Source organism: Protofrankia coriariae, from assembly GCF_001017755.1.
In the GTDB taxonomy this organism is placed as follows: domain Bacteria; phylum Actinomycetota; class Actinomycetes; order Frankiales; family Frankiaceae; genus Protofrankia; species Protofrankia coriariae.
The window spans coordinates 9035-54187 of sequence record NZ_JWIO01000029.1 but is presented as its reverse complement, the minus strand read 5'-3'; the positions used below and the strand labels follow the sequence as shown (position 1 = coordinate 54187).

General features: G+C 68.9%; 42 protein-coding genes and 2 pseudogenes. 30 read left to right on the top strand and 14 right to left on the bottom strand.

Annotated features, from left to right (window positions below; translation table 11 throughout):
• From FrCorBMG51_RS17165 to FrCorBMG51_RS27085, 4 genes are all read right to left on the bottom strand, one after another.
• A partial coding sequence (locus FrCorBMG51_RS17165) for a type I restriction endonuclease (RefSeq protein WP_047224076.1) occupies positions 1-947 on the bottom strand: 947 nt, incomplete at its 3' end.
• The gene (locus FrCorBMG51_RS17160; protein WP_047224075.1) at positions 947-2125 is read right to left on the bottom strand and encodes a restriction endonuclease subunit S; all 1179 of its coding nucleotides are present in this window, start codon (positions 2123-2125) and stop codon (positions 947-949) included. The genes FrCorBMG51_RS17160 and FrCorBMG51_RS17165, both read right to left, overlap by 1 nt.
• Positions 2126-2142: 17 nt before the next feature.
• Positions 2143-3888, bottom strand: coding sequence for an HsdM family class I SAM-dependent methyltransferase (locus FrCorBMG51_RS17155; protein WP_047224074.1), 1746 nt, complete (start codon positions 3886-3888; stop codon positions 2143-2145).
• The gene (locus FrCorBMG51_RS27085; protein WP_086055521.1) at positions 3885-4358 is read right to left on the bottom strand and encodes a restriction endonuclease; all 474 of its coding nucleotides are present in this window, start codon (positions 4356-4358) and stop codon (positions 3885-3887) included. Before FrCorBMG51_RS27085 ends, FrCorBMG51_RS17155 begins: the two co-directional genes overlap by 4 nt.
• A gap of 1883 nt (positions 4359-6241) precedes the next feature.
• Here FrCorBMG51_RS27085 and FrCorBMG51_RS29800 point away from each other — a divergent pair.
• The 5 genes from FrCorBMG51_RS29800 (at position 6242) to FrCorBMG51_RS17125 (ending at position 9904) form a co-directional block, all read left to right on the top strand.
• Entirely contained in the window at positions 6242-6451 is a 210-nt protein-coding gene (locus tag FrCorBMG51_RS29800; protein WP_200902481.1) for a hypothetical protein, read from the top strand.
• A gap of 27 nt (positions 6452-6478) precedes the next feature.
• Positions 6479-6796: a hypothetical protein gene (locus tag FrCorBMG51_RS29795; RefSeq protein ID WP_200902480.1), complete on the top strand. Its 318-nt coding sequence runs from the start codon at positions 6479-6481 to the stop codon at positions 6794-6796.
• Positions 6797-7280: 484 nt separating this feature from the next.
• Positions 7281-8117 (top strand): IS5 family transposase, encoded by an 837-nt coding sequence (locus FrCorBMG51_RS17135; RefSeq protein WP_047224072.1) that lies wholly within the window; start codon positions 7281-7283, stop codon positions 8115-8117.
• Positions 8118-8152: 35 nt separating this feature from the next.
• Positions 8153-8563 (top strand): hypothetical protein, encoded by a 411-nt coding sequence (locus tag FrCorBMG51_RS17130; RefSeq protein WP_047224071.1) that lies wholly within the window; start codon positions 8153-8155, stop codon positions 8561-8563.
• Between the two features lie 87 nt (positions 8564-8650).
• Positions 8651-9904, top strand: coding sequence for an IS701 family transposase (locus FrCorBMG51_RS17125; RefSeq protein ID WP_371390875.1), 1254 nt, complete (start codon positions 8651-8653; stop codon positions 9902-9904).
• A 1035-nt stretch (positions 9905-10939) separates the two neighbouring features.
• On the opposite strand, the gene FrCorBMG51_RS17120 is transcribed toward FrCorBMG51_RS17125, so the two are convergent.
• The 4 genes from FrCorBMG51_RS17120 to FrCorBMG51_RS25480 all read right to left on the bottom strand — a co-directional run bounded on the left by FrCorBMG51_RS17120 (position 10940) and on the right by FrCorBMG51_RS25480 (position 15424).
• The gene (locus tag FrCorBMG51_RS17120) at positions 10940-11314 is read right to left on the bottom strand and encodes a DUF6907 domain-containing protein (protein WP_047224069.1); all 375 of its coding nucleotides are present in this window, start codon (positions 11312-11314) and stop codon (positions 10940-10942) included.
• A complete protein-coding gene (locus tag FrCorBMG51_RS17115; RefSeq protein WP_076844212.1) occupies positions 11311-12039 on the bottom strand; it encodes an ATP-binding protein in 729 nt (242 codons plus the stop codon). The genes FrCorBMG51_RS17120 and FrCorBMG51_RS17115 overlap by 4 nt, the downstream gene beginning before the upstream one ends.
• Before the next feature lie 839 nt (positions 12040-12878).
• Entirely contained in the window at positions 12879-13739 is an 861-nt protein-coding gene (locus tag FrCorBMG51_RS17110; RefSeq protein WP_047224068.1) for a DUF1932 domain-containing protein, read from the bottom strand.
• Complete coding sequence (locus FrCorBMG51_RS25480) at positions 13736-15424, bottom strand: NsdA family TPR-like regulatory protein (RefSeq protein ID WP_052914773.1); 1689 nt, start codon at positions 15422-15424, stop codon at positions 13736-13738. Before FrCorBMG51_RS25480 ends, FrCorBMG51_RS17110 begins: the two co-directional genes overlap by 4 nt.
• A gap of 619 nt (positions 15425-16043) precedes the next feature.
• Between FrCorBMG51_RS25480 and fxlM the strand changes: the two genes are divergently transcribed.
• The 6 genes from fxlM (at position 16044) to FrCorBMG51_RS17080 (ending at position 22680) form a co-directional block, all read left to right on the top strand.
• Complete coding sequence (fxlM, locus tag FrCorBMG51_RS17100; RefSeq protein ID WP_086055520.1) at positions 16044-17264, top strand: methyltransferase, FxLD system; 1221 nt, start codon at positions 16044-16046, stop codon at positions 17262-17264.
• Between the two features lie 81 nt (positions 17265-17345).
• Entirely contained in the window at positions 17346-17492 is a 147-nt protein-coding gene (locus tag FrCorBMG51_RS28470) for an FxLD family lantipeptide (protein ID WP_235433673.1), read from the top strand.
• 72 nt (positions 17493-17564) lie between these two features.
• The gene (locus tag FrCorBMG51_RS17095; RefSeq protein ID WP_047224067.1) at positions 17565-20378 is read left to right on the top strand and encodes a lantibiotic dehydratase; all 2814 of its coding nucleotides are present in this window, start codon (positions 17565-17567) and stop codon (positions 20376-20378) included.
• Complete coding sequence (locus FrCorBMG51_RS17090) at positions 20375-21472, top strand: lanthionine synthetase C family protein (RefSeq protein ID WP_047224066.1); 1098 nt, start codon at positions 20375-20377, stop codon at positions 21470-21472. The genes FrCorBMG51_RS17095 and FrCorBMG51_RS17090 overlap by 4 nt, the downstream gene beginning before the upstream one ends.
• 15 nt (positions 21473-21487) lie before the next feature.
• Positions 21488-22270 carry a thiopeptide-type bacteriocin biosynthesis protein gene (locus FrCorBMG51_RS17085; protein ID WP_047224065.1) on the top strand — a complete coding sequence of 261 codons (783 nt, stop codon included), beginning with the start codon at positions 21488-21490 and terminating at the stop codon, positions 22268-22270.
• A gap of 224 nt (positions 22271-22494) precedes the next feature.
• Positions 22495-22680 carry a hypothetical protein gene (locus tag FrCorBMG51_RS17080; protein WP_139342384.1) on the top strand — a complete coding sequence of 62 codons (186 nt, stop codon included), beginning with the start codon at positions 22495-22497 and terminating at the stop codon, positions 22678-22680.
• A gap of 28 nt (positions 22681-22708) precedes the next feature.
• On the opposite strand, the pseudogene FrCorBMG51_RS17075 reads toward FrCorBMG51_RS17080, so the two are convergent.
• Positions 22709-23422 (bottom strand): annotated as a pseudogene (locus tag FrCorBMG51_RS17075) (IS30 family transposase); the annotation flags it as partial.
• A 315-nt stretch (positions 23423-23737) separates the two neighbouring features.
• Between FrCorBMG51_RS17075 and FrCorBMG51_RS28465 the strand changes: the two are divergent.
• Positions 23738-24394 (top strand): hypothetical protein, encoded by a 657-nt coding sequence (locus FrCorBMG51_RS28465; protein WP_139342383.1) that lies wholly within the window; start codon positions 23738-23740, stop codon positions 24392-24394.
• Positions 24395-24771: 377 nt separating this feature from the next.
• Here FrCorBMG51_RS28465 and FrCorBMG51_RS17070 read toward each other — a convergent pair whose 3' ends face one another.
• On the bottom strand, positions 24772-25338 hold the full coding sequence (locus FrCorBMG51_RS17070; RefSeq protein ID WP_157180545.1) for an ImmA/IrrE family metallo-endopeptidase: 567 nt from the start codon (positions 25336-25338) through the stop codon (positions 24772-24774).
• The gene (locus tag FrCorBMG51_RS27070) at positions 25335-25841 is read right to left on the bottom strand and encodes a helix-turn-helix domain-containing protein (protein ID WP_086055524.1); all 507 of its coding nucleotides are present in this window, start codon (positions 25839-25841) and stop codon (positions 25335-25337) included. The genes FrCorBMG51_RS17070 and FrCorBMG51_RS27070 overlap by 4 nt, the downstream gene beginning before the upstream one ends.
• Positions 25842-26006: 165 nt before the next feature.
• On the opposite strand from FrCorBMG51_RS27070, the gene FrCorBMG51_RS17065 reads away from it, so the two are divergent.
• The 3 genes from FrCorBMG51_RS17065 to FrCorBMG51_RS17055 are packed head-to-tail and all read left to right on the top strand — an operon-like array spanning position 26007 to position 28077.
• Positions 26007-26264, top strand: coding sequence for a hypothetical protein (locus FrCorBMG51_RS17065; RefSeq protein ID WP_047224062.1), 258 nt, complete (start codon positions 26007-26009; stop codon positions 26262-26264).
• Entirely contained in the window at positions 26264-26626 is a 363-nt protein-coding gene (locus FrCorBMG51_RS17060) for a hypothetical protein (protein WP_047224061.1), read from the top strand. Before FrCorBMG51_RS17065 ends, FrCorBMG51_RS17060 begins: the two co-directional genes overlap by 1 nt.
• Positions 26623-28077, top strand: a complete 1455-nt coding sequence (locus FrCorBMG51_RS17055; RefSeq protein WP_047224060.1) for a ThiF family adenylyltransferase — start codon at positions 26623-26625, stop codon at positions 28075-28077. Before FrCorBMG51_RS17060 ends, FrCorBMG51_RS17055 begins: the two co-directional genes overlap by 4 nt.
• 260 nt (positions 28078-28337) lie before the next feature.
• On the opposite strand, the gene FrCorBMG51_RS17050 is transcribed toward FrCorBMG51_RS17055, so the two are convergent.
• The 3 genes from FrCorBMG51_RS17050 to FrCorBMG51_RS32635 form a co-directional block, all read right to left on the bottom strand.
• Positions 28338-29876 (bottom strand): ISL3 family transposase, encoded by a 1539-nt coding sequence (locus FrCorBMG51_RS17050; RefSeq protein WP_235433672.1) that lies wholly within the window; start codon positions 29874-29876, stop codon positions 28338-28340.
• An 83-nt stretch (positions 29877-29959) separates the two neighbouring features.
• On the bottom strand, positions 29960-31378 hold the full coding sequence (locus tag FrCorBMG51_RS17045; protein ID WP_052914771.1) for a helix-turn-helix domain-containing protein: 1419 nt from the start codon (positions 31376-31378) through the stop codon (positions 29960-29962).
• A gap of 108 nt (positions 31379-31486) precedes the next feature.
• Positions 31487-31615, bottom strand: coding sequence for a hypothetical protein (locus FrCorBMG51_RS32635; RefSeq protein ID WP_268760575.1), 129 nt, complete (start codon positions 31613-31615; stop codon positions 31487-31489).
• Between the two features lie 84 nt (positions 31616-31699).
• On the opposite strand from FrCorBMG51_RS32635, the gene FrCorBMG51_RS28460 reads away from it, so the two are divergent.
• The 15 genes and pseudogenes from FrCorBMG51_RS28460 (at position 31700) to FrCorBMG51_RS34910 (ending at position 45040) form a co-directional block, all read left to right on the top strand.
• Positions 31700-31846: a hypothetical protein gene (locus FrCorBMG51_RS28460; protein ID WP_157180544.1), complete on the top strand. Its 147-nt coding sequence runs from the start codon at positions 31700-31702 to the stop codon at positions 31844-31846.
• A 111-nt stretch (positions 31847-31957) separates the two neighbouring features.
• Positions 31958-33463, top strand: coding sequence for an MBL fold metallo-hydrolase (locus FrCorBMG51_RS25475; protein ID WP_052914770.1), 1506 nt, complete (start codon positions 31958-31960; stop codon positions 33461-33463).
• Positions 33460-34335, top strand: a complete 876-nt coding sequence (locus FrCorBMG51_RS17035; RefSeq protein ID WP_047224059.1) for a hypothetical protein — start codon at positions 33460-33462, stop codon at positions 34333-34335. The genes FrCorBMG51_RS25475 and FrCorBMG51_RS17035 overlap by 4 nt, the downstream gene beginning before the upstream one ends.
• Positions 34332-35633 (top strand): MFS transporter, encoded by a 1302-nt coding sequence (locus FrCorBMG51_RS17030; RefSeq protein ID WP_157180543.1) that lies wholly within the window; start codon positions 34332-34334, stop codon positions 35631-35633. Before FrCorBMG51_RS17035 ends, FrCorBMG51_RS17030 begins: the two co-directional genes overlap by 4 nt.
• A 36-nt stretch (positions 35634-35669) precedes the next feature.
• Positions 35670-36224, top strand: a pseudogene (locus tag FrCorBMG51_RS17025) (transposase); the annotation flags it as partial.
• 238 nt (positions 36225-36462) lie between these two features.
• Positions 36463-37503 carry a radical SAM protein gene (locus tag FrCorBMG51_RS17020; protein ID WP_047224057.1) on the top strand — a complete coding sequence of 347 codons (1041 nt, stop codon included), beginning with the start codon at positions 36463-36465 and terminating at the stop codon, positions 37501-37503.
• A complete protein-coding gene (locus FrCorBMG51_RS17015) occupies positions 37496-38230 on the top strand; it encodes a hypothetical protein (RefSeq protein ID WP_047224056.1) in 735 nt (244 codons plus the stop codon). The genes FrCorBMG51_RS17020 and FrCorBMG51_RS17015 overlap by 8 nt, the downstream gene beginning before the upstream one ends.
• 120 nt (positions 38231-38350) lie before the next feature.
• On the top strand, positions 38351-38965 hold the full coding sequence (locus FrCorBMG51_RS17010) for an AAA family ATPase (protein ID WP_047224055.1): 615 nt from the start codon (positions 38351-38353) through the stop codon (positions 38963-38965).
• A 38-nt stretch (positions 38966-39003) separates the two neighbouring features.
• Positions 39004-39441 (top strand): NUDIX hydrolase, encoded by a 438-nt coding sequence (locus tag FrCorBMG51_RS17005; protein WP_047224054.1) that lies wholly within the window; start codon positions 39004-39006, stop codon positions 39439-39441.
• A 99-nt stretch (positions 39442-39540) separates the two neighbouring features.
• Complete coding sequence (locus FrCorBMG51_RS17000; protein WP_076844190.1) at positions 39541-39792, top strand: hypothetical protein; 252 nt, start codon at positions 39541-39543, stop codon at positions 39790-39792.
• A 764-nt stretch (positions 39793-40556) separates the two neighbouring features.
• Positions 40557-40928, top strand: a complete 372-nt coding sequence (locus tag FrCorBMG51_RS31600; protein WP_086055522.1) for a hypothetical protein — start codon at positions 40557-40559, stop codon at positions 40926-40928.
• A 353-nt stretch (positions 40929-41281) separates the two neighbouring features.
• On the top strand, positions 41282-41938 hold the full coding sequence (locus FrCorBMG51_RS31595) for a hypothetical protein (RefSeq protein WP_235433671.1): 657 nt from the start codon (positions 41282-41284) through the stop codon (positions 41936-41938).
• Positions 41931-42704 (top strand): SAF domain-containing protein, encoded by a 774-nt coding sequence (locus FrCorBMG51_RS16985; protein ID WP_235433670.1) that lies wholly within the window; start codon positions 41931-41933, stop codon positions 42702-42704. Before FrCorBMG51_RS31595 ends, FrCorBMG51_RS16985 begins: the two co-directional genes overlap by 8 nt.
• 279 nt (positions 42705-42983) lie before the next feature.
• Complete coding sequence (locus FrCorBMG51_RS32630; protein ID WP_052914768.1) at positions 42984-43604, top strand: hypothetical protein; 621 nt, start codon at positions 42984-42986, stop codon at positions 43602-43604.
• A gap of 626 nt (positions 43605-44230) precedes the next feature.
• On the top strand, positions 44231-45040 hold the full coding sequence (locus FrCorBMG51_RS34910; protein WP_476742189.1) for a CpaF family protein: 810 nt from the start codon (positions 44231-44233) through the stop codon (positions 45038-45040).
• The last annotated feature ends 113 nt before the right edge of the window (positions 45041-45153 follow it).

Here is a 45153-nt window from a genome sequence, read left to right as displayed (position 1 = left end):
GCCGAGTGCTCGATCAGGTACCGGTGGCCGGCGCCCTCCTCGCGGACGGCATCGACGATGTTCGTCACGGCCTCCCACTGGTGGAACCGCGGGAAGAGCATGCTGGTGCGCCGTACCGACGTCCCCGTCGCGACGTCCCACTCCTGCCTGGTCTCCACGATCATCAGCCGTCCGATGATGGTGAGCCAGGTGTCCTTCTCCCAGACCCGCTCCCACAGGTACGCCGTCGCCGACCGACCCTCGGCACCTGGCGGGTTCCCTGCCCCGCCGTCGTGGCCGATGTTGAACGGCAGGAAATGGGTCTTCTCGCCCTCCAACCTGGTGGTCATCGCCGCCAGGTCGTTGGAGACCGCGAAGTGCACCAGCGCCCGATGCCCGAACGACAGCAACGGCTCCGGCCGGCCGTTCGTGACCGGGCGCCGGTCCTTGCGGTACTGGCTGATCGCCTCGTCCAGCGACTGCGTGAAGTCCGTCTTCAACTCCACCGTCGCCACCGGCAGCCCGTTGACGAAGAACACCAGGTCCAGACTGCGCTGATCCGCGGTGGAGAAACGCACCTGCCGCATCACCCGCACCCGCATCGCCGCATACTGCGCCACCGTCGTCACATTCAGGCTGGTCTCCGGCCGGAACTGCGCCAGCTTCAACCGGCCACCACCGATGTAGACGACCCCGTTGCGCAGGATGTTCAATGTCCCGCCGCCATGCTCCAGCGGCTTGTCGAGCGCCGTGGTCAGCACGTCGAGGAACTTCGCCTCCGACCCGGCAGCCTTCAACGCCTTCCCGTACGCCGCCGGCTGGGTCTCCTCCAACCAGGCAAACACATCCTCGGGGAAGAGCGCCCGCTCACGGTCATACCCGGAGTCGTCCACCGAGTACAACCACCCGCGAGCCTCCAGGTATGCACAGACCTCGGACTCGAAGACGACCTCGTTGTGGTCGGCCATCAGACCAACTCCCGCACATCGACCTGCCCCGTCACCGCCGCCGTGACCAGCGCCGCCCGCCGCTCCTTTGAGAGTTCGATGAACCGCTCAGCCTCGGCGATGAGCGTGTCGATCTTCGCGGTTTGCTCATCAAGGTACGTCGCGATCCGGTGCTGCTCATCCGGGTCAGGCAGCCGAATGCGAAGTTCCCGAATGTCCCTCTGAGAGATCTTCTGCATCGTGTGGCTCATGCCTTTGGACGCCGCGCTGATCTGCACACGTATGGCAGGGGAGCCAAGTGCAAAAGCAACGAACACCGGATCGGCGTCGGACGCGAGTGATATTCCGTAGGTTAGGTCGGAAAGGAGCAGCCGCGGGTAGTCGTCGTCCACTACGGCAGCCGCACCGACCAGGTCCTTCGTGTTCGAGCGTGACATGACGAGTTCGCCCCGACGCAGCGCGAACTCCGGCCGGGGATTCTCGTCATCAGGGAGCCGCTTGTTCTCGGCGGGTTGGAACCGGCCGGTGTTCGCGCATCCGACCTTCAGCACTCCCCATTCCGTCACTCCGTCTGCGGGCCAATTCTCACAATTGGGGCTCCACCCCTGACGTAGTGCCGTGATAACGCGGCGGAACTCGACCTCTGTGCCCTTCGAGGTCGCATGGGCAATAACTGCCGTACGCCGCTCGCGGAGCATCTCGATCAGGCGCCGCTGCTCCTCAATGAGCGTGTCGATGCGGACGGTTTCGCGGTCGAGGTAGTTGGCGATAGCGCGTTGCTCAGATTGGTTCGGTATGTAGACATCGATCGTCTTCAGGGCTGAGAACGGCACCTCCGTGGTGCGAACGTTGGCCTGGTCGCCCGCGCCGATGCCGCGCTCCCGCTTGATGAGTTCCTCGGTGAACCACGACGACTTCATCAAGTAGGCGATGAAACGCGGGTCCGTTCCTTCGCGAGGTCGCATGACCTCGTAGTGGTAGGTGACGAGCCCGTCTTCGGCCGCCACGCCCATTGCGCCAGAGCGAATGCTCATCTTGTTGAAGACGATGTCGTTGGTCCGGCACACCTTGTAGTTGTCGAGTGACTCTGCCCGCTGAGGGGCGTCCGTCAACTCACTTCGCCGAATCACGCCCCGCGTCTGGGATACCGACATGAGCGGAAGATCCACGCCCGGGATGCGTTCGTCGATCTTCTCCATTGCGTGTCCGAATCGGGTCACTTCTCAACCTCTCGCAGCAGGTCGAGGATCTTGGCGACCTGCTTCTCCAAGTCCGCGTCGATCTCGGCGAGGGGGCGGGGTGGGACGTACTTGTAGAAGTGACGGGTGAAGGGGATCTCGTAGCCGGTCTTGACCTTGGCCCAGTCTATCCAGGCGTCGGGGACGTGCGGCTTCACCTCGGCGGCGAAGTAGGCGTTGATGACCTCGATCTTGCCGGCCCGGCCGGCGGTCGAGTCGCCGTAGGTGAAGGGGACGTTCTCGGTGTCGCGCTTCTTCGGGTCGGGCTTGGGCTGGCCCTTGCGGTCGACGACCGGCTTGCCGTCCTCGCCGAGGAGCGGCCGTTCGACGGTGATGGTCCAGTAGCCGAACTCGTCGTTGCGCAGCACCTTGGAGTAGTCGGGGTCGGCGTCGAGGAAGCCGGCGTACAGGCGGGCGACCTTCTTGCGGTCGGCGTCGGAGATCTCGCGACCTTTGGAGCCGAGGTTCTTGCGCATCTTGGTCCAGAACGAGGTGCCGTCGATGAGTTGGACCAGGCCCCTGCGGTCGGGGTGCTTGGTGTTGTCGAGGATCCAGATGTACGTGGCGATGCCGGTGTTGAAGAACATGTTGGTTGGCAGTGCGACGATCGCGTCGACCAGGTCGTTCTCCAGCAGCCACTTGCGGATGTTGGAAGGCCCGGACTCGGCGGCGCCGTTGAACAGCGGCGAGCCGTTCATGACGATCCCGACCCGGCCGCCGCCGTCCGCGGGTGCCCGCATCTTGTGGGCCAGGTGAAGCAGGAAGAGCATCTGCCCGTCCGAGGTCGCCGGCAGGCCGGGGGCGAACCGGCCGTACGGGCCGGCCTCGTCGCGCTCCTTGGTGACCTTCTTGGCGTACTGCTTCCAGTCGACGCCGTACGGCGGGTTGGACATGCAGAAGTCGAACTTCTTGCCCTTGAAGGCGTCGTCGGTGAGCGTGTTGCCGAAGGCGATGTTGGTCGCGTCGTGGCCCTTGGCGAGCAGGTCCGACTTGCAGATCGCGTACGACTGCGGGTTGTACTCCTGGCCGTACAGGCTCAGCTTCGCGTCCGGGTTCTCCGCGAGCAGGTGCTCCTCGGCCAGGGCGAGCATGCCGCCGGTGCCCGCGGTCGGGTCGTAGAGGGTGCGGACGATGCCGGCCTCGGTCAGGTCGACGTCCTTCTCCGCGAAGAGCAGGTCGACCAGCAGGCGGATCGCGTCGCGCGGGGTGTAGTGGTCGCCGGAGGTCTCGTTCGCGGCCTCGTTGAACTTACGGATGATGTACTCGAACGCATCGCCCATGTCGGCATTCGACACCACATCGGGGTGCAGGTCGATTGCCTTGAACGAGGTGACGATCTCGCGTAGGAGCCCGGCCTTCTCCAGAGCGAGGATCTCTTTCTTGAAGTCGAAGTACTCGAACACGTCCACGTCCGCCGAGAACCGGTCGATGTAGTCGGCCAGGTTGTCCGCCAGCCCGTCGGCGTCGGCCAGGAGGTTGCTGAATCCGTAGTGGGAGGTGTTGTAGAACGGCCTGCCGGTCGCCTTCTTCACCTCGATCTTCAGCCGGTTCGGATTGTCGAACGTCCGCGCGAGCTCGCGGACCGTCTCCCGGTCGGGTTCGAGGATGCAGTCGAGCCGGCGCAGGATCGTGAGCGGGAGGATCACGTTGCCGTACTGGTTGGGGCGGTAGGGACCCCGAAGCTGGTCGGCGATCGACCAGATGAAACTACCGAGGGTGCTCACAGGGCTCCTTGAGGGAATCTCACGCGAAGACGGAGTGCCGGACGCCCGGGCCATGGGCCACCGGCGCCGCCGTGTTCGGCGGCCGAAGTTCCTGACCAGTCCGTTCCAGCAACCGAGCAGTCTGGCGGGCTCGTCGATTCTGATCTCACCCGACTCGAGGCATGGCCTGCTGGAAGTTCTCGGCGACGTACCGCTGTCGACGACGGCGAGGACCAGCACCTCGTCGTCGGCGAGCAGACGGTGAAGCCGCTCTGGCCACGGTTCGCGGTGACCAGGTCGATCCCGACGTCGGTCACCCCGGCACGGCCAGGCCAGGCCGTCCACTGCCAGACCTCGGAGAACCTCTCGGTCCACCCCGGGTCGGCCTCCAGGTACACCTTGATCAGCAGCTCGAACTTGTCACCTTTGTCCCGCTCGTCCAGCGACGCGGCACGAGGATCCCCCGGCAACTCGCGAATCGTGATCCCCACGGGCGATAGTCTGCCGTACAGGTCTGACAATCACGCCAAGACCCTTGCGACACAGTCAGCATCCGGCTAAAGACCGCCCTACGCTGCGGCGGCTTAGGACCACGCCACGCTCACCACGAGAGCATCTGATCTCGGTGGACGCGGGATCGTGGCCGCGGACTACGGGCCGACGACCGGCGCGGATCATCGCGGAACTTCACCGTCTCGGGTCCGCAGTAAGACGATGCGGGAGTCGCGATCTGGATAGATCATCGAGTGGCCGGGTAGGGGTACCGGCCCGACGGCAGATCGGTCGTAATGTTGCTCTTTGTGTCGAAAACTGTCGACCGTGTGATATATCGGTGCCATCACCGTGATGCGAGGGGGCCCGTGGACACCGACATCGCCGCCATCCTCACGAGGCTCGGCCAGGTCGATCCGACCGACCCGCGGGATCTGCGTCGCGTCTGCGACGCCACTGCGGCGGCCTTGGCCGCGGCCGGCGTCGAGCCGCCGTTCCAGGTCCGCGCCGCTGACGCGATCGCCGACCCGTGGCTAACCTGCTCGCGGCTCTACTGGGGGCGCCGCCTGCTCACTGAGCCGACTATGCAGGTCGCGGCCCAGTGCGCCCGCTGGCTGGCCGCACATACCAACGACCTGACAGCCCAGCAGCGGGACGTGATCGTCGAGGTGTGGTCGCTCGGGTTCGCGGAGGCGACCAGGGACACAGTCGACTCGCGCTACGACGTCGCCGCGGCCACGGGCAGGCTCGCCGACGAGCCCNNGGGCAGGCTCGCCGACGAGCCCGCCGACGTCCGCAGCTTTGTCGTGCTTTACCACGCCGCCAAGTTGCGGGCGAACTACTGGTTCGATGAGCTGGACCTCTTCCTGGAATCCTCGCCGCTGATCGCCACCGGCCGGGACCAGGCACACGGTCCTCTGCTCGCGGCGTTCCGTGCGTTCGCCGCGTTCGGCAGCCGTCGGCGGACCGTCGAGTACGCCACCGGTCTGTTCACCCAGGCGTGGGACGCTGCCCTGCGATCACGGCAGGTCGTGGACGTCTGCCTGGACGGGCTGCGTGTGGCACCGCCGTTCGAGGGGCGGGGGGAATTGCTGCGCCGCCATGCTGCCGAGGCGGCCAGCATCTATCCCGATGATCATAAAATCCGGTACTGCCTGGCGCAGGGGCAGCGGATGTGCGGCCTGCTCTCGGAGGCACTCGATACGATCGGGACCGCGCTGCGGCTCCTGTCCGCCGCGGGCGAATGGGACTCCGCCGCCAGGCCGCGCTACCTGCAAGAACATGACTTCATCTGCTACCTGCGGCGCCATGGCCGGGAAGACGCTGCCCAGCAGGCCGCAGCAGACCAGGACAGGGCCGCAGCGCGCCAGCTCCAGCGTCGGCTCCGGGACCCCAGCGCGCTGATGGGCATGGTGGTACTCGTTGTCATCCTCGAAGTCGTCTTGGTGATTCTTGCCGGGAGATCGAGCGCCGCCGGTGCACTGGACTTGCGGGCCCGTCTGGGGATGCAGGCGGCTCTCGGCGGGAGTCTGCTGCTCCTCGTCGCGTTCGTCAGCGCGATGACGAGGTTGACCGTTCTCGGGCGTCGTCGTCCCCGGTAGCGGTCGCCGGTCCGCTTCGCAGGGCGGCATCGCGTGACTGGAGGCGCGGCAGTCGCTGGGAGGCCGGCCTTCACGATCGGGAGCAGCGAAACGCGCAGGCGGGGCAGGCGGTAGCGATCGGCGGCAGTCTTTCTGCGCTGAGCAGCGGGGACAGCCAGCGTCGCCGCGCTGTCTGATTCGCTGGGCCAGTCTCCTGGCATTGCGACGGTTAGGTCGCTGCGGTCACGCTATGGTCACCTATGGTCTCTCCCCAGGCTCTTCATCGGGTGCAGGGAGCACGCATGATCTGCTGGATCAACGGATCGTTCGGGGCGGGTAAGACGACGTTCACCGAGGAGCTGAGACGGCGGTGCCCGGACGCGGTGGTGTTCGACCCGGAGGAGGTCGGGTTCATGCTGCGCGACATGCTCCCCCCGGCCCCGTCGGGTGACTTCCAGGACCTGCCCGCGTGGAGGCTTCTGGTCGTGGAGACCGGGCGGGTGCTGGTTTAGCAGCACGACGGGCTCGTCCTCGCGCCGATGACCGTGGTCGATCCGGGATACGCGCGGGAGATCTTCGGCGGGCTGGCCGCATACGGGATCGCGGTGCGGCACTTCTTCCTCAAGGTGCCGCCCGCACGGCTGCGGGAGCGGATCACCGGGCAGGTCATCCACCCCGGCGACCCGCAGCGGGATGCCGAGGTCCGGCGATGGCGCCTCGCCCAGGTCGATCGGTGTGCCGCCGCCGAGGACACCCTGCCCAGTGACACGGTCATCCTCGACGGCAAGTTACCGGTGGCGGCGCTGGCGGACGAGGTGCTGGAAGTGCTCCGGCAGGAGGGCCAGTTCTCGCTGTAGGGCGGGAGTGCTGCCGGCCATGCTCAGGCCGGGCGACTCGACCATGGCAGAACCTGGCCCGGGCAGCTCGGAATAGACGCTCGCCGTCACGGCTCCGGCGTCTCGCCAATGCCGGAATCGGCTGTCAAGCAAGAGCAGGATCGCGGGGGCACTGTGTACCCTCGGCCGGCTTGGCGAGGGGGTCACCGAAGACGGCCTGAAGGGTTGTGAAGGCCAGGTCTCGCAGGGACTCGGGCACACGGGGCTGCCGGGAAGCCGGTGGCGGAGGCTGGCGGTGCGCGCGGCCAGGGGGCGCGCAGACACGCTGACCCGTCGTCATCGGAGGATCGCGGCCCGCGCTACGGGCGAGACGCGATCTTCTGAGTGGGTGTTCTGTGAGCTCTTGCCGGGTCTGGGTCTGAGTTGATGTCTGGTTTGCGTGCCTGGTGGCGGTTTCGGGGCTGGTCGGGTTGCGCCTGGTGGTGGGTGCGTTCTGCTGGAAGGCGTGAGCGAACGCAAACCGTACCCGAGTGATCTGTCGGACGAAGCGTGGGAGCTGATCCGCCCGGTCCTCACCGCGTGGAAGGCGGCGCACCCATCGGTGTCCGGGCATGCGGGTCGTTACGACATGCGGGAGATCGTGAACGCGGTCCTGTACCAGACCCGGACCGGCTGCCAGTGGCGCTATCTTCCCCACGACCTGCCACCGGTGTCCGCGGTGTACTACTACTTCGGCGCCTGGCGGGATGACGGGACCACCGAGACGATCCACGACCTACTGCGCTGGCAGGTCCGGGAGCATCACCGCCGCCCGGCTGATCCGAGCGCGGTCGTGCTGGACTCCCAGACGGTCCGGTCCTCCACCAACGCCCCGGCCGACACCACGGGGCTGGATCCGGGAAAGAAAAGCCGGGGCCGAAAACGCGGGATCGCGACCGACACCCTTGGCCTGCTCATCGCCGTCACGGTCGTCGCCGCGTCCGTGCACGACAACCTCATCGGCACCGCCCTGTTGGACGCGGTCGCGCTCGCCGCGCCGTCGGTGCGTACGGCGTGGGTGGACGCCGGGTTCAAGAACACCGTCGCCGAACACGGCGCCGCTCTGGGCATCGACGTCGAGGTCGTCGGCCACGGGCCTCGGGGGCGGGGGTTCACCCCGCTGCCCAAGCGGTGGCGAGTCGAGCAGACCTTCGGCACGTTGATGCTGCACCGCCGCCTGGCCCGGGACTACGAAGCGAGACCGGCCAGCGCGGTCGCGAGGATCCACTGGTCGATGGTCGACGTGATGACCCGCCGGCTGACCCGCGCGGCCACCCCGACCTGGCGCGACCCGCCGACCTGACCAACAAACGACGGGTGCGAGAGGCGGGAGCGGTGATGAAGGACCTGTTGGAACGGATCGAGGCCCGGCGTGTCCGGGCCGCGCGGACCGTGGAACGGCTCCAGGCCGAGATAGCCGGGCTCACCGAGCAGCTCGCCGCCGCCGAACACGACCTGGAACGGCTGGAAATCACCCGCGAGACGGTGCTGGACCTGTCCGCCGAGGACAACGCCACACCGGTCGAGATGCCGCCAGGCTATCGCGAGGTGGTCGCCCTGTTCGAGCACGACGGGAACGGGCTACGCGCCAAGGACGCCTGCCAGGCACTGGGCACCGGCACCGAACCCCGCCACATCGAAAGCATGCGCGCCAAACTGAAACGCCTCGTCGACCGCGGCGTGCTCACCGAACCCGACCCCGGCCTGTTCGTCCTGCCCCGGCCCACCCCAGAGATCAGCTCAAGCTGAGACCCGACGAAGACTCACAGAACACCCACTTAGGTTTTTGATCGTCTGGTTTGGCTGTTGGGATCTTCGCCTGGTTCGCTGCCTGTTGTGACGCCGGAGGAGATGGAACAGGTGCGTCCGGTCGTGGAGGAGTTCGCGGCGCGGATGCTGGCGGACCTGCCACGCAAGGACCAACGGGCCAAGGGCGAGCTCTACCTGCGTGGGCTGATGCTGGACGGGAAGCGCAAGAGCCTGGTGCCGATGGCCGCCCGGCTCGGGGTGGACCATCAGGGCCTGCAGCAGTTCCTGCGGAACTCGACGTGGGAGCACGGCGAGGTCCGCCGGCGGCTGGCGGGCTGGGCGGTGGAGTTCGTGGCCCCGGAGGCGCTGGTCGTCGATGACACCGGGTTCCCGAAGGACGGTCCGGCCTCGCCGGGGGTGGCCCGGATGTACTCCGGCACGCTGGGGAAGGTCGGCAACTGCCAGATCGGGGTGTCCGTGCACGCGGTGACCGACTGGGCGTCGGCGGCGCTGGACTGGCGGCTGTTCCTGCCTGCGTCCTGGGACGACACCGCCTGCGATCCGGCCGAGGCCGCGGCAGTCCGCGACCGCCGGACACGGGCCGGGATCCCCACCGAGGTCCGGCACCGGGAGAAGTGGCGCCTGGCGTTGGACATGTTCGACGAGCTCGCCGGCTGGGGCGTGCCGCCCCGGCCGGTCGTCGCGGACGCCGGCTACGGCGACGCCGCCGAGTTCCGTCAGGCTCTCACCGACCGGCGCCTGGTCTACGTGCTCGGGGTGACCCCCACCGCCACCGCCCACCCCGCCGACGCCGTACCGGTCACCGCGCCCTACTCCGGGAACGGACGCCGCCCCGTCCCGGCCTACCCCGACCCGCCGTCCACGTTGAAAGCCCTCGCGCTGGCCGCCGGCCGCAGCGCGCTGCGCACCGTGACCTGGCGACACGGCACCCACCGAAGCCCAGCCAACCCCGACGCGGCGATGCGCTCCCGGTTCATGGCCCTGCGGATCCGCCCCACCGCCAAAGCCCTCACCCGCGCCGACGACCGCAGCCTGCCGGAATGCTGGCTGCTGGCCGAATGGCCCCCCGGCAAGGCCGAACCCACCGACTACTGGCTGTCGACCCTGCCCGCCGACATCCCCCTGCGCCAACTCGTACGCCTCGCGAAGATCCGCTGGCGGATCGAACACGACTACCGCGAGCTCAAGGACGGCCTCGGCCTCGACCACCACGAAGGACGCTCCTTCCTCGGCTGGCACCGCCACGTCACCCTCGTCTGCGTCGCCCAGGCGTTGTGCACCCAGCTCAGACGCAGCCCAAAAGCCCCTGCGCCGGCCTGACCCTCTACGGAGTCCTCCGCATGCTCCAGACCCTGCTCAACGTCTGGACCGGCGCCTGCCGCACCTGCCACCGCCCCTACGAACCGTTACCAGGAGGAACACCTCCACATCCCGGAGTCACCTAACAAAGTCCTATTAGAACCTGTTTTGAATCTTGGGTTCGGACAGCGAGCCGCGTCCAGGTGGTTCCTGGCAAGGCGGAAGGCCGAGCCGATACCGGATGAGTTGTATCGGTTCGGCCAACAACGAAGCCAGGGGCCGGCTGGGCGTGGATCGCCCGGACAGAAGATTCAAAACAGGTTCTTAGAGATATCAGACCAGCGACCGTCCCCGGCGCCGTCCTTAATATTGGAGCTCATAACCGTCAGCATGTTTCCAGTTTCCCGTCAACGATTTTCTCCTGATGAAGGGGTCGCTCTGATCCTGCCGACACCGGCCAGGATTGGTGGTGACGATTCTTGTCGGACTGGGTGTACCAGACGATCTGGATACACGTACCCAGGTGCGCGAACAGCCAGCGTGCCTGGTCAGCTGAGGAGAATGACCCGCGTAGCCCACCGTCGCACCCGACAACACAAACATGATCGTCGAATTGGAGTCCCCAGGCGAGTATGCGGGCATTCGACCGGTCGCCGTGCTCCTCGACCAAGGCGAACGGGCAGGGTGCCGCAGCGGCGACGAACGCCTCCAGCGTCCCCGCCTCATCCTGGCAGGCGGCCGGCTGTGCCATCCCAGCCGAGCCCTCACGGCTGGGAGCATCTGTCTGCTGGCCATCGGCCGTCATGTCCGCCTTCCCGTTGTCAAGGTGTGCGCGTGGCTGCCACGGCGACGGAGCGCTCCCAGGCGGTCGGAAATGGCAAGCGGTAGACGTCTCCGCTGCCCAACCGCTCCCCGATGGGTGCCGCGGGTCCCCGGTCGGATCTGCCTGCGCGCAATCAGCCCGGTGGGGCCGGCCAGCGTTGATCCTGACACGCATGGTCTGGCCGGCAGACAGCTCGGCGGCGGGCGGATCGCGGGAGGACCTGGTCGGCGGCGCTATCCGTGACCATCGTCGCCGTCGCTGGGGCCAGTTGTCTGGTTGCCAAAGGTCTGTACGACGGTGACAGCGCGGCGCAGCGCCGCGGCGGTCGTGTGGGCTTCCTCGGGGGTGAGGCGTCCGTAGCCGTCGAGTTCACCACCGTCACCGGCATCGATGACGATCATCGGTGGGTGGGTTGTCGAGGCGGTAACGTACTGTTCGATCGTCACCCGGACTGCTGCCTCCCCACGCAGCCCGGGGATCTCCGGAAGGTCGATCAGGGCGAGCTCGGTGGTGTGGTAGTCGCCAGGGCCGTCCGTCTCCACGTGCAGGTGGCCGGCGGGCTCCTGGCACCACGGCGGGCAGGAACGGTCGTGATCGTCGTCGGTCATGCTGGCGTCGCCTGAGTCTCGGTCGGTGCGGCCGGTCGGGTATGGGTGTCGGTGCGGTCGGCTGCCGGTCGTTGCATCCAGTCGTCGAGCGCGCGCAGGCCGTCGATGACGCGTTGGAGCAGCGTGTGGTCGTGGACGATCGGATCGGCGCTGCTCACATCCCCGTCGGCCTGCGGGCTTCGGCGAGGCAGGCCCGCCGATCCCGGCACATCGGTGACGACGGCGGAAATCGGTGGTGTGTCGTGCGCTATGACTGCCCAGACGACCTTGCCGTTCGTCCGGTAGCCGCCGTCGGCGGTGCGGACCCGGACCCAGTAGTAGCCGGTGTCTCGGGTCAGGGCGCTGACCAGGTGCAGGCCGCGGCCGTCCTCGGCGTTGGGATCGGCGTCCCGGCGGGTCGGCTGCCCGGTGTCCCCGTCCCACACCTCGACGATCACGTCGTGGTGGCTGTAGGTGAGGCGCACGGCGACTCTGGCAACCGAGTGGCTGTCGTTGTGCTGGTGTGCTCGATGGCCGGCGCGCGTCGCGTTGGTGACCAGTTCCGACACCACGATGGCCACGTCGGTTAGCCCGTCGAGCCCCCAGCGCTGGAGTTGCGCCATGACGTTCTGGCGGGCGGTGCCGACGGAACGAACGTGTGCGGGGTAGTGCCAGACGTGCTGTAGCGACATGAGGACGAAACGCGTGGGCTCGGGGAACGTGGCGGGGGCGAGAGCGGCGGTCATGACGGCTTTCTCGGCTGGAGGATCTGGCACGAAGCGGCTCTCCTGGCCACGAGGCGCGTGCCTGCTCGCCGGGCTGTGGGCATGTGGCCTGACAGCAAGAACGCGTGACGCTGTGGGCCGTGGGGCGAGAATGCCGGAGGAAGCGGGATGCCGTGACTGGGTGTCCGGAGCGAACCCGTCGGGCTCCATCAGGAACCCCCCTGCGACGGCCGGCCCGCCACCGCGAACTCTTCGCCCGTGTAGGGCCTCCGATCAGCTGGCCTGGGCCTGGTGCCAAGGGCGCTGCCAGGGCGCGTCGCGCACGCGGTCCTCATCATCCGAGCAATCCTCGCCGAGAGTAGTCATAACGGAACCGTTACACCATCGCCCCGATGGCGTCAGACAGTCATTCCCCCCGTCACGAAGAAGCTGTTCGTTGCGTCCCACCCCTTTTGACCTGGAGAAACGTCCTGGACCACGTCTGTCGATTCGGGACGGTGCCCGCCTTCACTCCCCGAGGAGCAATCGTTCACCACCGTGGACACGCCATGCGGGAGCACAGGACAACCCCCGTGCGCAGAGGGACGCCCCATCCTCATGGCTATGCCCAGCCGGCGAGTCGGACAGGACGAGCGATGGTCCCGGAAACGGGCGATCGGCGTTTCCGCCTGTTTCCACGGTTCTGCCGGGGTCAACGACCGCGAACCGATTTTTTCGTACCCGTGACCTTCCAGCGCGGGAGGACGAGGATGGCGAGCCCTCGTTGACCTTCAGGCGGACCGCGGCGATCTGCTGGGGCAGCTGCTAACGGCACACCCACATCGTGATCTTCTGGCCGTTGACAGACCGGAACCGCCCGTCTACCGTCCGGGTTCTCGGCGCAGGTGGGTGAAGAGCGTGTCGACCTCGCCGGGCGGGGAGTCGCGGTAGGTCGTCCAGGCATCGAAGATTTCTTCCGCGCCACGGATCATGGTGTCCGGCAGGCATGCGGCACGCAGGGCAGCGGCGGCTTCGGCCATCTCCGGTGACCACCGCCACGCACGAGCGGCGACGGAGGGAAGATAGTCGGGTTCGGCGAGGATCGGGCGGTGGTAGCGCTGCCCCTCCGCGGTCAGGACGTCCCCGACGCCGTAGTGCTCGGCGAGCGCGTGGGCGAGTCCGGCGAGGGCGCGGCTGGCCTTCTGGAACACCGCCTGCGCGGTCTTCAGCGCCGACGCGGCGCCGATTTGGTCGGAGATCGGTAGGACGTCCAGGTCGGAGCCGGTGAACAGGTCCGCCACGGCGGTGGTGTCCTCGGGTGTGCCGGCGAGGTAGAGCCGGGTGGTCCCCGGCCCGGTGGGCGGCGGGCCGATGATCGCGCCGTCGACGACCCGGACCGTGGTGTCCGCGAACAGGTCACCGATCGCTGCCATCCGTTCGGGGGTGAGCGCGTTCGCGTCGAGGAAGAGCCCGTGGCGGAAGCCGGCCGCCAGCACCGCCGCGGCGATCCGGTCGGCGACCTGCGGGGGACACAGGGAGATCACCACGTCCGCGTCGTGGACGAGGGCGGTCATGTCCGGTGCGGGCCGCAACCCGGCGGCGCTGGCGCGGGACGCGGTCGCGGCGCTGCGCCCTTCCGGCAGCCACCGCACCCGCGCCCTGCCGGTGGCCTGCCGGCCTACCGCCGCGCCCATCGCCCCGGGGTGCAGCAGCGCCACCACCGGCCGCGCCGGGCAACTCATTCGGCGTCGGCGCGGGTGTCGTGGAAGCGGTTCGTGGTCTGCGTAGCGGTCGTGCAGGTATCCAGGATCTCCTCACGCAGGTGCTGGGCGGGGAGCAGATCCCGATACCGGGGCCGGTCCGCGACGGTGGCGAGCTGGCGAAGTCGGCGCAGGACGCTGTCGGTGGGCCGGTGCGCCGTGGCGTCCAGGACGGTCCGGATCGTCTGCGCCGCGCCGTCGAGTTCGGAGCGCTCCAGGTGGGCGGCGGCCAGGTCGAGCCGGGCCAGCGACAGTTCCCCGAGCCGCTGTTCGCTGGTGGGCGCGGCCTCGTACAGACCGATCGCGGCTCTGGCGACCTGTTCGGCGCGAGTCGCCCAGTTGGCCGCGGGCAGGGCCTGGCCGTGTAGTCCCAGGTAGGAGGATGCGGTGTAGAAGAACTGTTTGGGCTCGGGAAAGGCCAGCATCCCGCCGGGCGCGTCATCGTCGGTGATCTCGTCGCGGGCCTGGCCGGCACGCCGCAGCGCGTCCCGCACCGTTGCCTCGTCGCCCAACCGGCCCGCGGCGCGTGCCTCCAGGGCTGCCGCCCGGACGCGTGCGGTGCCGTGTTCCGGAACGAATTCCCAGCCGTGGCGGGCCAGCGAGACGGCCTCGGGCAGACTGCCCTGCCAGTAGGCGATCAGGCTTTGCATGCCACGGACCCAGCAGCGCAGGCCGTTGTGCCCGGCCAGCTCCCCGCACAGGAAGGCTGTCCGTGCCTGGGTCGCCGCGGCATGGAGGTAGCCGAGGTCGAAGGAGGCGTTGGCCAGCATGCCGCACAACATGCCCGCGATCACATACAGCTCTCGGGTCTCGTCCGGACGCTGTCGCTCTTCCAGCAGGCTGAACGCGTGGTTGCGCAGATCGACGATCTCGGCGAACGACGGCGCGACGGGACGATAGGGGTAGCGTGTGGCCAGCCAGGTCAGATCCGCGTGGAACTGTTCGACTGTCAGCGGGCCCACGTTGCTGCGACCAGATGCCCGGCCGAAATCGGCGGACTCACGAGCTGCCATGACGACCATCCTCTCCACAAGCCATCCTGCCAGTGGCGTGTCCAGGGACGGCCTGCTGTGTCCGACGGCGATCCGCCGTGCCGCGACACCCTCGGTGACAGGCCGGAATCCTCCGTGACGATCATTCTGTCGGGAGTCCATCCCTATAGAAGCGGACGATTCTGGTGAGCCCACGTCGTCGTTTCCTATGAGACCCAGTCTGGCTGGGATGATTCCTCTGCCGGCTGGTATGGGTGACGATGGTACGGATTGGCGCATGCCGTTGATCAGGAGCATGTCGGTGGGTGCGAGGTGTTCCCGGTCGTCGAGATCGAGCAGGGTGTGGATGTCGGTGCCGTAGATCGTGGCGAGCACGGCGAGGACCTGTGGGGTGAGGCGTCGGCGGGCCGGGAACGGCCAGTTCTCCAGCTCGGACAGCCAGGGAGCGCTCATCGAGGCGGTGCCATCCGGGTCAGAGCCGAGGCGGGCGACCGCGGCGTTGATGTGGCCGGCTGCCTGCTGCTGGGTCCAGCCGTGCGCCACGCGGTGGGCGGCACGAGGCCGTAGCCGGTAGCGGCGGGCGAACTCGACGGCGATCTCGTCGTGCGCCATGCCCACCGCGCGCATCCGGGCGCGCAACTCCTCCTGCTCGACGCGCTGGCTGCTCCTGTCCATGCCGCGGTGCTTCCTCCCTGAGTCTGGATGGCGATCGGCCTCGGGGCTCTCGGTCACCGACCGAACTGTCGCAACCGTAGCTGTCCGCTCACGGCCAGAACAGAGGGGTCGGGTAGATCGAAGCGGCCGCATCGCCGGTGATGGTGGACAGGATGTGGAATACCGCCGGCCGCGGCGTTCGTGGGGTGAACCGAGCGCGGGTCGCTGCTTGTCCGCGGCGCCCTCCAGGCGACGAGCGAGATCGCGTCCTTGCGGGCCCCGCCGAACGAATCGGCGTCATCGCTCCGGACAAAGCGGAGCAGGCGGCGGCGTTCTCGCAGGTCAACGGCCTTGTGAGGGCCGAAGGAAACGTTCGTGGTGGGGGGAATGACCCACCTCCTGGCATCGGCCATCGTGGTGGTGCGTCACGCACGGCATCAATTCGATCTTGTTCGTTGCGCGCGGCGTGGCGCCCGAGGGAAACATGATGATCATGTTCTTGTGTCGGCCGGCTTCGCCTGCGCGGGAGCAAGGGCGACACGGAGGTCTCCATACCGATCCACTCACGCTAGAAAGATCGTCAAAGTCAGGAGGTCGCCCGAACCGTGGCGGTCCACACGCATCGAGAGAGGACGTCGCTATGAGCGTCGACATCACCACCCGGGCCGAGGAGCTCCGCGACGCCCTCGTCGACAAGATCATCAAAGGGCATGTGCGGCAGGGTCTCACGATGCGCGCCGACGTGGAGCGGGCGCTAAGGACGGTTCCGCGGGAGTTGTTCACTCCGGGGGTCTCTCTGGAGGAGGCATACGAGGACACCGCGATCGTCACCAAGCGCCGCGAGGACGGTGTGGGCATCAGTTCGGTGTCCGCGCCGTATTTGATCGCGGAGATGCTGGGTCAGGCCAGCGGCCGACACGTTCTTGAGGTGGGCAGTGGTGGGTATAACGCCGCGCTGCTGCGGGAGATCGCCGGGCCGGACGGGTCGGTGACGACCGTCGACATCGACCCGGACGTCACTGACAGGGCCCGCGCCTGCCTGGACGCGGCGGGCTACACCGACGTCAAGGTGGTATGCGCCGACGCCGAGTTCGGGATCGAGCCCGGCCGCACCTACGACATGATCATAATCACCGTGGGCGCGTGGGACATTCCTCCGGCTTGGATCAGCCAACTCGCCGACGGCGGCACCCTCGTCGTCCCGCTTCGCACCTTGGGTATGACCCGGTCCTGGGCGCTCCAGCGTTCCGGGAATCACCTTGTCAGCCGCAGCAACCTGATGTGTGGATTCGTTCCGATGCAGGGCGCCGGCGCCAGCGATAGCTGGAACGTCGCCCTCGGCGACGGCGTGACCCTGTGGCTCACCGAACCCCAGCAGGACATCGACGGCGGCGCTGTCACCGGCGTGTTTTCCCAGGAACGTCATGAGGCGCGGTCGGGAGTGACCGTCCCTGGCGGGCGTCTTTCCGCCAACCTTGACCTGTGGCTGGCCACCCACCTACCTGACTTCGGCTCGATGATCGTTCCGCAGGAGGCGATCGACAGCGGTCTCGTCGTTCCGTCGTGGCGCTGGGGCACCCCGGCGTTCGTCGACGGTACGACCCTGGCTTACCGGGGGAAGCTGCGCCAGGTCGACGAGGCCGGGACCGAGTTCGAGTACGTCGCCTACGCCCATGGACCCGGCGCGGCCGGGGCCGCCGAGCGGATGGCCGACCAGATCCGCGCATGGGATGAGGTCGACCGTCCGGCTCCGACACTGTGCGTTTTTCCGATCGACACGCCCGACGCCGACCTTCCGGAAGGGCTGGTGCTGAACAAGAGACACAGCCGCGTCGTATTCACCTGGCCGCTCTCGAAATAGCAACCCTTCCGGAAACGAACCCCTCTTCTCCGCGGAAGGGGAAATGGTTTCCGAGATCCATCTCAGAAAGGATGCCCTCTGATGGACACCATGGACACCTCGGAGTTCCGTCTCAATATCCAGCTCGTCGACGCCGGGCCCGCGCCCGCGACCGGTTCGGATGACTGCACCTCCGACAAGTGCGGATCCGGAGAAACCGGCAGCGACGCCTGCACCACCAACGGCTGACGCTGATGTGTGGCCCGGCCCCCTGCGCAGGGGGCCGGGCCACACACCCACAGCTCATGGGTGGAGGTGCGGGTGCGCGCGTATGAGGCCGTGGACGCGGCACTGATCAGGACCACGACGATCCCCGCGGATCTGGAACTACCGCCGTGGCCGGACCTGACCGGCGACGACGTCCCTGGCTGGCAGGTGTGGCTCCGACGGGTATGGGCGTTGCGCGGGTTCGCCGACGCGGTGCGGACCGCGTCACCGGAGCTGGCCGCCCAGGTGGAGCGGCAGCTCGCCTCGCCTGCGCCCGCTGCCCGAAGCGCGACGCGGCCGGTGCGGCGGCTGGTAGAGACGCTGACGCGGTATCTGCTGCGCTGGACGAGCAGAGCGACGCCGTTCGGGCTGTTCGCGGGCATCGCCCCGGTGGAGTTCAGCACCCGCGCGCATGCCGCGTGGGGCGGTGACCACCGGGTCGTGATCCGGCCGGACGGGCTGTTCCTGGACGAGCAGGCGGAGCGGATCGAGCAGCGGCTGGCCACCCTGCGGACGGTCCCGGTCGTGACGAACGGCCTCGGGTTCGCCCGCGGCCGTTCGTGGATCGTTCCGGGTGTGAGCGCCGAGGGCCACCTGCGGGATGCCGAGGTGGACCTGACCCGCCCGCTGCGGCTGGCCGTGGAAGCGGCGCGACGGCCGATCAGGTTCAGCGACCTGACCGCCAAGCTGGCCGTCGAGGCACCCACCGTCGACCTGGCGGTCATCGAGGAAATGCTGGCTGACCTGGTGGCCCACCGCGTGCTGCTCTCGGCTGTGCGCCCCCCGATGACGGTGACCGACCCGGCGACGCACCTCGCCCGCTACGCCGACCTTCCGGACTCGTCCGGACAGACCGTGGCCGATGTGGGAGTCGGCTGCTCGGTGGCCTTACCTGCGGCGGTGCTGCGCGAGGCCGAGCACGCCGCATCGATCCTTACCTTGGTCGCGCCGGAGATGCCGGGGTGGCGGGCCTATCACCAGGCGTTCCTCGAACGGTACGGGCCGGGCGCGGCGGTGCCCGTCCGAGAACTGGCAGCGGCGTCCGGGCTGGGCCTGCCGGCTGGATACCGAGGGTCCCATCGGCGCGAGCCGCAGCTGCTCACCGCTCGCGACGTGATGCTGGCGAAGATCGCCCAGCAGGCCGCCCTCGACGGCCGTGCCGACGTGGTCCTGGACGACGATCTGATCGCCAGGCTGACCGTCGGGCATCGGCCGCCGGTCCCGCACACCGAGCTACGTTTCAGCCTGGCGGCGCAGACCCTGGGTCATCTGGAACGGGGAGCGTTCACGCTGACCGTCATCAGCGGGGCCCGGCACGCCGGGGTGACCGTCGGCCGGTTCCTGCACCTGCTCGACGACACCGAGCGGGAGCGCTTCCGCCGCGCGTACGCCGCGCTGCCAACCGCCATGCCCGAAGCGATCATGACGCAGATCTCCGGGCCACCGCTGGCTCGGAAGATGACGGCCCTGGCCAGGGTTCCCGAGATCCTGCCGGTCCTGCCCCTCGGGGAATACCAGGAAAACCCCGGCCTCGATCTCGACGACCTGGCGGTCACGGGCGACGCGCGGCGGCTCTGGCTGGTGTCACTGTCCCGCGGCTGCCCGGTCGAGCCGATGCTGTTCAACGCGGTCGACCTCCCTGGCGGCCAGCAACCGCTCGCGCGGTTCCTCACAGAGATCTGGACGGCCTTCTCAGCGCCCTGCTGCCCGTTCACCTGGGGACCCGTCGCCCGCGAACTCCCGTTCCTCCCGCGCATCCGGTACGGCCGGTCGATCCTTCATCCCGCCCGATGGATCATCACGGCCAGGAGCCTCCCGGCCCGCGCCGCGCTCTTTCCTGACTGGCGGGATGCCTGGGAGCGGCTGCGGAAGACCTACCGGATCCCGTCCGAGGTCCTGCTCGGCGCCGACGATGTCCGGATCCGCATCGACCTCGACGAGCCCGCCCACCTCGCGCTCCTTCGCGGCCAGCTTGACCGGCAGCCGTACGCGGTCCTCACCGAGGCCGGCGACCGGCCCGGGTGGTTCGGAGGCAGACCCCACGAGCTCGTCGTCACGCTCGCCCGAGCCGCGAACCCGATCGAGCCGAGACACCCGCGCCCGGTGCGGGCCGCCAGCACCGTGGAGCACCGGCCGGGCCTATCGCCATGGCTGTATGTGAAGGTCTACGGCCGCGACGATGAGATCCTTGCCCGGCTCGCCGAACTGGTCGGCGACAACCAGAACAGTCAGGACCGCTGGTGGTTCATCCGCTATCACCAACCTGAACCCCATCTCCGGCTACGCGTCCCGCTGCGCGGCGCGGACCGTTTCGGGGCAGCCGTCCGGCAGTTCGGACGGTGGGCGGACCGTCTGCGCGCTCACGCGCTGCTGCGCGACTACACGATCCACACCTACCGGCCTGAGACCCGGTTCGGCACAGGTCCGACCCTGGCGGCGGCCGAAGCGGTGTTCGCCGCCGACTCCCACGCGGCCGTCCAGCGCCTGTCCGGCGACCGGACAGTCGCAACCGCCGCCGGACTGATCGGCATCGCCGACGGCTTCACCGGAAACGGACATGCCTGGCTCATCGATCACGTCGAGCACCGGGGCGACCCGGCGACAACAACCGCCGGCCGACCGGTGAGCGGTGGCCGTGAGCAGGTGATGCGGACAGTCCCCCTGTACGAGAACGACCGGCTCCGCCGGGCCCTGGTGGACTACCGGGCCCGTGTCGACCAGGACGGCCTCGACCCCGACCGGGTCCTGGCCGACCTGCTGCACCTGCACCACGCCCGGATGATCGGAGTTGACCTGGTCTCCGAGCGTCACTGCCTGCGGCTGGCCCGCGCTACCGCTCACACCCTGCTTGCCCGGGGCGTGTCATGAAGCCGGGGCAGTCCCTCAGCGGCGGCGCGGCCGGCATCGCCCTCCTTCACATCGAGCAGGCCCGAGGCGGCGCGGCCACCTGGGACCAAGCGAACGCGACCCTGATACAGGCCGTCGCCGACGGCGTCAGCATCGCGGCCACAGCCAGCCTTTACTACGGCGCTCCGGCTTTGTCCTTCGTCCTGCACGGTGTCGCCGACCGGCCCGGCCTCGCCACGGCCATGGCCACCGCGGACGCGGGCACCGCCATGGTCACCCGGCATCGTCTCGAAGCCGCGCATGCCAGGATCGACCAGCGCCGCCGGCCGCTGATGGCCGAATACGACCTCATCGGCGGCCTGACCGGCCTGGCCGTGGCGCTGCGCCGCAGCGGCGATCATGATCTGCTCCGCGACGTCCTCGGCTACCTGGTACGGCTCACCGAGCCCGTCGACGGCCTTCCCGGCTGGTGGTGCCCAACCGGCCCCAATCGCAGTCAGAAAGGGCCCATCGGAGGTCACAGCAACCACTCGATCGCCCACGGAATCGTCGGCCCGCTCGCCCTCCTGGCCATCGCTTTCCGTGATGGCATCGAGGTCGACGGACAAACGGATGCGATCACACGCATCTGCCGGTGGCTGGACGCCTGGGAGCAGCAGAAGGCCGGTGGCGGCTCGTGGTGGCCACAGATCGTCACGCTCGCCGACATCGACCGCGGTACCACCAGCCAACCGGGCCCGCTCAGACCTTCCTGGTGTTACGGAATTCCAGGCATCACCCGTGCCCTGCAACTCGCAGCCCGCGCCCTGCACGACCCCGCCCGTCAACAGCACGCCGAGACCGCCTTCCTCGACTGCCTGAACGATCCGGAGCAGCTCGGCCGTCTCATCGACCGGAGCCTGTGTCACGGGACCGGCGGCCTGCTCGCAACCGCCCGCAGCATCGCCGCCGACGCCCTCATCCCGATCCCTCTCACCCAGCCGCTGCTCCTGCACCAGAACGCCCCCGCCCAAGCCGACGAGCCCTCGGGTTTCCTGGTGGGATCGGCCGGTGCCGCCCTGGCCGCCGCCGGAACCAGGACGACCTCGTGGGACGCCGGCCTCCTGCTCCGCTGACGGAAAGGCCCCACCATGGAAGAAACCCCGTGGAAGCAGGTGAACATCACCTACCCTGCCCAGGACCCCGCTAAGCGGGAACGCCAAGCCATCGCCCACCTGGCCGGAATCCTTCCGTCGGCCGAGGCCAACGGTCTCATCACCTCCTGGTGGTTCATCCGCAAGGGCCCGTGGCGCGTGCGCTACCTGCTCGCTGACCCGGCGGACGGCCACGGCAGCAACGCCGCCGACCCGCTCCATCCCCTGCTCACGAACGGCGTCACCTGGACCCGCGACATCTACGAACCGGAGACCCACGCCTTCGGCGGACCGGCCGGTATGGACCTGGCCCACACGCTGTTCCACGCCGACAGCCGCCACCTGCTCTCCGCCCTCGGCGACGGCCGCACCGACCGGCGGGAACGCTCCCTCGTGCTGTGCACCGCGCTCATGCGGGCCGCGGGACTGGACATCAACGAGCAGGGCGACGTGTGGGCACGAGTGGCCGAGCAGCGCTCCGGCCTCGCCGAAGTACCACCCGACCCGCGGATATGGGCATCCTTCACCAGCGACGTGCGCCACCTCCTCCTCGGTCACGCCCGCGCAGACCTCATCGGCGGCGACTGGCTCGCGTCGTTCCACGAGGCAGGAAGATCACTCCGGAGCCTGCGGGAAAACGGCAATCTCACGCGGGGAATACGCGCGGTCATCGCACTACATGTGATCTTCCATTGGAACCGGATCGGGCTCGCAGCGACCACCCAGGCCACACTCGCGCGGGCCGCGCAGGAAGCCGTCTTCGGCAATATGCCCGGATGACACCGGGGCATCGACGAGGACCCGGGGCGACCCCGTCGGCCGGTCCGCAGCACGTGTTCGCCCGGCGTACCAGGCAGCAGAGGTATGAGCACGAAGAGTCTCCACCGCCTTGGACACCCGGCTGCTCTACCCGTGACTGTTTGACTACGGTGGAATGGTTCATGCTACGGGATAGAAGGCTCAGCGATCAGCATTCGCGTCCGGAGAGGATGTGCGGCGGCGTCATGAGCAAGCGCAGCCAGCGGGTCGAGCAGGACGAGCTGCGTGCGCGGATGCGCGCGGTCGGCATGTCCCACGACGAGATCGCGATCGAGTTCGCCCGCCGCTACAAACTGCGTCCCCGCACCGCGCACCGGGTCGCGCACGGTTGGACCCAGCAGGTGCGACACGAGGTCGCATGGTTCGAGTGAGTGCGTCGGAGGGAGGGCAGGGGCGGATTCAGCCGATGATTGCAACATCCGGGAGGTCGAGTGCTGCGACGAGCTTATCGAGCTGACTCGCCGGAGTCGTCCAGCCGAGGATCTTGCGGGGCCGCGCGTTGAGTTCGGCAGCGACGGCCGCCAGATCGGACGCGGTGTGGACGGACAGGTCGGTGCCCTTGGGGAAGTACTGGCGCAGCAGCCCGTTCGTGTTCTCGTTCGAGCCGCGTTGCCAGGGCTTGGCAGGCTCACAGAAGTAGACCGGGACACCGGTGGCCGCGGTGAACTCGTCGTGGCGGCTCATCTCGCTGCCCTGATCCCAGGTGAGTGAACGCGCCAGTGGGATGGGCAGGCCGGAGACCTCGCGCACGAGCGCGTCGAGCACCTGGTCGGCTCCGCGCCCGCCGGGCAGGTGCAGCAGCATCAGGTAGCGGGTGGAGCGTTCGACCAGAGTGGCGATGGCGGACCGGTTGCCCTGGCCGACGATGAGGTCCCCTTCCCAGTGACCGGGCTGGATCCGGTCCTGGACTTCGGCGGGCCGCTGGGTGATCAGGGTGCCGGGGGCGGCGAAGCGGGTGGCGCGCTGGTCAGGACGGCGTCGCGGGCGGCGGGACCGTCGGCGGGTGCGGAGGTTCGTGGCGGTGTCGCGCTCCAGGCCGCCGCGTTCGGGCCGGTAGAGGGCCTGGTAGATGGTCTCGGTCGCGGCCTGCATGGCCGGGTCGTCGGAGAATTGGCTCTGAACCGGCGATGCGCCGTCGGGACCATCACCCCGAACGACGGCGGCAACAACCGCCACGCACAGCCCGACGTCAACACGTAGACCACCGCGGTGAACACCGCCCGATCCGACACCGGCGCCGTGTCCCGCTACCCTGACCACGCCGCAGGGAAAACAGGCAGCAAGGGCTCCACGAGCTCCCAGAGCTCATCCGGTACCAGCCGCAGAGCAAGGCGGTCATCCACCCCTCAGATCATGCAAGAAGATTCACAACACCACATGAGACACCCTCTTAATTTCGACCCCATAGAGGAAATGATAAAAGCGAACATGGACAACTATAGCGACGGTGGCGACAAAGTCGAGATATCGCGACGAGAGGCGAACGCCTTCAGTGAAGTAGAAGTTTTCGAATCGAATATATGGGAAGACGAGGAGCTCTGGGTCGAGCCAAAATTTGGCGAGAAGACCGTGTCGTGGCAAACCGTGTGGGATCACTTGTATCCAGAATATGATGAGTTTGATCTATATGCGCCCCACGACGACGGCGCGGCTTCGGATATGCATCGCTTGCGCGGTTTGGTGGCGACCCAGTGCGCAGAGACCGAAGCCGTTCTAGGAAAGATCGCCCTCCACTTCGATAAGTCCTTAAATGTCGAACGCAGGACTGCGGGACAATTGCTGCATGAGGTTCGTCGACTATTGGGCGAAGCCAAGGAAAAATGGGCGACAGAGTTGACCGCTATCGATGGCGCGATAAGGCGAAGAAACCACGTGATCCACTCGCCGGCAACGATCGCTTCAGATAGAATTGGGGATGGCGACTGGGTTCCAGTTCTTAGCTTCATCGGCGATGATATCTACGATGAGGGAAATCTCCGCCGCGATCTAGCGCTGCAACATGAAGCAATCATAGCGGCCGTGCGCCTATTTCACTCCTTGAGTGCAGACAGCAAGGAAGATGTTGCCTCAGGCCCAGAGGAATGACAGGGATAGCCGCTTGGGTAATGAATCTTCCTCGGTGCGACAACAAAGCAGTCCAGAGGTGGGAAATAATAGCGCAGCAGGCGGGGTTCCCGCTCGTGCGAACGTCAACCGCTGCCGACCATCGGGGTCGCTGAGAAAGTGTCCATTGAGAACTTCAAGAAATACCGGGACTCGCAGCGCGAGCGCCGCAAATCGGGCGGTCATCGCGCGAAGCCTGGTGATTCAGCTACGCAGCGATGGGGTCAAGGATCCGTCATGAATTAACATTTGCACGCTCGGAGGCATCTTCGCAGGTCACAGGCTTGGGGAAGGTCCAAGGTGCACAGGTTATTTCATTCCAAATCCCAAGGTTGCCGACGAGCATTCGGAAGCGGGGGCTAACCAACCGCTCTTTGAAACTGGCCGACCTGACGTCCTACGCCGGTCGAATTGTACCGGAACCGTGCCATCTCGATGGTCACCTGGTACCGATCGGCGATCTCGGCGTGTGTCAGGCCTTGCCGGGCCGCCGAAACTAGCAGCGGTCTTGGGAGCAGGAGCGTGCCGCCGAAGTTCGTGGCCTGCTCCTCTTCCTCTGGCCTGCACGTACGAAACGGGATTCCGTCAATCTCGCGCATCTCAGAAAGTTCATGCTTGAGAAGGATGTGTGAGAGCTCGTGCGCGATATCACTGGCACGTCGGCCAGGCGTCCGCAGCGGGCTAGTGATCACGAATTGACGACCGCCGATCTCGAACGTGGCCCCGGAGAACGAGTAGGCCTGAATACGTTCGATCTCTTCTAGCCGCGACATCTCTATTAGGTCGCCAGCGCTTACAATCTTGACGCCGAGATGGGTAGCGAGAGTGCTGACGTCAAGGGCGTCGGTCTGCCGCAGCCCCATTTCCGCTCGGAGGCGAAGCGCTTCACGTTCGGCGTTGGCTTTGAATCCGCGCGGTAGGCTCATAGCTGGCCGCTTTCGACTCGCTTCTCTAGCTCGCGGTGGATGTCGACGAGTATGGATCCAAGCCTTTCGGGGACTCCTGGCCGCATTGTCGACGCGGCACGGAGGTGGCATGCCACAAGACTTCGATTTGGTTCGACCTGGGCAGCCAGGGCATCGTACATCTGGCGAATTACCGATGCAATGCTCGAGGCGTGCTCCGGTGCCAGCCGTGGATCGGCGCTGAGGTGCGCGATCGCGACTTCCACCGGGGTATCCAATCGCTCGGCGATCGGGGTGAAGAAGCGGCTCGGTGAGACGCCCACCCAGGCACAGAGGGCCGTGAACGACGCGAGATCTGGCTGTGCACCCGCCTCCACACGCGACATGGTGCTGACGCTGACACCGGCCTCGGCCGCAGCCTGCCTCAGCGATCTTCGACCACGGTGATCGCGAATGAGCGCACCGAGCTTCGCGGCGTCGAGCCGCTCCGCCGGGCGTGTCCGTCCAGCCTCCTCCTCAGGCATGGCGCCCGAGGCCACAGGAGATCCGGGCTGTCCCATACAAGCGATGGTAGCCGACGAACGGCGCTCTGCTGCCCCGTCACCCCGATGTTGCGCAGCGCCGCATCGGTGTGCCAGGATCACGTCCACAGTGAAGCGATGTCGCTTTGCTGAGACAAGGAGGTGCTCATGACGAGCGACGCAGCACGAGACGGGCGGCACCGGACCGTGCAGATCACGATTGACGGCCGCCCGTTCGACGTCGATCCCGATCGACACAGAACGGCAGGGGACCTGCTCCGCCTTGCCGGCCTGAACCCGAACGGGTACGACCTCGCCGTCGTCCGCGGGCACGGCGACGTCCACCGGTTCAAGGACACGGACCCTGTCGAGGTGCACCCGCGGGAGAAGTTCGTGTCGATCCGGCAGCGAGCAGAGGTCGCCTGATGACCTCCGCCGTCGCGACCGTGGGCGCCGACGCCTTCATAGCCGGTCTACTCCGGTGCGACATCCAGACGACGGTGACAGCCTCGGTCGTCGTCTTCACAGTCGCGGCGGCGACCCAGTCAGGGGCAACCGACGTGGAGACCGGAGTAGCTATGTCCGAACTCGGAGCATGGCCTGCCGTGCCGCCTCACTGGATCCACCTCCCCGCGACGGTGGCGCTGACGAACACCAACATCAACATGGATGAGACGTTGCCCGGGTGGGTGCGGCACTCCCGCCAGGTCGCCGGTTGGGGTGACGCCGAGGAGCCGGCGCAGGCATGGCTGGCGCACGTCCGGAGCGTTCTTCAGGAAGCGGCATGACCTTCTCCGCAGCGATGCCCGGCACGATCGACAACGAGCTCAGCCGGCATCTGCTCCGAGCCGACGGCCAGGAAGACGTGTGCCTGGCGACGTACGCGACCTCCACCGGCTCGACCAGAACTACCGCCTTGGTAAACGCCGCGCTGCTACCGGAGCGCGGCGAGCGGGCTGTCCATGGCAACGCGTCGTTCACCGGCGACTACTTCGTCCGGGCGGCAGCCCAGGCTGCTTCGCTCGGTCGAGGTGTCGTAGCGCTGCACTCCCACCCCGGGAGCCGGGGATGGCAGCTGATGTCCCGTCCGGACCATGACGCCGAGCGGTCCTACGCCCACCTCGTTCAGCAGGTGACCGGCAAGCCGCTGGTCGGAATGACTCTTGCCGGGAACGGGGATTGGTCGTGCCGTGTGTGGGATGCCGTGGGAGTCCCGACGCACGGTGAGTCGGTCCGGGTCGTGGGTGACCATTTCCGGGTCACCTGGAACGACCAGCTCCGGCCGGCACCGAAGAGCAACGACAGGCAGGACCGCACCGTCTCAGCCTGGGGCGAGGAGATCCACGCCAGCCTCGCCCGCACCCGGGTACTCGTGGTCGGGGCCGGCAGCGTAGGGCTGGATGTTGGGCTGAGGCTCGCCGCCACCGGCCTCATACAGGTCGGCGTGATGGACTTCGACAGCGTGGAGATCGTCAACCTCGACCGGCTGGTAGGCGCGACCGCCACAGACGTTCGGCTGGCCCGAAGCAAGGTCGAGGTCGCCGGACGGTTGATGGTCCGAGCAGCCACCGCCGCGAACCCCAAGATCGTCGAGCTCGATGCGAGCATCTGTGACCCGGCCGGACTGGCTGCGGCCTTGGACTACGACATCGTGATCAGCTGCGTCGACCGGCCCTGGCCTCGCGGTGTGCTCAACACCCTCGCGTACGCCGACCTGATACCCGTCATCGACGGCGGCATCGGTATCGACACCTTCGACGACGGCACCATGAGGAACGCGACGTGGCGTACCCACGTCCTGCTACCAGGACAACCCTGTCTCTGCTGCAACAAACAATTGGACGCAGGCGAGATCCAGACAGACAAGCTGGGCCTCCTCGACGATCCCGCCTACATCAACGGTGCAGACCCCGAGGCACTACCCAAGCGGCAGAACGTCGCCGTCCTCGCCGCGGGCGTCAGCGCGAGCATCCTGGCCCAGTTCGTCAGCCTGACCGTGACCCCTAGCGGCTTCGGTGTCCCCGGCCCACTCAGCTACTCCCTATCCACCCACACACTCGACCACCTCCATTTTCCGACGAAGAAGGACTGCGCCTTCGAGGCCGCCGTCGCAGCTGGCGACGACCGCCTCGTTCTGACGGGCGAACACACTGCCGCCCGGCATATCCAAGCCGAACGCCGCGCGCGACAGGCCCGCCCCGTCACTCGGCTCCGACGGGCGCTCTCACGGGGGGCTTAACGCTACTACTAAGAACGTGTCTCACGTGGCCAGTTTCTTCCAGCAGGTCAGCGTCGCTGCCAGGGTGAGGAATCCGAGGAAGTTATGGCCGTTGCGTTCGTAGCGGACGGTGAGGCGGCGGTAGCCGCCGAGCCAGGCCATCGTCCTTTCGACCTCGCCTTCGACGGACGCCTGTCCGCCGGCCGCAAGTAACAGACTGAAAACCCACCGTTACACCGTTAACTTGGCCCTGCCAAGATTCCGGTGGTAACGGAGCGTGGTCATGAGAGCAGGATGCGCTGGCGGAGCAGAGGGAACTCGGCGCGGCCGTACATCTGCCGCTTGATCAGCTTGACCTTGGTGTTTGCGCCCTCCATGGGGCCGTTGCTGTAAGGCAGGGTCAGTCCGGCGACGACGGCGTCGTGGTCGGTGTCGAGCCCGGTGACGAAGGCGTGCAGGAAGGGCAGGTCGTCGTCGCGTACGGTTTTCATCCACATGTCGAGGTCCTGGCCGCAGTGGTGGGTGAGCAGGGCGGCGAACGCGCGTATCCGGGCGGCCAGGGCGGTCATCTGCGGGCAGCTGGCGACCAGGTCGTCCCGGTGCCGCCGCCGATGATCGGGCAGGTGCTCGGGCCTGCTCATGAGCCAGGCGGCCAGACGGCGCGGGGACGGCGGGATGCGTTCGGGGTCGGCGCGTCCCTGGTTGAGGTAGCGCACGAGCAGGGTGGCGCTGCCCGGATAGCCCTGCTCGCGGATCTCGGCCAGGAGCCGGGTGACTGCCACGCCGGACTCGTCGGCGAGGCGGCGGCGCAGATGGTCGCGGTAGGGATCGACCAGCGTGCGGCGGTATTGCGGGGGACGCAGCAGAGCCTCGGCCGAGTCGGCCCGGGCATAGCGTTTGACGGTGTTCAGCGCCCAGCCCAGGCGGCGGGCGCACTCCAGCAGCCCGACGCCCTCGTCGAGCAGGGTGTGGACGGCGGCGTGCCGGCTGCGCGTGTGTTCCTCACGGGCAGTGATCGTGCGGGGCGGTCCGGCATGCCAGCAGCGGCTGTGCGCGACCACGGTCTTCTCCACGGCCTCGCCGAGGTTCTTCCACAGGTGCCAGCGGTCGCTGACCTGCACGGCGTCGGGGGCGCCTTGGCGGATCGCCTCCGCATAGGACAACGACCCATCACGGCACACCACCCGAACCCCAGGATGCTCACGCAGCCACGCCGCCAGGCTGTCCGCCTTCCGGTTCGGGAGCACATCGATGCGACGGTGGGTGACGGCATCGATCAGCAAGGTCGCATACCGGCGGTGTCGCCGCAGGGCGACGTCGTCCACGCTGAGCACCCTGGGCACCGCCGACATGCGCAGAGGCAGTGCCATCACCAGCCGCAGCACGGTGGAGCAGCTGACCGCCACCGCGAACACCGACAGCAGCCGTGCCCCCGCCCGCCCGGCCAGGACCACGCCGACCGCGCTGATGAGCGCCCCCAGGTGAGGAGTGCGCCGGGCGTATCGCTCGGCCAGTCCGGGTACCTGCTCCCGAAACGTCTGCTGGGAACAGTCCGGGCTCGGGCACACCAGCCGCCGCAGGGTCAGCTCGATCACCACCGGCCTGCCCCCGACCGGAAGATCGGCGAGCCAGCGCCGGTGATAGCCGTGCACCCGCGCGGTGAGCGTCCCGCAGCGCGGACAGGCCACCGGATCCGCCCGGGTCCGGGCAACGACCCGCACCCTCTGCCCCTCATCGACAACGCGCTGGACCAGCACCGCGGCCAGCTGAGGAAAGACAGTCTTCAGCAGCTCGGCGTCACACAGTTGCCAGCTTGTCACCGCGACGACGGCCTGTCACCACCGGAATCTTGGCAGAGCCGTTAACTTGACACTCCCTTCTCGGGTCTGCCTGGAGTTTGTTTTTATACAGATCTTGAGGACGGTGAAGCGGTGAGCATATCAGCGCGGTCGAGGAGTTCGCGGACTGCTGGTGTCCGGCGGTGGGGCGCCAGGTGGGTGGCCAGGCGGCTCATATGGCCGATGCATCGGGCTGAGTCGACTTCCCCGGTGAGGGTGTTGACGGCGGCATTGCCGAGTGCTGTTACCCGGTCGAGGTCGGGGGGATCCTGCCGGGCGTAGGCGGTGGCGAGCAGTGTCTGGCGGAGGGCTGCTTCGCGGGAGAACGCCGTGTCCTGCAAGGACAGGGCGGCGTGGAGATGTTCTTGCGCCCGGGGCCAGTCGTGGAGTTTCAGATAGCAGTACCCGGCTTGGGCGTGCACCTGCGCCTCGTTGATCCAATAGCACCATCCGGGTTCGCCGTGCTCGGGAACAGCGTCTGTCAGCCGGTCGAACGCGGTGTCGATCGCCGTGCGGCAGCCGGTGGTCTGCTGGTCGTTGGCGTACGCCTCGGCCGCCCGCAGGTGCAGGATCGCGCTCACCCGGGGTGTTCCACCGGGATAGCCGGCCAGGGCGGTTTCAGCGAGTGACACCGCGGCACGGACATGACCGAGGTCCTTGGCCTGGCAGGAAGCGAAACCGAGGATGTTGGCGCCGAGCGCGCGGTCACCGGCGGTGTGCGCGGCGTGGAGCGCGGCGACGAAGAAACGTTGCGCGGGGGCGTGCTGACCGGCGTCGAAGGAAAGCCAGCCCGCCAGCCGGAGGAGTTCGGCCGCGGTGGCGTGGAGGCGGCGTCCGACGCTGTCGGTGTAACGCCGATGCTCGATGAGGCCGATGACGTAGGCGAGGTGCTGGCGGACCAGGCCGAGTAGCGCGCCCCCACCGAGCTGGTCGTCCATCCGGCGGAGCTGGTCGATGATCTGGTCAAGGTGGTCGACGACCGTGGCGGGCAGACGGCTGCCGCTGTTCCGGGTCACGGAGTCCACGGGTGGGGCAAACAGCCACCCGTGGGCGGGTTCGGTGATCGCCGTGCCCATGGCGGTGAGGAACAGTCGACGATCCATGCCTTCAGCGTCGAGGATGCCCCGGGCCGCCTGCAAACCGCCCTCCGCGTTCCAGGGCAGCGCCATGGTGGTGTCTGCGGATGCGCTGTCGCCGGCGGGTACCGGCGGCCACGGGTGGATGACGGTCTCCCCGGGGAGGGGCCGGCAGAATCCCAGCTGCGTTTCTGTCGCCTGGTACAGCGTGCACAGCAGCTGCCGGTAGCGTCGTCGTGGTCGGACCAGTCCGCGTTCCCACCGGGAGATCATCTCGTCGTTGACCCCGGGGTGCGTGCCGTCGATGGCGTGGGCAAGGGTCACCAGTCGTGAGGCAACTTCGTGCTGCTCGAGGCCGTACCACTCCCGGTAGGCCCGCAACATCAGTACGGGGGTGTCTCCCGACATGACGGCCACGTCCTGCGTGTCGCTTGAGTGACTGAACGCGGTAACACTAGCCGTCTCGACGTCGCTCCCCGGACGGCTTCCGGAAACGGCAACTGAAACGGCCACTGATTAGGCCATTGCCACGGCCTTCCTGTGGGCGTCGTCCTGCGGTGTGCTGGGAGCGGTCGCCGCCGGGGCGATGAGCAGCAGACCGGCCCCGGCGGCGGCATGCCAGCCCCAACGAGGGGCGGTGGACAAGGCGGCCAGAGCACGGCTCGCCCTTCGGCGTGCCGGTAACCGCCATGTCCGCGCGGCCCCGAAGCCCCAGGAAGGAGGAAGGCGATGAGTAGCACCATCGGGCAGCCCACCGGTACGGCTCCGACACCCGCGCAGGTCACCGTCCAGGACGTGGCCCGCGTGCAGCGCCGGGTGCGGGCGTTTACCGCGACCCGTGTCACCGACACCGCCCCGACGGCCTACCACCGGTAGAACCCGTCAACGCCTGGCTCTGTCCGGGTCGGCGGGCAGGGGTCCCGTTCCCCCTTCGTGGGATCCCTGCCCGCCGGCCCCTCGCGGCAGAGCAGAAAGGACGACTCTGGCATGGCCCCGCGGTCCACCGGCCTGGAACTGACGTTCCTGGGCCATCAAAGCTGGCACATCAGTGACGGCACCGCTGTGGTGCTGCTCGATCCGATCCTCACCCCGGCGTTCGGGGCCTGCCCGCAGCTGGAGTTCGCGCTATGGCCGCCTCGCACGGTGGACGTCGCCGCGATGCCCCGCCCGGACGCGGTGGTCCTCAGCCACGAGCATCTCGACCACTTCCACCTGCCGTCCCTTGACCTGCTCGACCGGCGGGTACCGGTCTACACCGGCGTCACCACCCCCACCGCGGTGGTCGACGCGATCCGCATGGTGGGTTTCACGGTGCGGCGGCTGGACCACACACAGCCGCTGCGGGTCGGCGAGATGGAGATCTTCCTGTATCCGGCGGCTGCCCGGACACTGTTCTGGGAGTCCCGGGTCGCCCAGCCGCTGATCCGGCTGGTAGACACCACCGGCGCTGACGTGTTCATCGGTGTCGACGCCGACGTCAGTGACCTGTACGTCGAGCAGCTCACCGACGGTGCTCTGCTGCCGCCCCGGTTGGCGGTGGTGTCGAACAACGCCCAGACCGTCCCCTACGGGGCACTCGGCGCGGACACGAACCTGCTCCCCGGCCTGGACGGGCCCCGCCGCCGCACGACCGGCATCGAGATCCTCCACAGCCTGCTGATCAGCTATGTGGAACCGCTCGACGGTGTCAGCGAGGTCGCGCTGTGCGGCAACGGTTTCACCGCCCCGCGCAGCCCGCACGGCCCGTTTCTCTACGCCGACCATGCCAGGCTCGCCGACGCCGCCAACGCCCTCCAACACCTGTTCACCGTGTATGGCCCGCGGCCCGGTGACCGTCTGACCCTGCCCGCCGCCGGCGGGCCCGCGCGCTGTGACCGGGTCCGCTGGGTGCATATCGACACCGACGCCGAGCAGGCCGCCTACGCCCGCCAACGCGCCTTCCTCGCTGACCCCCGCCCGGTGGAACCCACCCCGATCGCCCCACCGCTGATCCACGCCGACGACATCAGCGACGCCCGGACGCTTCTCGCCGCCGAACTCCCCCGACTCGCCCGGCATCTGATCGCGACCCGGACCGGCGCGCTGGCCGGCGGCATCCACGACTACCTGTCCGGCCCGCTCGGGCCGCAGCGGGCGGTCCTCCGCCTGCTCGACCCGCCCGGCAGCCCCGGCACGACGGACAGCTACGCCTGGGACATCACCGGACCCGCGTTCGTGCCGGTGCCCACCACCGGACGCGAGGCGGCCATGGCCACCTACCCGTTCGGCGCGGAAATCTACTACCAGGACCTCGTCGGCCTGCTCCGCGGCCAGGTCCAGATCTGGGACATCATCGGCGGCTCGTTTCAGGGCTGGCACCTCGGCGAACCCCTGGACTCCCTCGTCTACGCCCTGTTCGCCATCTACGGGGAGCACCAGCGCCCCGACCTCGCCCACACCTGCTACACGCGGGCCGTCGCCGCGCTGCGCGGTTCCCCGGCCCGCCACCCATGAACCCCGACCCGGCCGGGCCGCTGGCAGGCGCGACCCGCATCCGACCGGACGGCTGGCTGGCCACCCCCCTCGACACCGACCCCACCACCGCCGCAGCCCAAGCCCAGGATCTGATCAGCCGGTTTCATCCCCACGCCCGCGGCCCGCTGCGCTGCCTGCGTGCCGGCTACCGCACAGCCGTGTTCACCCTCGGGGATCCACCGGTCGCCGTCCTCAAACGCCACGGGGACCCCGACGCCTACACCGGTGAAACCCTCGCCTACGAACTGCTGGCCGGGCAGAACGTCCTCCCCGGCCTGCGCAGCGCCTGCGACACCTCCCACACCCTGCTGGTCGACCATGTGGCCCGCCCCGCCAACTGGTCACGGCCCACCACCTTCGACGCCCTCGTCACCGCGATCGCGACCGTGCACACCGCCTCCGCCCGCTGGCCTCCCTCCCTCGTCACGGCCACCGCCTGCTGGCAGCTGGACACCGCGCTGACCGCACCACCCCCCAGATGGATCAGTAATCCGGACGCGTGGTGCATGCTCCTGCACGTGACCGCCGACGCTCACGGACCCGCCCACATACCACTGGGACACCTCGACCTGAAACCCGCACACCTCCGCGCCGACGACGACACCACGGTACGGATCATCGATGTGGAGACCCTGCGCCCGGACCTCACCGGCATGCCCGACCTGATCACCCTGCCGTCGGTGGCGCACGCCGCCGGGCTCGACCTCGACCCGCGCTGGATCCGCCGCGCCTACCTCGCCGCCACCACCGACCGCGGTGCCCGCTGGAACGACCAGTCCCTGATCCGTGCGCTGACCGCGTTCGCGACCGCCACCGGACTGTCCTCCCTGCACGGCCTGACCGCCCCGTGAACCCGACCCCGCGCGGCAGGATGCTGACCCCGCTGGCCCACCGGCCGTACGCACTGCTATGGACCGGACAAAGCGTCTCCCGCGCCGGTAACTACATCTTCGACACGGTCATCACCGTCGCCGTCTACCAGCTCACGCACTCCGGGGTCCACGTCGGCGCGGTCCTCGGCGTCCTGGTCGCCACCAGCCTGCTGTTCCTCCCGTTCGCCGGGGCCGCCGGGGACCGCGGCTCCCGCGTCCGGATCGTTCTCGCCGCCGACATCATCTCCGGAACGGTCAGCCTCGCACTCGGCGTCGGTCTCCTCACCGACCACCTCCCCCTGCCCGCGGTCTACGGTGCCGCCGCACTGGTCGGCGCACTATCGGCCTACCACCAGCCCTCCTACAAGGCGCTGATCAAAGCAACGGTGCCCGACAACGCCCACGACGCCGCCGTCGCGCTGACAACCCTGACGAACAACATGATCCGCCTGGGCGGGCCCGCGCTCGCCGGACTCGTGCTCCTGCTCGGCAACGCCGCGGCCGGCCTCCTCATCGACGCCGCAACGTTCGCGGTCGCCGCCACCACCCTGACCGCCGCCCGCATCCCCACCCCGCCCGTCCCCCCCACCCGCGGGAACGGGCTCCTGCACGACATCCGCGAAGGTGCCATCACGGTCGCCCGCACCCCCTGGCTACGCCGCTCCTTCCTCACCTCCGCCGCCGTCTCCGGGCTCGCGCTGGCCCCCCTGGACGCACTCATGCCGCTGATCGTGCTCACCGGCGGCATGTCCCCGGCCACGATCGGCTGGCTCGGTGCCGCCCAAGGCGCGGGCGCGGTCACCGGCAGCATCCTGTTCCTCCCGCACCGCCGACCACACTCCCCCGCCGCCCGGCTCCGGCTCTACTACACACTCCTCGCCCTCGGCGCAGCCGCGACCCTCACCGTCGCGCTCACCGCCCACCTCCCCAACCCGGCCCGCAGCATGGCCATGACCGCCGCCATGACCACAACCGGGATCGCCATGGCCGGCTACACCCTGCACGCCATGCTCCTCCAAACCCACGTCCCCGAACGGCTGCTCTCCCGCGTCGTAGCCGCCGACATCCTCGCCTCCGGAGCACCGCGACCCCTCGCGCTCCCCCTCGCCGGAGCACTCGCCGGCCCGATCGGCCCCACCCTCCTCCTCGCCGTCTGCGGCCTCACCGCAACCGTGACCACAACCACCATCGCGCTCACCCCCGGCCAGCCACCCGACACCATCACCCCACCCCCCGACCCGACACGACAACCCGCCATCGCCAGCCAGACCGGATAACCCGCACAACCCCTGGCGGCGACCCCAACGGCGATACACCACACCGCGCGTCGGTCGCGGGAGGTGCTGACCAGTGCCGGGGCGGTCAAGGTCACCGCGCCGCGGGTGAACGACAAGCGCGTCGATCCCGCCACCGGCGAGCGGATGAGGTTCTCCTCGGCGACTCCGCCGCCGTTGGCGCGCAAGACCCCGAAGATCACAAAGGTGCTGCCGCCGCTGTACCTGCACGGGCTATCCTCGGGTGACTTCGTGCCCGCGCTGGGCCAATTCCTCGGCTCGGCGAAGGACCTACCGTCGGTAGTGATCACCAGGTTCACCGAGACGTAGAAGGCTGAACAGCGCGCGTTCGCCGAGCGTGATCTGTCCGATGTGGACTTCGTCTACCTGTGGGTCGACGGCATCCACGTCAACATCCGCCTCGCCGAACACAGGCTGTGCCTGCTGGTGATGATCGGCGTCCGCGCCGACGGCCGCAAGAAACTCGTCGCGCTGGCTGACGGCTACCGCGAGTCCACCGAGTCGTGGGTCGACCTGCTGTGCGACGGCAAGCGCCGCGGCATGGCCGCCCCGGTGCTTGCCGTGGCGACGGGGAAGCAGCCGAACGATTCTCTGCTCCCGCGTGGAACATGCAGGCTCCCCGGTGCCTGTTTGGGCAGGTCAGCGGGGGTGCACAGGTACGAAGCACATCTTCCCTCTACGGGGAATGACTGCCCGTACGCCCACTTGGGAGGCTGACGGGTGTTCAGCGTCCGATGGCAGCACGCCGTCAGGACAGGGCTGGCCGGTTGGCTGCTGCTTCACCGCACGCGACCACGTCAAGAAGGAACCGATGATCGCCTCTACCCCCATACCCGTGATCGAAACCGCAGCGGCGCCGCCGGTCCCCGGCGAGACACGCCTGCGTGCGGGCGCACCCGTGGTCTTCACCGACGGGCATCACTTCAGCCTCGCCGGCCCGCAGGACCTGGACGCGGTGGTCGACGCCGCGGCCGGCCCGCTCTCGGTCATTCTCCAGGTCACCAAACGGTGCAATTTCGACTGCTCGTTCTGCTCGGAGACGTTGCAGGAGCCCGATCCCAGCCTCGCCGTGCTCGAACGCGTCCGAGACAACCTGGCCGGGGTGCCCCGGGTGTTCCTTTCCGGTGGGGAACCGCTGCTGCGCCGGGACTTCATCGACATCGTCGACATGTTCACCGGCACCGTCCTCGGTGTCCCCACGAACGCGACCCGCGGCATCCAACACGCCCACCACCTGACCGGCAAGATCGCGTTCGTGAACGTCGGGCTGGAAGGCCCACGAGCGACGACGAACCGGGTCCGCGGTGACTACGACACGGTCCTGGCCGGGGTGCGGGCGTTCCAGGACGCCGGCCTGCCGCTGTCGCTGTCCGCGGTCGTCTACCGCTCGACGCTGGCAGCGCTGCCGTTCACCTACCAGATCGCCGACGTGCTCGACGCCGGGAAACTCAAACTCATCCTGCCGTTGCGCAAGGGCAACGCGCTCGACCTCGCCGGCCACGAATTCCTCAGCCTCGAGGAGGCCACCGCGGCGTTCGAGCGGCTGACCGAGCTGCGCACCGTGCACGACTGGCGGCCGGCGCTGCGGCTGACCGCGTGGACCCCGGCCACCGAAGGCCACATGATCGTCGTCGGGCCGGGTGGGACGGCCAGCGCCTGGCCGGTCTACACCGCCCCGGACCTGCTGGAACCGCTCGGCAGCCTCCTCGACGAGCCGATTACCGCGCTCTGGCAGCGCTACCGGTTCCAGCGCAATCACTACGCCAAGTACCTGGGCCAGTCGATCCGCACCCTGGCGCGTAGCGACCGGCCGCCCGCGCGGCCCGTCCCGGCCGGGAGCGTCCATGCATGAGGCGCGCAACCTGGGCTGGGCGGACACCCCGTTCGGTGCGTCGCGGCGCCCCTTCCCCGAGCGCATGCCTCTGCTGGCCGCCGTCGCTGTCGCCGGCGGCGCCGACGACCCGCCGATGGCCGTGGGGGCCGTCTACCTGCGGCTGCCGCGGGCGTGCCCGCTGCTGGTCAGCGACGCCGCGCTGCGGTTCGGTTTCCACGCCCTCGCCGTCGACGATCCGGCGGAGATCCCGGCGGTCGTCGCGATGGTTGACGGGCTGCTCGTCCAGGCCCGCCGCCGGGCCGTGATTCTCGCCGGCCACCGCCTCGCCGACGACCTGGCCCGCCTGGCCGCCGCCGCCGACGGCCGGCCCCTGCGAGGGATCACCGCTGTCGCCGCCGCCTGGCAGGACGGCGCCAGCGGACGCGGTCTCGCCCGGCTACTGGACACCTCCCACGGCCCGCATCCCACACCGGCGACGCTGCCGGCCGTCTGCGCCGGCTACCGCCTCACCGGCATCCCTCCCGATCACGATCCGGCCACTCCCGGCCGTGGCCGGTCCGGATCCGCCGGGCCTGCCGCCGCTCCGGACCCGCTGGGGCAGGTGCTGGTCCGGGCCCTGGCGATCGCCCTGATCGCCGCGAGGGTCAGCGGCCACTACCAGTGGGACGACGACCTGCACCTCGACACCATCGTCGAGGCCGCCGCTTGGGACCAGACCCCCGCCACCGCAGGGACAGAGCCGTGACCATGACCCGTCCCGCGGCAGCCCGGTGTCGCCGGCACACCGCCGCACAGCACCACCCTCCGCCCCGATGGCGGCCGGCGACGTCGGCGGGACAGAAGAGCGCGGGACAGGAGTTGGCCGATGCTGCGTGACTGCCTGGTCGTGGCCGTGGAGGGCACCCACGCCTCCGGGAAGACGACGTTGACCCACGCGCTCGCCGCCTACTACCGGGAGCGCGGCATCCACGTCGCCTGTGTCCCCGAACCCGCCCGCAACAGCCCGTTCATCGAGGAGATCGTCGTCCACGGCCGCGGTGCATTCGACCTGGAGACCGAGGTCGACCTGTTCGCCGCCCACCTGTCCAGCCAGCTCCGCACCGCCCGCCACCACACGATGATCATCGCGGACAAGACGATCGCGAACGTCCTCGCCTACGCCTGGCTGGTCCTGCCCGGCGGCCCCGACGGCCCGCACGGCCCCGTCCTGCGCGCGATGGACACGTTCTGCCGGGCCTGGGCACACGTCTACGACGCGGTGTTCTACTGCTGCGACCGCTTCGACCAGCAGCAGGCCGGCGACCCGTACCGGTCGAAGGTGCTCGACATCCAGCCGGCCGCCGACCGCGTCGTGCGCAGCACCTGCGCCAGCGTCGGGCAGCGTATTTACGATATCCCGCCGAACATGTCCACCGCCCAGCGGGTGGACTGGATCGCCGAACAGCTCACCGCCCTCGGCCTCGACCCCACAGCCCGGTAACAACCCGCCCCGTCACGGCCAGCAGGAGGACCGCCCCCATGACGTATACCAGCGCCATCGACGTGCTGTTGCTGCTCATCCGCGACAGCACGGTACTGCTCGCCCTCCGGAACGGCACCGGATTCGCCGATAATCAGTGGAATCTGCCCTCCGGGAAGCTCGAGGCCGGTGAGGACGCGGCTTCCGCGCTGCTGCGTGAGACCCATGAGGAAATCGGCCTCACTCTGGACCGGGCGTCGCTCACGCTCTCCTCAATGGTCCACTTCCGCAACGAACACGGTGAAGGACGACTCGGTTTGTTCTTCCGACCGCGATGGTGGGACGGCGAACCGGTCAACGCCGAACCCCACAAGTGCGCCCGCATCGCCTGGTTCCCCCTCGACGCCCTGCCGGACAACACCTACCCCTACACTCGTATCGGTGTTGATCTCTACCAGAGGCGGCGGAACTTCGCTGCCCACGGCTGGAATACGTAACCACCGGCATCGGTCGGATACAACCACACTCGGCCTACTCGGCCGCGACGACAAATCACGGCGATACGCCTTTTTCAGTTCGCGGAAGGAGACGCACCGATGCCTCGCAGAACCCGGCCGCACTGGCCCGCCCAGCGGCAGGCCAACGGTGAGGTGACCGTCCGGCAGTTCGACCCGGGAACAGGATGGACCCTGGCCGCCGCACGGGACCTGCTCGCCCAAGGCTACACCCACGATCACATGGCCGCCCTGACGGGTTACCCGATCGCCATGCTTCGGGCCCCCGTCCCGGCGCAGGACGTCTTGCACGCAGCCACACCGCCGGCCTCCTGGACTGCGGCCACCCAGTAGCGCCACACGCCGCGTCCCTTGCGTGGCGCCGACGCGGGTCTTCTTGAGCGGTCCGGATGCTGCGCCCACGGCCACCGTGTTTCCTTGTCCCGTTCGCGCTCATCGTGTCGCTGCCGCGATCTCGGCGCGGAGTGGCGGCGCCTCTTTCTGTTTCCCGGCCAGCCCGAGGTCTTCGGCGAGCTCCGGCGCGCGGACAGCCGAACGGTAAAGATCGCAACAGCGTCGCTGGGCACGTGCAACTGCCCCGTCGATCTCCTGTCATGCTGCCTTGATCCGAAGATGGCGACCTGTCGGTCCGCCGGCCCAGGAGGGGATGTCTCTATCGGGCTATGCCAGCATCTTGCTGGCATAGCCCGTATGAGTACTTATCTGTGCTGAAATAGCTAGTTCTCCTGGGTCAATTTGCACTGGATTGACGGTCGCACTGCGAAGTTGGAGCGACGCGGACCGCGACAATCGGGGTAGTCATGGAGGGGAGGGGCGTACCCAGACGGGTGGTCCACCGCCTGTCGTGACGGACCTGCGAGGTGGGCGCTGTGGTAGTTCGTCGCGCGTGGGCGGGTCGCCGACGTCGTTCTCCGCGGGCAGGACTCCCGGGCGTATTCGCGGCTGTTGTCGCCGCGATGCTTCTGGGAGCGTGTGGCTCCGGCGGCGGCTCCACGCCTGTAGCCGGTGGCTCGGGAGGGGCCGGTTCGTCCTCCGCCCAACCGAGCGTGTCGCCGTCGGATCTTGCCCGGGAGCGGGCGGTCGCCGCCTATCGGGGAATGTGGCAGGCCGACGCCCAGGCCAGTCACACCTCGGACTGGCGGGCGCCCTATCTGTCGCGTTACGCCTCGGGTGACGCTTTGCAGGTGCTGACCGGTGACCTCTACGCCGACCATCTCAATGGGCTGGTCGCGAAGGGCGAGCCGGTAAACAGTCCGCGGGTGACGTCGGTGAGCCCGCAGGACACGCCAACCTCGGTGATGATTGAGGACTGCGCCGATACCCGGAACTGGTTGAGATACAGGACCGACGGTTCGTTGCTGGACAACACGCCGGGGGGAATGCACCGGATTCTTGCCGAGGTGCGGCTGCACACCGACGGACTGTGGCGTGTCACCCGGTTCGGGATCGGTGATCTGGCATCATGCTGATGCGAAGAGGCATTTTCCTCGCTGTGCTCGCAGTAGCGGCGATCGGCGTATTCGTGTCTCCAGCCACCGCCGACGACAAGTTCGGCAGTACGCGGTGTACCCAGAACCCCTATCCAGGGTGCGAGCTTTTCGCCGGGAACAACGGGACTCCTGCGCCGGCCCCGGGAGAAGGCCCTTCGCCCGCCGGCCCTGGTGCTGGCGGAGGTGGCGGGCAGGCACGTCCCACTCCTCCAAGGGACAGGTCGTTGGACGAGCCGGACACGGCGGACTGCTCGTATGTCCGTAGTGATTACCAGGTGCCTGTGAATGCTCCTCAGCCGGTCCTTTACCGGCCGCCGGTGAGTGGTGGGCTGATGGTACGGCCGGCGGTGTTCCGCTCGTCGCGGCTGTCGGTGCAGGCGGTGGCAACGGGGCCAGAGCAGGGGGCGGGTGCCTGGTATGTCTACCGGTGCGCGGCGAACGGTGTGCGGGACGCGCTGTATCGGCCACCGGTGTGGATTCCGGACGCGGCTCCGGGGGCGGCCGGGCCGGACCCGGCGGGGCTGGCGGAGCAGGCGCGTAACCGGCTTCGGCTGGCGGGTCCGCGGATCGTGATGAGTCCGACGGGTGATCAGCTTGTCCGGTTGCCGACGTGGCTGTGGCTGGACCCGGCCGGGTGGGCCGCGTTGTCCGCGACCGCGGCGGCGGGTGGGGTGGCGGTGACCGCAGTCGCCACGCCGGTGGAGGTCACGTGGGCTCTGGGTGACGGCGGGACGGTGACCTGTACCGGTCCGGGCACACCGTTTCCGGCCGGTGCCGATCCGGCGAGTGTGTCGCCGGACTGTGGCTATACCTATCGCGACCGGTCGTTGGATGCGCCGGGTGGGACGTTTCCGGTGACGGCGACGGTGCGCTGGGACGTGTCGTGGGCGGGCGCGGGTCAGGCCGGGGTGTTCCCGGGGTTGACGACGGTGTCCGCGGCGGCGGTCCGGGTGATTGACGTTCCCGTGCTGACGACAGGCGGTGGCTGATGACGACCGTGACCGGTCCGGCGAGGCGGCGCAGGCCGGGATGCGCTCCCAGCGGGACGCGTGCGGGGGGTGGGTCGTGGTGACCGCGTCGTCCGCGACGCCGCGTACCACCGGGCAGGACCGTGCCGGTCGGCGGGCGGGCGGGCCGTCTGCGGCCCGGGTGACGGGCGCGCCGCGGCGCCGCCGTGTTCCGTATCTGCTGCTCGGTGTGGTGCTGGTGGTGGGGTGTGCCACCGCCGGTCTGATCGCCGGGGCTCGGGTGGGTGCCCGGGAACCGGTGCTGGTGCTGGCCCGGCCGGTGATGGTGGGTCAGGTCCTGGCGGCGGCGGATCTGCGGGAGGTGCGGGTCGCCGCGGACGGGGTGGACACGATCCCGGCCCGGGGCAAGGACGGTGTGCTCGGCCGTCCCGTGGCCTACAGCCTGCCGGCCGGCACGGTGCTCGGCCGGGCGGTCCTCGGTGCCGCGCAGATTCCTCCGCCCGGCGCGGCGATTGCGGCGGTGGCGTTGAAGGCCGGCCAGTTCCCCACCGGTCTGAGCGCCGGCTCCCGGGTGCTGGTGGTCGTCGCCCCCGGCACCAGTGCGGTCGCGGCTGCCCCGGCGGCGGCTTCCCGTTCGTGGGAGGCGACGGTGGTCGCGGTGGCGGCCCGCGACACCGATCAGACGATGGTGGTCTCGCTGCAACTCGCCGAGGATGACGCCCGCGCGCTGGCGGCGGCCCCGGCCGGGCAGATCGGCATCGTCGTGGTCAGCGGAGGGGGCCGGTGACCCCCGCATGATCGTCACGGTGGGTTCGTTGAAGGGGTCGCCGGGCGCGACCACGCTGGCGCTCGCGCTGGCGGACCGCTGGCCGGCGGGTGGTGAGCCGCTGGTGGTGGAGGCGGATCCGGCGGGTGGTGACCTGGGCGCACGGTTCGGGCTGAGCCCGCAGCGGGGGCTGGTCACGCTGGCCGCCGCCGGCCGNTGGCCGCCGCCGGCCGTCGGGGTGGTGGTGGGCAGCCGCGTCCGCTGGCGGAGCACGTCCATCGGCTGCCGGGTGGTCTTGAGGTGCTGACCGCGCCTGCCGGTGCCGAGCAGGCCCGGCAGGCGCTCGGTGAGCTCGGCGGGGGTGGCTGGTCGCTGCTGTGGGCCGCAGCACGGCAGGGCGGCCGGCCGGTGCTGGTGGACTGCGGCCGGTTGGACCCGGCCTCGCCGGCGGCGCCGGCGTTACGCGCGGCGGACGTGCTGCTGCTGGTCGTGCGGGCCCGCGACGACGAGCTGGCGCATCTGGCGACCCGGATGCGGGTGATCCAGGGCTGGCGGCTGCCGGCCTGGTATCTGGTGGTCGCCGGCCAGCCGGGCAGGGACGACCGCTACCGGATGCGTGACCTGGCCGGGGTGCTGGGCGCCCGGGTGCTCGGGCCGATCCCGCACGACCCGGCTGCCGCCGCGGTCCTGGCCGGGCAGCGCCGCGCCCGCGGCGGTATCAGCCGATCCCGGCTGGGCCGGGCGGCGGCCGAGCTGGCCGGCTATCTGACCGGCCACCTCGACGTCCCCGACCAGACCACGCCCGACCAGCACGTCCCCGTTCGTCCCGGCCGGGACGAGCCGGCTGCGCTGCCCGCGGTGTCCACCGGCTGGGTGCCCGCCGACACCGTCTACGCGCCGCGCGAGAAGGAGGCGCGGTGACCGGCGATCTTTCGTGGACGGCGGGGAACGGCGCGGGCTGGCCGGACAGCCTGACCCCTTGGACCGCCGCGACGGCACCAGCTGCTCGTCCCGGCCGGGTTCCCGGCACGGCGGCCGATCTTCTGCGCGCGCGGCTGCGGGACGGCTTGCGGGCCGCGCTCGCCGCCCGGCTGCACGCCGATGAGGACGCCGGGGCGGCGGGGCTGGACGGGCCGGCGCGTGAGGCGTTCGCCCTGTCCGTGCTCGCGGATCTCGCGGAGGAGCACACCACGGCGGAGCTCGCGCGCGGCGCCGCGGTGCTGCCGCCCGCGGACGAGCAGCGTGTCCTGCACGAGGTCCTCGCCGAGGTCCTCGGGCTTGGGGGGCTGGAGCCTCTGCTGGCCGACGGCTCCATCGAGAACATCAACATCAATGGTGATCGGGTGTTCATCCGTCGGGCGGACGGCAGCCGGGAGCGGCTGCCNGGCAGCCGGGAGCGGCTGCCGTCGATCGTCGGGTCTGACGGCGAGCTCGTCGGTCTGATCCGGGATCTGGCCGCGCACGCCGGGGTGGAGGAACGTCGCTGGGACCGTGGCGCGCCGCTGGTCAACTTCCACCTGCCGGACCGGAGCCGGGTGTGCGCGGTCATGGCGGTCACCCAGCGGCCGTCCGTCAGTATCCGCCGGCACCGGCTCCGTCACGTCACGCTGGCCGCGTTGCGGGCGAACGGCACGCTCGACTACGGGGTGGAGGCGCTGCTCGCCGCGCTGGTGCGGGCCCGGAAGAACATCGTGGTCGCCGGTGGGACCGCGATCGGGAAGACCACGCTGCTGCTGGCGCTCGCCGACCAGATCCCGCCGTCCGAACGGCTGGTGACTGTGGAGGACGTCTACGAGCTCGGTCTCGACGCCGACGAACATGCCCACCCGGACGTGGTGGCGATGCAGGTCCGGGAACCCAACACCGAGGGCGAGGGTGCGATCTCCGCGTCCGACCTGGTCCGCGCCGCGCTGCGGATGTCCCCGGATCGGGTGATCGTCGGGGAGGTGCGGGGGGCCGAGGTCGTGCCCATGCTCAACGCGATGTCGCAGGGTAACGACGGGTCGATGACCACCGTGCACTCCTCCACCTCCCGCGGGGTGTTCACCCGGCTGGCCTCCTACGCGGTGCAGGGGCCGGAACGGCTGCCGCTGGAGGCGACGAACCTGCTGATCGCGTCGGCGATCCACGTGGTGGTGCATCTCGCGGAGCCGCGTGGCGAGCGGGGCCGCCGGGTCGTCTCCAGCGTGCGGGAGGTGGTGGACGCCGACGGCACGCAGGTGATCACAAACGAGTTGTACCGGCCGGGGCCGGACCGCCGCGGTGTACCGGCCGCCCCGCCGTCCGCGGAACTGCTCGACGACCTGATCGACGTCGGGTTCGACCCGGATCTGCTCGCCCGGGGGTGGTGGGGGTGACCGGGCTGTTCGGGCTGTGCGGGCTGGGGATCGGTGTCGGACTGCTACTGATCGTCTATGGCTGGCGGGGTGTGCCCGTCGAGGCCACCGGCCGTCTGCCGCGGCGGTGGCCC

Bases quoted from the DNA above. Each gene is read 5' to 3' on its own strand.
- FrCorBMG51_RS17160 (WP_047224075.1), bottom strand. From the start codon at position 2,125: ATGGAGAAGATCGACGAACGCATCCCGGGCGTGGATCTTCCGCTCATG.
- FrCorBMG51_RS29800 (WP_200902481.1), top strand. From the start codon at position 6,242: ATGATCTGCTGGATCAACGGATCGTTCGGGGCGGGTAAGACGACGTTC.
- FrCorBMG51_RS29795 (WP_200902480.1), top strand. From the start codon at position 6,479: ATGACCGTGGTCGATCCGGGATACGCGCGGGAGATCTTCGGCGGGCTG.
- FrCorBMG51_RS17130 (WP_047224071.1), top strand. From the start codon at position 8,153: ATGAAGGACCTGTTGGAACGGATCGAGGCCCGGCGTGTCCGGGCCGCG.
- FrCorBMG51_RS17120 (WP_047224069.1), bottom strand. From the start codon at position 11,314: ATGACCGACGACGATCACGACCGTTCCTGCCCGCCGTGGTGCCAGGAG.
- FrCorBMG51_RS17115 (WP_076844212.1), bottom strand. From the start codon at position 12,039: ATGACCGCCGCTCTCGCCCCCGCCACGTTCCCCGAGCCCACGCGTTTC.
- FrCorBMG51_RS17110 (WP_047224068.1), bottom strand. From the start codon at position 13,739: ATGAGTTGCCCGGCGCGGCCGGTGGTGGCGCTGCTGCACCCCGGGGCG.
- FrCorBMG51_RS25480 (WP_052914773.1), bottom strand. From the start codon at position 15,424: ATGGACAGGAGCAGCCAGCGCGTCGAGCAGGAGGAGTTGCGCGCCCGG.
- fxlM (WP_086055520.1), top strand. From the start codon at position 16,044: ATGAGCGTCGACATCACCACCCGGGCCGAGGAGCTCCGCGACGCCCTC.
- FrCorBMG51_RS28470 (WP_235433673.1), top strand. From the start codon at position 17,346: ATGGACACCATGGACACCTCGGAGTTCCGTCTCAATATCCAGCTCGTC.
- FrCorBMG51_RS17090 (WP_047224066.1), top strand. From the start codon at position 20,375: ATGAAGCCGGGGCAGTCCCTCAGCGGCGGCGCGGCCGGCATCGCCCTC.
- FrCorBMG51_RS17085 (WP_047224065.1), top strand. From the start codon at position 21,488: ATGGAAGAAACCCCGTGGAAGCAGGTGAACATCACCTACCCTGCCCAG.
- FrCorBMG51_RS17080 (WP_139342384.1), top strand. From the start codon at position 22,495: ATGAGCAAGCGCAGCCAGCGGGTCGAGCAGGACGAGCTGCGTGCGCGG.
- FrCorBMG51_RS28465 (WP_139342383.1), top strand. From the start codon at position 23,738: ATGGACAACTATAGCGACGGTGGCGACAAAGTCGAGATATCGCGACGA.
- FrCorBMG51_RS17070 (WP_157180545.1), bottom strand. From the start codon at position 25,338: ATGAGCCTACCGCGCGGATTCAAAGCCAACGCCGAACGTGAAGCGCTT.
- FrCorBMG51_RS27070 (WP_086055524.1), bottom strand. From the start codon at position 25,841: ATGCCTGAGGAGGAGGCTGGACGGACACGCCCGGCGGAGCGGCTCGAC.
- FrCorBMG51_RS17065 (WP_047224062.1), top strand. From the start codon at position 26,007: ATGACGAGCGACGCAGCACGAGACGGGCGGCACCGGACCGTGCAGATC.
- FrCorBMG51_RS17060 (WP_047224061.1), top strand. From the start codon at position 26,264: ATGACCTCCGCCGTCGCGACCGTGGGCGCCGACGCCTTCATAGCCGGT.
- FrCorBMG51_RS17055 (WP_047224060.1), top strand. From the start codon at position 26,623: ATGACCTTCTCCGCAGCGATGCCCGGCACGATCGACAACGAGCTCAGC.
- FrCorBMG51_RS17045 (WP_052914771.1), bottom strand. From the start codon at position 31,378: ATGTCGGGAGACACCCCCGTACTGATGTTGCGGGCCTACCGGGAGTGG.
- FrCorBMG51_RS28460 (WP_157180544.1), top strand. From the start codon at position 31,700: ATGAGTAGCACCATCGGGCAGCCCACCGGTACGGCTCCGACACCCGCG.
- FrCorBMG51_RS25475 (WP_052914770.1), top strand. From the start codon at position 31,958: ATGGCCCCGCGGTCCACCGGCCTGGAACTGACGTTCCTGGGCCATCAA.
- FrCorBMG51_RS17035 (WP_047224059.1), top strand. From the start codon at position 33,460: ATGAACCCCGACCCGGCCGGGCCGCTGGCAGGCGCGACCCGCATCCGA.
- FrCorBMG51_RS17020 (WP_047224057.1), top strand. From the start codon at position 36,463: ATGATCGCCTCTACCCCCATACCCGTGATCGAAACCGCAGCGGCGCCG.
- FrCorBMG51_RS17015 (WP_047224056.1), top strand. From the start codon at position 37,496: ATGCATGAGGCGCGCAACCTGGGCTGGGCGGACACCCCGTTCGGTGCG.
- FrCorBMG51_RS17010 (WP_047224055.1), top strand. From the start codon at position 38,351: ATGCTGCGTGACTGCCTGGTCGTGGCCGTGGAGGGCACCCACGCCTCC.
- FrCorBMG51_RS17005 (WP_047224054.1), top strand. From the start codon at position 39,004: ATGACGTATACCAGCGCCATCGACGTGCTGTTGCTGCTCATCCGCGAC.
- FrCorBMG51_RS17000 (WP_076844190.1), top strand. From the start codon at position 39,541: ATGCCTCGCAGAACCCGGCCGCACTGGCCCGCCCAGCGGCAGGCCAAC.
- FrCorBMG51_RS31600 (WP_086055522.1), top strand. From the start codon at position 40,557: ATGTGGCAGGCCGACGCCCAGGCCAGTCACACCTCGGACTGGCGGGCG.
- FrCorBMG51_RS31595 (WP_235433671.1), top strand. From the start codon at position 41,282: ATGGTACGGCCGGCGGTGTTCCGCTCGTCGCGGCTGTCGGTGCAGGCG.
- FrCorBMG51_RS34910 (WP_476742189.1), top strand. From the start codon at position 44,231: ATGGCGGTCACCCAGCGGCCGTCCGTCAGTATCCGCCGGCACCGGCTC.